This window comes from Pedococcus sp. P3_C7 (assembly GCF_056402615.1).
Map to the genome: position 1 here is coordinate 226,840 of NZ_JBFUHC010000006.1, position 57,671 is coordinate 284,510.

General features: G+C 68.7%; 49 protein-coding genes and 1 tRNA gene (2 of these 50 only partly in view). 20 read left to right on the forward strand and 30 right to left on the reverse strand.

Features of this window, described 5'->3' with window-relative positions; translation table 11 throughout:
* From AC1DS4_RS09400 to AC1DS4_RS09440, 9 genes are all read right to left on the reverse strand, one after another.
* On the reverse strand, positions 1-597 hold the 5' portion of the coding sequence (locus AC1DS4_RS09400; protein ID WP_477615593.1) for a HEAT repeat domain-containing protein. It extends 456 nt beyond the left edge of the window; the window shows 597 of its 1,053 coding nt (coding positions 1-597); it begins with the start codon at positions 595-597; its stop codon lies beyond the left edge, outside the window.
* Positions 594-977, reverse strand: a complete 384-nt coding sequence (locus AC1DS4_RS09405; RefSeq protein WP_477615594.1) for a response regulator transcription factor — start codon at positions 975-977, stop codon at positions 594-596. Before AC1DS4_RS09405 ends, AC1DS4_RS09400 begins: the two co-directional genes overlap by 4 nt.
* Positions 978-1,134: 157 nt before the next feature.
* Positions 1,135-3,222 carry a transcription termination factor Rho gene (gene rho / locus AC1DS4_RS09410; RefSeq protein WP_477632771.1) on the reverse strand — a complete coding sequence of 696 codons (2,088 nt, stop codon included), beginning with the start codon at positions 3,220-3,222 and terminating at the stop codon, positions 1,135-1,137.
* A 286-nt stretch (positions 3,223-3,508) separates the two neighbouring features.
* Complete coding sequence (gene thrB / locus AC1DS4_RS09415; RefSeq protein ID WP_477632761.1) at positions 3,509-4,471, reverse strand: homoserine kinase; 963 nt, start codon at positions 4,469-4,471, stop codon at positions 3,509-3,511.
* Positions 4,471-5,556 (reverse strand): threonine synthase, encoded by a 1,086-nt coding sequence (thrC, locus tag AC1DS4_RS09420; protein WP_477632762.1) that lies wholly within the window; start codon positions 5,554-5,556, stop codon positions 4,471-4,473. Before thrC ends, thrB begins: the two co-directional genes overlap by 1 nt.
* Positions 5,556-6,923 carry a homoserine dehydrogenase gene (locus tag AC1DS4_RS09425; protein ID WP_477615597.1) on the reverse strand — a complete coding sequence of 456 codons (1,368 nt, stop codon included), beginning with the start codon at positions 6,921-6,923 and terminating at the stop codon, positions 5,556-5,558. The genes thrC and AC1DS4_RS09425 overlap by 1 nt, the downstream gene beginning before the upstream one ends.
* A 167-nt stretch (positions 6,924-7,090) precedes the next feature.
* Positions 7,091-8,527, reverse strand: a complete 1,437-nt coding sequence (lysA, locus tag AC1DS4_RS09430) for a diaminopimelate decarboxylase (protein WP_477615598.1) — start codon at positions 8,525-8,527, stop codon at positions 7,091-7,093.
* A 3-nt stretch (positions 8,528-8,530) separates the two neighbouring features.
* Positions 8,531-10,177 (reverse strand): arginine--tRNA ligase, encoded by a 1,647-nt coding sequence (gene argS, locus AC1DS4_RS09435; RefSeq protein ID WP_477632763.1) that lies wholly within the window; start codon positions 10,175-10,177, stop codon positions 8,531-8,533.
* A gap of 10 nt (positions 10,178-10,187) precedes the next feature.
* Complete coding sequence (locus AC1DS4_RS09440; RefSeq protein WP_477615600.1) at positions 10,188-10,592, reverse strand: response regulator; 405 nt, start codon at positions 10,590-10,592, stop codon at positions 10,188-10,190.
* A 59-nt stretch (positions 10,593-10,651) separates the two neighbouring features.
* Here AC1DS4_RS09440 and AC1DS4_RS09445 point away from each other — a divergent pair.
* Positions 10,652-10,723 (forward strand) — tRNA-Arg (locus tag AC1DS4_RS09445).
* 79 nt (positions 10,724-10,802) lie between these two features.
* Here the strand turns inward: AC1DS4_RS09445 and AC1DS4_RS09450 are convergent.
* From AC1DS4_RS09450 to AC1DS4_RS09460, 3 genes are all read right to left on the reverse strand, one after another.
* Positions 10,803-11,684: a hypothetical protein gene (locus tag AC1DS4_RS09450; RefSeq protein WP_477623279.1), complete on the reverse strand. Its 882-nt coding sequence runs from the start codon at positions 11,682-11,684 to the stop codon at positions 10,803-10,805.
* 130 nt (positions 11,685-11,814) lie between these two features.
* Complete coding sequence (locus tag AC1DS4_RS09455) at positions 11,815-12,849, reverse strand: hemolysin family protein (RefSeq protein WP_477632764.1); 1,035 nt, start codon at positions 12,847-12,849, stop codon at positions 11,815-11,817.
* Positions 12,846-14,237, reverse strand: coding sequence for a hemolysin family protein (locus tag AC1DS4_RS09460; RefSeq protein WP_477623278.1), 1,392 nt, complete (start codon positions 14,235-14,237; stop codon positions 12,846-12,848). Before AC1DS4_RS09460 ends, AC1DS4_RS09455 begins: the two co-directional genes overlap by 4 nt.
* 195 nt (positions 14,238-14,432) lie before the next feature.
* Here AC1DS4_RS09460 and AC1DS4_RS09465 point away from each other — a divergent pair, with 195 nt between their 5' ends.
* The 3 genes from AC1DS4_RS09465 to AC1DS4_RS09475 all read left to right on the forward strand — a co-directional run bounded on the left by AC1DS4_RS09465 (position 14,433) and on the right by AC1DS4_RS09475 (position 20,230).
* Positions 14,433-15,431 carry an ABC transporter ATP-binding protein gene (locus AC1DS4_RS09465; protein ID WP_477632765.1) on the forward strand — a complete coding sequence of 333 codons (999 nt, stop codon included), beginning with the start codon at positions 14,433-14,435 and terminating at the stop codon, positions 15,429-15,431.
* Complete coding sequence (locus AC1DS4_RS09470) at positions 15,428-16,237, forward strand: ABC transporter permease (RefSeq protein ID WP_477615605.1); 810 nt, start codon at positions 15,428-15,430, stop codon at positions 16,235-16,237. Before AC1DS4_RS09465 ends, AC1DS4_RS09470 begins: the two co-directional genes overlap by 4 nt.
* 102 nt (positions 16,238-16,339) lie before the next feature.
* On the forward strand, positions 16,340-20,230 hold the full coding sequence (locus AC1DS4_RS09475) for a multifunctional oxoglutarate decarboxylase/oxoglutarate dehydrogenase thiamine pyrophosphate-binding subunit/dihydrolipoyllysine-residue succinyltransferase subunit (protein ID WP_477646026.1): 3,891 nt from the start codon (positions 16,340-16,342) through the stop codon (positions 20,228-20,230).
* Positions 20,231-20,428: 198 nt separating this feature from the next.
* Here AC1DS4_RS09475 and AC1DS4_RS09480 read toward each other — a convergent pair whose 3' ends face one another.
* Complete coding sequence (locus AC1DS4_RS09480; protein ID WP_477632454.1) at positions 20,429-21,346, reverse strand: DUF559 domain-containing protein; 918 nt, start codon at positions 21,344-21,346, stop codon at positions 20,429-20,431.
* Positions 21,347-21,570: 224 nt separating this feature from the next.
* On the opposite strand from AC1DS4_RS09480, the gene AC1DS4_RS09485 reads away from it, so the two are divergent.
* Both AC1DS4_RS09485 and AC1DS4_RS09490 read left to right on the forward strand, forming a co-directional pair.
* On the forward strand, positions 21,571-21,747 hold the full coding sequence (locus tag AC1DS4_RS09485) for a DUF6104 family protein (protein ID WP_140741227.1): 177 nt from the start codon (positions 21,571-21,573) through the stop codon (positions 21,745-21,747).
* 3 nt (positions 21,748-21,750) lie between these two features.
* Positions 21,751-22,401: a GDSL-type esterase/lipase family protein gene (locus tag AC1DS4_RS09490; protein WP_477615988.1), complete on the forward strand. Its 651-nt coding sequence runs from the start codon at positions 21,751-21,753 to the stop codon at positions 22,399-22,401.
* A 6-nt stretch (positions 22,402-22,407) separates the two neighbouring features.
* Here AC1DS4_RS09490 and AC1DS4_RS09495 read toward each other — a convergent pair whose 3' ends face one another.
* Together AC1DS4_RS09495 and AC1DS4_RS09500 are read right to left on the reverse strand one after the other, a co-directional pair.
* Entirely contained in the window at positions 22,408-22,629 is a 222-nt protein-coding gene (locus tag AC1DS4_RS09495) for a hypothetical protein (protein ID WP_477615987.1), read from the reverse strand.
* A 69-nt stretch (positions 22,630-22,698) separates the two neighbouring features.
* Positions 22,699-23,673, reverse strand: a complete 975-nt coding sequence (locus AC1DS4_RS09500; RefSeq protein ID WP_477632453.1) for a zinc-binding dehydrogenase — start codon at positions 23,671-23,673, stop codon at positions 22,699-22,701.
* A gap of 91 nt (positions 23,674-23,764) precedes the next feature.
* Between AC1DS4_RS09500 and AC1DS4_RS09505 the strand changes: the two genes are divergently transcribed.
* Positions 23,765-24,679, forward strand: coding sequence for a nucleotidyltransferase family protein (locus tag AC1DS4_RS09505; RefSeq protein ID WP_477632452.1), 915 nt, complete (start codon positions 23,765-23,767; stop codon positions 24,677-24,679).
* Here AC1DS4_RS09505 and rfbD read toward each other — a convergent pair.
* Genes rfbD through AC1DS4_RS09530 form a run of 5 tightly spaced genes read right to left on the reverse strand, consistent with a single transcriptional unit; the run spans position 24,676 to position 29,771 of the window.
* Entirely contained in the window at positions 24,676-25,560 is an 885-nt protein-coding gene (rfbD, locus tag AC1DS4_RS09510) for a dTDP-4-dehydrorhamnose reductase (RefSeq protein ID WP_477632451.1), read from the reverse strand. The genes AC1DS4_RS09505 and rfbD overlap by 4 nt on opposite strands.
* Positions 25,560-26,555 (reverse strand): dTDP-glucose 4,6-dehydratase, encoded by a 996-nt coding sequence (gene rfbB / locus AC1DS4_RS09515; RefSeq protein ID WP_477632450.1) that lies wholly within the window; start codon positions 26,553-26,555, stop codon positions 25,560-25,562. The genes rfbD and rfbB overlap by 1 nt, the downstream gene beginning before the upstream one ends.
* Positions 26,556-26,563: 8 nt before the next feature.
* Complete coding sequence (locus AC1DS4_RS09520; protein WP_477632457.1) at positions 26,564-27,508, reverse strand: glycosyltransferase family 2 protein; 945 nt, start codon at positions 27,506-27,508, stop codon at positions 26,564-26,566.
* A gap of 23 nt (positions 27,509-27,531) precedes the next feature.
* Positions 27,532-28,677 (reverse strand): glycosyltransferase family 4 protein, encoded by a 1,146-nt coding sequence (locus tag AC1DS4_RS09525; protein WP_477632449.1) that lies wholly within the window; start codon positions 28,675-28,677, stop codon positions 27,532-27,534.
* The gene (locus AC1DS4_RS09530; RefSeq protein ID WP_477632448.1) at positions 28,674-29,771 is read right to left on the reverse strand and encodes a glycosyltransferase family 4 protein; all 1,098 of its coding nucleotides are present in this window, start codon (positions 29,769-29,771) and stop codon (positions 28,674-28,676) included. Before AC1DS4_RS09530 ends, AC1DS4_RS09525 begins: the two co-directional genes overlap by 4 nt.
* Before the next feature lie 70 nt (positions 29,772-29,841).
* Between AC1DS4_RS09530 and AC1DS4_RS09535 the strand changes: the two genes are divergently transcribed.
* Positions 29,842-31,263, forward strand: a complete 1,422-nt coding sequence (locus tag AC1DS4_RS09535; RefSeq protein ID WP_477632447.1) for a glycosyltransferase — start codon at positions 29,842-29,844, stop codon at positions 31,261-31,263.
* Positions 31,264-31,345: 82 nt separating this feature from the next.
* Here the strand turns inward: AC1DS4_RS09535 and AC1DS4_RS09540 are convergent, their stop codons facing one another.
* From AC1DS4_RS09540 to AC1DS4_RS09555, 4 genes are read right to left on the reverse strand one after another with little or no spacing between them, the layout of a single operon-like run.
* Positions 31,346-33,115, reverse strand: a complete 1,770-nt coding sequence (locus AC1DS4_RS09540; protein ID WP_477623267.1) for a methyltransferase domain-containing protein — start codon at positions 33,113-33,115, stop codon at positions 31,346-31,348.
* 9 nt (positions 33,116-33,124) lie between these two features.
* A complete protein-coding gene (locus AC1DS4_RS09545) occupies positions 33,125-34,027 on the reverse strand; it encodes a glycosyltransferase family 2 protein (protein ID WP_477632446.1) in 903 nt (300 codons plus the stop codon).
* On the reverse strand, positions 34,024-35,091 hold the full coding sequence (locus tag AC1DS4_RS09550; protein ID WP_477632445.1) for an NAD-dependent epimerase/dehydratase family protein: 1,068 nt from the start codon (positions 35,089-35,091) through the stop codon (positions 34,024-34,026). Before AC1DS4_RS09550 ends, AC1DS4_RS09545 begins: the two co-directional genes overlap by 4 nt.
* Positions 35,088-36,383, reverse strand: coding sequence for an acyltransferase family protein (locus AC1DS4_RS09555; protein ID WP_477632444.1), 1,296 nt, complete (start codon positions 36,381-36,383; stop codon positions 35,088-35,090). Before AC1DS4_RS09555 ends, AC1DS4_RS09550 begins: the two co-directional genes overlap by 4 nt.
* Positions 36,384-36,456: 73 nt before the next feature.
* Between AC1DS4_RS09555 and AC1DS4_RS09560 the strand changes: the two genes are divergently transcribed.
* The 12 genes from AC1DS4_RS09560 (at position 36,457) to AC1DS4_RS09615 (ending at position 48,663) form a co-directional block, all read left to right on the forward strand.
* Positions 36,457-37,308, forward strand: a complete 852-nt coding sequence (locus AC1DS4_RS09560; protein ID WP_477623263.1) for an ABC transporter permease — start codon at positions 36,457-36,459, stop codon at positions 37,306-37,308.
* Complete coding sequence (locus AC1DS4_RS09565; protein ID WP_477632443.1) at positions 37,305-38,558, forward strand: ABC transporter ATP-binding protein; 1,254 nt, start codon at positions 37,305-37,307, stop codon at positions 38,556-38,558. The genes AC1DS4_RS09560 and AC1DS4_RS09565 overlap by 4 nt, the downstream gene beginning before the upstream one ends.
* Complete coding sequence (locus AC1DS4_RS09570; protein WP_477632442.1) at positions 38,555-39,502, forward strand: glycosyltransferase family 2 protein; 948 nt, start codon at positions 38,555-38,557, stop codon at positions 39,500-39,502. The genes AC1DS4_RS09565 and AC1DS4_RS09570 overlap by 4 nt, the downstream gene beginning before the upstream one ends.
* A complete protein-coding gene (gene rfbA, locus AC1DS4_RS09575; RefSeq protein ID WP_477632441.1) occupies positions 39,499-40,377 on the forward strand; it encodes a glucose-1-phosphate thymidylyltransferase RfbA in 879 nt (292 codons plus the stop codon). The genes AC1DS4_RS09570 and rfbA overlap by 4 nt, the downstream gene beginning before the upstream one ends.
* Positions 40,377-40,976, forward strand: a complete 600-nt coding sequence (locus tag AC1DS4_RS09580; protein WP_477632440.1) for a dTDP-4-dehydrorhamnose 3,5-epimerase family protein — start codon at positions 40,377-40,379, stop codon at positions 40,974-40,976. Before rfbA ends, AC1DS4_RS09580 begins: the two co-directional genes overlap by 1 nt.
* A gap of 202 nt (positions 40,977-41,178) precedes the next feature.
* Positions 41,179-42,999 (forward strand): polysaccharide biosynthesis protein, encoded by a 1,821-nt coding sequence (locus AC1DS4_RS09585; protein ID WP_477623259.1) that lies wholly within the window; start codon positions 41,179-41,181, stop codon positions 42,997-42,999.
* Complete coding sequence (locus tag AC1DS4_RS09590; protein WP_477632439.1) at positions 42,999-44,138, forward strand: DegT/DnrJ/EryC1/StrS family aminotransferase; 1,140 nt, start codon at positions 42,999-43,001, stop codon at positions 44,136-44,138. The genes AC1DS4_RS09585 and AC1DS4_RS09590 overlap by 1 nt, the downstream gene beginning before the upstream one ends.
* 35 nt (positions 44,139-44,173) lie before the next feature.
* A complete protein-coding gene (locus AC1DS4_RS09595) occupies positions 44,174-45,151 on the forward strand; it encodes a GNAT family N-acetyltransferase (RefSeq protein ID WP_477623257.1) in 978 nt (325 codons plus the stop codon).
* A 46-nt stretch (positions 45,152-45,197) separates the two neighbouring features.
* Positions 45,198-45,803 carry a sugar transferase gene (locus AC1DS4_RS09600; RefSeq protein ID WP_477623256.1) on the forward strand — a complete coding sequence of 202 codons (606 nt, stop codon included), beginning with the start codon at positions 45,198-45,200 and terminating at the stop codon, positions 45,801-45,803.
* On the forward strand, positions 45,796-46,896 hold the full coding sequence (locus AC1DS4_RS09605) for a hypothetical protein (RefSeq protein WP_477632438.1): 1,101 nt from the start codon (positions 45,796-45,798) through the stop codon (positions 46,894-46,896). Before AC1DS4_RS09600 ends, AC1DS4_RS09605 begins: the two co-directional genes overlap by 8 nt.
* Complete coding sequence (locus AC1DS4_RS09610) at positions 46,896-47,486, forward strand: GNAT family N-acetyltransferase (protein ID WP_477623254.1); 591 nt, start codon at positions 46,896-46,898, stop codon at positions 47,484-47,486. Before AC1DS4_RS09605 ends, AC1DS4_RS09610 begins: the two co-directional genes overlap by 1 nt.
* Positions 47,487-47,526: 40 nt before the next feature.
* Positions 47,527-48,663, forward strand: coding sequence for a glycosyltransferase family 4 protein (locus AC1DS4_RS09615; protein WP_477623253.1), 1,137 nt, complete (start codon positions 47,527-47,529; stop codon positions 48,661-48,663).
* A gap of 32 nt (positions 48,664-48,695) precedes the next feature.
* Here the strand turns inward: AC1DS4_RS09615 and AC1DS4_RS09620 are convergent, their stop codons facing one another.
* The 6 genes from AC1DS4_RS09620 to AC1DS4_RS09645 form a co-directional block, all read right to left on the reverse strand.
* Complete coding sequence (locus AC1DS4_RS09620; RefSeq protein ID WP_477623252.1) at positions 48,696-50,813, reverse strand: acyltransferase family protein; 2,118 nt, start codon at positions 50,811-50,813, stop codon at positions 48,696-48,698.
* Positions 50,810-51,991 (reverse strand): O-antigen ligase family protein, encoded by a 1,182-nt coding sequence (locus tag AC1DS4_RS09625; protein ID WP_477623251.1) that lies wholly within the window; start codon positions 51,989-51,991, stop codon positions 50,810-50,812. The genes AC1DS4_RS09620 and AC1DS4_RS09625 overlap by 4 nt, the downstream gene beginning before the upstream one ends.
* Positions 51,992-52,170: 179 nt before the next feature.
* Positions 52,171-53,877, reverse strand: coding sequence for an ATP-binding cassette domain-containing protein (locus AC1DS4_RS09630; RefSeq protein WP_477632437.1), 1,707 nt, complete (start codon positions 53,875-53,877; stop codon positions 52,171-52,173).
* Positions 53,874-55,025 carry a glycosyltransferase gene (locus AC1DS4_RS09635; RefSeq protein ID WP_477646027.1) on the reverse strand — a complete coding sequence of 384 codons (1,152 nt, stop codon included), beginning with the start codon at positions 55,023-55,025 and terminating at the stop codon, positions 53,874-53,876. Before AC1DS4_RS09635 ends, AC1DS4_RS09630 begins: the two co-directional genes overlap by 4 nt.
* Positions 54,980-56,881, reverse strand: coding sequence for an asparagine synthase (glutamine-hydrolyzing) (gene asnB, locus AC1DS4_RS09640; RefSeq protein WP_477623249.1), 1,902 nt, complete (start codon positions 56,879-56,881; stop codon positions 54,980-54,982). The genes AC1DS4_RS09635 and asnB overlap by 46 nt, the downstream gene beginning before the upstream one ends.
* On the reverse strand, positions 56,856-57,671 hold the 3' portion of the coding sequence (locus AC1DS4_RS09645) for a glycosyltransferase (protein ID WP_477623248.1). It continues 297 nt past the right edge of the window; 816 of the gene's 1,113 nt are visible here — the last part of the coding sequence; its start codon lies off the right edge, out of view; it ends in the stop codon at positions 56,856-56,858. The genes asnB and AC1DS4_RS09645 overlap by 26 nt, the downstream gene beginning before the upstream one ends.

Below are 57,671 nucleotides of genomic sequence, written 5' to 3' on the forward strand. Positions count from 1 at the left end.
GGAGATGCCGACCCCCATTCCTTCGAGGGCGTCAGCAGCGGGCCCGGCGGGGACCACGCGCTCGGCCCCGACGGCCACGAGCAGGGCGGCCGACGCCGTCGGCTCGCCGAGCCGACCCAGGGCCCTGGTGGCGGCGACGCGGACCTCCGGCGCGGGGTCGCCGAGCGCCTGGACGAGCAGCGGCAGCGCGGTGCCCACATGGCACAGGCCGAGGATGTGCGCCGCGCGTGCCCGACGCAGGGTGCTGCGGTCGCGCAGGTCGTGGGGTGCGCGGTCTACGGCGCCATGGACGAGGAGCACCGACGCCAGCTCCTCGGCCGGGACCCCGCGCACCTTGCCCAGGAGCTCGAGGACGACGTCATCCACTGCCTCGCGGGCGGGACCGTCCACCTCCATGAGGGCGTCACGATGGCTCCCGTCATCGTCCTCACCGGAGGCGACAGCGAGCAGGTGCGCACGATGGGGTGCGACGAGCTCCGCGGTGCGTCGCTCGCGGACGGTGCGCGACACCTTGGTGAGCACGATGAGCAGCACCAGGGCAAGACAGGCCAGCAGGACCAGAGCTGAGGAGGCCCACAGCAGGTCGTGCCGGGTCACCGGACGCGCGCCAGGATCCCGTTGACCCGGTGCAACAGCTCTCGTGGACTGAACGGCTTGATGACATAGTCGTCGGCGCCGACGGCGAAGCCGGTGTCGACGTCGCTGTCTCGCGACTTCGCGCTGAGCAACAGGACCGGGACGGTGGCGGCACCGCTGTCCCGGATCTTGCGCAGCACGTCGATGCCCGAGAGGCCGGGCATCATCACGTCGAGGATGACGAGCGCGGGCGCCTCCGCCTGGAACGCCTCCCAGGCGCTCAGTCCGTCTGGAACAGCCTGCACGGCATAACCGGCTTGGGTGAGTTTGAACTCGACGAGATCGCGAATATCCGGGTCGTCGTCAGCGACGAGCACTCGGATTGCCTCTGCCGCGGTCACTGCCATTCCCTTCGGTCGTCGTGCAGTTGGTGGTTCGCGTACCCATGCTAGGCCGTGCGACACGCAACTGGGGTCCGACACCACCTGGTGGCGGACCCCAGCCCGTTGTCGTGCCGGTTGTCAGGCCGGCTGTCGCCGCCGACAAGTCCGGTCGGAGTCAGTCCTTGTCGCCGTCATCCAGGCGGATGGACGAGTTCTGCTGGACCTGGATGAGGAACTCCATGTTGCTCTTGGTCTTCTTGAGCCGGTCGATCAGGAGCTCGATCCCCTGCTGCTGGTCGAGCGCGGCCAGGACCCTCCGGAGCTTCCACATGATCTTGAGCTCGTCGCCCGACAGGAGGATCTCCTCCTTGCGGGTGCCCGAGTTGTTGATGTCGACCGCTGGGAAGATCCGGCGGTTGGCCAGGCCACGGTCGAGCTTGAGCTCCATGTTCCCGGTGCCCTTGAACTCCTCGAAGATGACCTCGTCCATGCGGGACCCGGTCTCGACGAGGGCGGTCGCGAGGATTGTCAGGGACCCGCCGTTCTCGATGTTGCGCGCGGCCCCGAAGAACTTCTTCGGCGGGTAGAGCGCCGCGGAGTCGACACCACCGGACAGGATGCGCCCGCTCGCCGGGGCGGAGAGGTTGTAGGCGCGACCCAGCTTGGTGATCGAGTCGAGCAGCACGACCACGTCGTGGCCCATCTCGACGAGACGCTTGGCCCGCTCGATCGCGAGCTCGGCGACCGTCGTGTGGTCCTCGGCCGGCCGGTCGAAGGTCGAGGAGATGACCTCACCCTTGACCGCGCGCTGCATGTCGGTGACTTCCTCGGGACGCTCGTCCACGAGCACGACCATCAGGTGGCACTCGGGGTTGTTCGTCGTGATGGCGTTCGCGATGGCCTGCATGACCATCGTCTTGCCGGCCTTCGCCGGGGCGACGATGAGGCCGCGCTGGCCCTTGCCGATCGGCGCGACGAGGTCGATCACGCGGGTGGTGAGGATGCCCGGCTCGGTCTCGAGGCGCAGGCGCTGCTGGGGGTACAGCGGCGTGAGCTTGCCGAACTCGACCCGCTTGCGGGCATCGTCGGGGGTCATCCCGTTGACGGTGTCGAGGCGCACCAGGGCGTTGAACTTCTGCCGCTGGTTCTGCTGGGAGTCCTCGCGCTGGGCCTTCACGGCACCGGTGACCGCGTCACCCTTGCGCATGCCGTTCTTCTTGACCATGCCGAGCGGGACGTAGACGTCGCCGGGGCCCGGCAGGTAGCCGGAGGTGCGGACGAAGGCGTAGTTGTCGAGCACGTCGAGGATGCCCGCGACGGGCACGAGGACGTCGTCCTCCTCTACCATCGGCTCGTTCTCGTAGTCGCTGCCGTAGTCGCCGCGCTGCCCGCGCTTGTCACGGCTGCGGTTCCGGTTGCGGTTGCGGCGACGTCCGCCGCGGCCGTCGCCGTCGTCGTCGTAGCCCTGCTGGTCCTGCTGGCCCTGCTGGCCCTGCTGACCCTGGTTGCGCTGGCCGCCCTGCTGGCCCTGACCGGCCGCCCCGCCCTGCTGGCGGCCACCCCGGTCGTCGCGGTCGTCGCGGTTGTCCCGGTCGCCCTGGAAACGGTCGTCGCGGTTCTGCCGGTCGGCCTGCTGACGCTCGCGCCGGTCGCCCTGGAAGCGGTCGTCGCGGTTGTCGCGGGTCTGTGCGGCGTCCCGGTTCTGGTCCCGGTTCTGGTCGCGGTTCTGGTCCCGGTTCTGGTCGCGGCCCACCTGGTCGCGGTCCGGTCCACGGTCCTGCTGGTCGCGGTCCGGTCCACGGTCCTGCTGGTCGCCGTCGCGCGCGCCTTCGCGGTTCTGGCGCTGAGCCTGCAGGCGCGCTGCCCGGTCGGCCCGGTTGCGGTTCGGGCGCTCGCCCTGGGGGCGCTCCCCCCGGTCGCCCTGCTCGCCGCGCTCGGCTCGGTCGCCCTGCTCGCCGCGCTCGGCGCGGTCGCCCTGCTCGGCACGGTCGGCGCGGTCGCCGCGCTCGGCACGGTCGCCGCGCTCGGCGCGGGACTGCGGGCCCGACTCCTGCCCTGACTGCTGCTCACTGCCGGTCTGCTGGTCGGTGGCGGGCGCTTCGGCCCGGGCCGGACGCTCCTGCTGCGGGGCGGCCCGGCGTGCCGGCGCTCCTGCTCCGGACTGGCGGTCCTTGATGGCGGTGACGAGGTCACCCTTGCGCATCTTGGCGGTGCCGGTGATGCCCATGCTGGCGGCCAGGCCCTGGAGCTCGGCAACCTTCATGGTGCTCAGTGCGCCGGAGCGGCGCGGCTTCTCGTCCTGCGTACCCGCAGAGTCGAGAGTGGTGGTGTCTGTCACGAAGGATCCTTCCCCCTCGTTCGCGGTCCGGTGTTCAGATCCCGGACCGGTGCTTGGGTCAGAAGTGCTGACCGATGGAGCCACATGCAGCACAGGGAGGCGTGGCAGCACGAAGGCCGCCGACATGTGGTGGGTGCAGTTCGCTGCTGGATGCGCAAGAGGAGGCATCGGCTGCGAGTGCGCACCCAATGTAACACCGTTGGCGCTTGCGTCAGTCCCGACTGCCCAGAATGTCCCCTCCGTGTCGCAGGCGCCTGACCTGCGCACCTGTCTCCGGGATGCCCGGGTCGAGGACCTTCCACGAGTCGCCAGCCTCCCCGGCGATGGCGGACACCTGGTCGTCGGTGGTGAGGACGAGCACCGAGGGTCCGGCCCCCGAGATCACGGCTGCGTGGCCGCGGTCGCGCAGCTCGTCGACGACGGCCATGGACGCCGGGAAGGAGTCCCTGCGCGCCTCCTGGTGCAGCCACTCCCGGGTGGCCGCCAGCAGGTATGCCGGCTGGCTGGTCAACGCCTGGACGAGCAGGGCCGCGCGGGCCGAGTTCAGGGCGGCGTCACCGTGCCGGATGTGGGTCGGCAGGACCGACCGTGCCTTCGCGGTGGACAGCTGGGCCGCCGGGACGAGCACCAGCGCACGCACGTCGCGATGGGGCTGGAGGCGAAGGGTCTGGGTGCCGCCCTCGGGCGAGTCGGCCCAGGACAGCGTGAGACCTCCGTACACCGACGCCGACGAGTTGTCCGGGTGCCCTTCGAGGCGGGCCGCCAGGTCGTTGGTGAAGGTGAGGTCGAGCGGATCGGTGACCCCGCGGCATACGTCGTGAAGTGCTTGTGCCGCAACGATTCCGGTCACGATCGCCGTGGCGGAGGACCCCAGTCCGCGGCCGTGCGGCACCTCGTTGCGACACTCCAGGTGCAGTCCGGCGGCAGGCTGGGTGCCGAGCTCCTCCCACGCCCGCACCATGGCGCGGACGACCAGGTGGCTGGCATCGCGGGGGACCTCGTCGGCCCCCTCCCCGTCGACGTCGATCCGCACGCCGGGCTCGTCGGTCACGGTCGCGACGCAGGTGTCCCAGAGTCCGAGGGCCAGCCCGACCGAGTCGAATCCCGGCCCCAGGTTCGCGCTGCTGGCCGGCACCCGCACCTGCACGGAGCTGCCGGCGAGGAGCTCGCCCATCAGTCCTGCAGCCCCAGGGCCTGCGCGGCCGTGAAGGCGTCCACCGGCACCCGCGTCGGGGTGACGTCGGAGCCGTCGGCGTTCCTGAGCGCCCACTGCGGATCCTTCAACCCGTGCCCGGTGACCGTGCAGACGATCGTTGCACCGGCGGGGACGTGTCCCGCCTCGGCAGCCTGCAGGAGGCCGGCGACCGACGCCGCCGAGCCGGGCTCGACGAAGATCCCCTCGCGCGCCGAGAGGATCCGGTGCGCGGTGAGGATCTGCTCGTCCGTGACGGACTCGATCCGGCCGCCGGACTCGTCGCGGGCGGCCTCGGCCTGCTTCCACGAGGCGGGGTTGCCGATGCGGATCGCCGTGGCGATCGTGTCGGGGTCGTCGACGGGGTGTCCCAGGACGATGGGTGCGGCACCGGCTGCCTGGAAGCCCCACATCTGCGGGAGCCTCGAGGCCGGGCCGGGCTGCTCGCTGCTGAGGTGGTACTCGCGGTAGCCCTTCCAGTAGGCGGTGATGTTGCCCGCGTTGCCCACCGGGAGGCAGTGGATGTCGGGGGCGTCGCCGAGCGCGTCCACGACCTCGAAGGAGGCGGTCTTCTGGCCCTCGATCCGCGCCGGGTTGACCGAGTTGACCAGCTCGACGGGATAGGACTCGGCCAGCTTGCGAGCCAGCGTGAGGCAGTCGTCGAAGTTGCCGTCCACCTGGAGCAGGGTCGCGCCGTGCGCGATCGCCTGGCTGAGCTTGCCCATGGCGATCTTGCCGTCGGGGACGAGCACCGCGCAGGCCATGCCCGCCTTGGTGGCATAGGCCGCCGCGCTGGCGCTGGTGTTGCCGGTCGATGCGCAGATCACGGCCTTGGCGCCGTGCTTTGCGGCCAGCGAGATCGCCGCCGTCATCCCCCGGTCCTTGAAGGACCCCGTCGGGTTCAGTCCCTCGTACTTCACGAAGACCTGTGCCCCGGTGAGCTCGGACAGGTGCTCCGCGGGGATCAGCGGCGTGCCGCCCTCCTGGAGCGTCACCACAGGTGCGCCCTGGAGCATCGGCAACCGGTCGGCATACTCGCGGATCACCCCGCGCCACAGCCCGGCCATCACTCCCCCTCGACCCGCATGACCGACACGACCTCGCGGACGGTGTCGAGCCCGGCGAGGGCCTCGACGGTCGCCGCGAGGGCGGCGTCCGGGGCGATGTGCGTCACGACGATGAGGTTGGCGCGGGTCTCGGCGGCGTCGCCGTCGGGGCTGTCCGGGTCGGCGGCGATGAGGTGCTGGCGGACCGTCTCGATCGACACGCCGTGCTCGGCGAACGCCGTCGCGACCTGGGCGAGGACGCCCGGGCGGTCTGCCACGTCGAGGCTGATGTGGTACCTCGTGAGGGCCTGACCCATGTCGAGCACGGGCAGGTCGGCGTAGGCCGACTCGCCGGGGCCACGGCCGCCGCCGACGCGGTGCCGGGCCACGGCGACCACGTCACCGAGCACGGCGCTGGCGGTGGGGTCACCTCCGGCACCCTTGCCGTAGAACATCAGCTGGCCGGCCGCATCGGCCTCCACGAAGACCGCGTTGAAGGCATCGCGCACCCCGCCGAGGGGGTGCGACCGAGGGATCATGGCCGGGTGCACCCGGACGCTGACGCCGGGCGCGAGCCTGCCGTCGGCGCCGACGACCTCGGTGCGCTCGCAGATCGCGAGAAGCTTGACGACACAGTCCATCTCGCGTGCGGCCTGGATGTCCGCAGCGGACACCTCGGTGATCCCCTCGCGGTAGACCTGGTCGCTGGAGACGCGCGTGTGGAAGGCGAGTGAGGCGAGGATGGCGGCCTTGGCGGCGGCGTCGAAGCCCTCGACGTCGGCTGTCGGGTCGGCCTCGGCATAGCCGAGCGCCTGTGCCTGCTCGACGGCCTCGGCAAACCCCATGCCCGTCGAGTCCATCTTGTCGAGGACGTAGTTGGTGGTGCCGTTGACGATGCCGAGCACCTTGCGCACGTCGTCGCCGGCGAGCGACTCGCGGATCGGCCGCAGGATCGGGATGGCCCCGGCGACCGCGGCCTCGTAGTAGAGGTCGACGCCGTGCTCTGCCGCGGCGGCGTACAGGGCGGGACCCGCCTCGGCCAGCAGCGCCTTGTTGGCGGACACCACGGAGGCGCCGTTCTTCATGGCCAGCTCGATGAGGGTCCTGGCCGGCTCGATGCCCCCGATCACCTCGATGACGATGTCGGCGGAGGTGATGATCGACTCGGCGTCGGTCGTGAAGAGGGCGGGATCGACGGGCAGGTCGGAGCGGTCCTTGCCGGCCCGGCGCACCGCGATGCCGATCAGCTCGAGGGGCCGACCCACACGGGCCGCGAGGTCGTCGGAGTGCTGCGTGAGCATCCGGGCCACGGACGAGCCGACGACACCGCACCCGAGCAGTGCCACCCTCAGCGGCCGCTCGGCCGTTGCCTGCTCGCTCTCACTCACGCTGACTTCCCTCACTGCGTGCTCCTCGCGCCCTGGTGGGCCTGCTGCTGGATCCAGGCCATCGTGCCCGGATCCCGGCCATCGTGCCGGTGTCCACGGTGTGGACGCTCATTGTTCCGTCATCCGGACGAACTGTCGCTGCCGCGTCCATCCGCGCCAATCCTTCGTCAGCCAACGTCCAGCGCCAGCAGATCCTCCACGGTCTCGCGGCGGACGAGGACCCGGGCCCGACCGTCGCGGACGGCGACCACCGGGGGTCGCGGGGTGTGGTTGTACTGGCTGGCCATGGAGCGGCAGTAGGCGCCCGTGCCGGGGACGGCGATCAGGTCGCCCGCGGTGATGTCGTCAGGCAGGTACTCGTCCATGACGACGATGTCGCCGCTCTCGCAGTGCTTGCCGACCACGCGGGCAAGCCGTGGCGCGGCGTCCGAGCGGCGGCTGGCCAGCGTGCAGGAGTAGTCGGCGTCATAGAGGGCGGTCCGGATGTTGTCGCTCATCCCGCCGTCGACCGAGACGTACGTGCGGGCCATCCCCCCGCCGAGATCGACGTCCTTGACCGTGCCGACCTCGTAGAGCGTGAAGGTGCTCGGGCCCACGATGGCGCGTCCCGGTTCGATCGAGATCCTCGGCGTGGGGGTGTCAGGACTCCCGTCGCCGACCGCCTTGAGCTCGCGCCGGACGAGGTCGGCCATCTGTTCACCCAGCTCGCGGGGTGACAGCGGGGTGTGTTCGGTGGTGTACGCGATCCCGTAGCCGCCACCGAGGTCCAGCTCGGGCAGGTGGAGGCCGTGCTCTCTCGCCACCTCGGCATGCAACCCGATCAGGCGCCGGGCCGAGACCTCGAAGCCTGCGGTGTCGAAGATCTGGCTGCCGATGTGGGAGTGCAGTCCCAGGAGCTCGAGCCGGTCGCCGTGCGCGAGGATGCGGCTGACCGCCTCGGCGGCCTTGCCACCGGCCAGGGAGAAGCCGAACTTCTGGTCCTCGTGGGCGGTGGCGATGAACTCGTGGGTGTGCGCCTCGACCCCGACCGTGACGCGCACCATGACGGGTGCCCGGACGCCGAGCTCGCCGGCGACGTCCGCGACGCGGTCGATCTCCTCGAAGGAGTCGACGACGATCCGTCCCACGCCGTAGTCCAGTGCTTGGCGGATCTCGGCCACCGACTTGTTGTTGCCGTGCAACCCGATCCGCTCTGCGGGGAAGCCCGCCCGCTGCGCCACCGCCAGCTCACCACCCGAGCAGACGTCGAGGCACAGGCCCTCGTCGGCCACCCACCGTGCCACCTCGGTGCACAGGAACGCCTTGCCGGCATAGAACACGTCGACCCCGCCGAGCTCTGCGAACGGCTCGGCGAACTCGTCGCGGAAGGCCCGCGCCCGGGCGCGGAAGTCCTCCTCGTCGACGACGTATGCCGCGGTGCCGAACTCGCGCGCGATGCTCACGACGTCGAGACCCCCGACGGTCAGCCGTCCCTGCGCATCACGACCGATCGTCTGTGGCCAGAGCTGCGGCAGCAGCTCCATGACGTCGGTGGGCCACGGCAGCCAGTGCGGCGGTCCGCCGTATCCCTCGGCGTGGAGGGCTCCAGCCTCGTGAGCGCGCATGGGCTACATCCTGTCGGGTGCGGAGACCCCCAGGAGGTCCAGTCCGTTGGCCAAGACCTGGCGGGTGGCGTCGTTGAGCCACAGCCGGGTGCGGTGGAGGTCGGTGATCTCCTCGTCGGCGGTCATCGGCCGCACGCGGCACGTGTCGTACCACTTGTGGAAGTGCCCCGCGAGGTCCTCGAGGTAGCGGGCGACCCGGTGCGGCTCACGCAGGTGGGCTGCATGGGCCACGACCCGCGGGAAGTCGCCGAGGATCGCCAGCAGCGACGCCTCGGTCGGGTCGGTCAGCAGGGACGGGTCGAACCCGTCCTGCCGCACCACCCCGTCCTCGTTGGCGAGCCGCGCGACGTTGGAGGTCCTGGCGTGGGCGTACTGCACGTAGAACACGGGGTTGTCGTTGGTCTGCTTGCGCAGCTCCTCCCCCTCGAGCGAGAGCGGGCTGTCGGCGGGGTAGCGGGCGAGGGAGTAGCGGATCGAGTCGGTCCCGATCCAGTTGATCAGGTCGCGCAGCTCGATGATGTTGCCGGCCCGCTTGGACAGCTTGGCGCCGCCGAGGTTGACCAGCTGGCCGATCTGGACCTCGATGTTGTGCTCTTTGTCGTCGCCCGCGCAGGCCGCGATCGCCTTGAGCCGGTTGATGTAGCCGTGGTGGTCGGCGCCCAGCAGGTAGATCTTCTCGTCGAAGCCGCGGTCCTTCTTGCTCAGGTAGTAGGCGGCATCCGCGGCGAAGTACGTGGGCTCGCCGTTGGCGCGCACCAGCACGCGGTCCTTGTCGTCGCCGAAGTCGGTGGTGCGCAGCCAGATGGCACCGTCCTTGTCGAAGACGTGCCCTTGTTCGCGCAGGCGATCCACTGCCCGCTCCACCGCACCCGAAGCGTGCAGCTCGGCCTCGGAGAACCACACGTCGAACGTGACGCCGAAGTCGGTGAGGGTGTCCTGGATGTCCTTGAGCTGGGCCCGGTAGGCCACGGCCCGGGTCACGGCCAACGCCTCGTCCTCGGGCAGCTCGAGCAGGTCCGGCTGGGCTGCGAGCACCTGCGCGGCGAGGTCGTCGACATAGGCGCCGGGATAGCCACCCTCAGGGGTCGGCTCCCCCTTGGCCCGCGCCAGCACCGACCCGGCGAACTTGTCCATCTGCGCGCCGGCGTCGTTGATGTAGTACTCGGCCTTGACGTCGGCCCCGGAGGCCAGCAGCAGCCGGTGCATCGAGTCACCGAGGGCGGCCCAGCGGGTGTGACCGAGGTGCAGCGGCCCCGTGGGGTTCGCCGAGATGTACTCGAGGTTGATGACGTGGCCGGCCTCGGAGTCGTTGCGGCCGTAGGCCTGACCGGCCTCGACGATGGACCGGGCGAGCTCGCCGGCCGATGACGCGTCGAGCGTGATGTTGAGGAAACCGGGGCCGGCGATGTCGACGGCCTTCACGCCGGCCACCTGGCCGAGGCGCTCGGCGAGCGGGGTGGCCACGTCTCGCGGCGGCATACCCGCGCCCTTGGCGAGCTGGAGCGCGATGTTGGTGGACCAGTCCCCGTGGTCGCGGTTGCGGGGTCGCTCCACGCGAACCTCCGCCGGCACGTCCACGCGGAGGTCGCCGGCGGCGACGGCTTCGACCAGGGCGGCGCGGATGGCTGCGGAGAGCTCTTCGGGAGTCACCCGGGCAAGTCTAGGGCGCGGGCTGGTGTGCCCTGCCCTCGGCCATGAAGCCGCCGACGAGCTTCATGAGGTAGTCCGGGTCGAAGGGTTTGGACACGAACGCGTCGAGCCCCGACCCCTCGGCCTGCACCCGGTCGTGCTGCTGGACGGAAGCCGTCACCATGATCACCGGGACGTTGGCCAGCCGGGGGTCCGCGCGGATCTGGGAGATCGCCCACCAGCCGTCGCGAGGACTCATCTGGGCATCGAGGGTGATGACTCCGGGTACGTCGGTGCGCGCGCGCAGCTCGTCCACCAGCTGCGCACCGTCAGCCGCCTCGCGGACGTCGTAGCCCTCGAGCTCGAGGTTGACCCGGATGAGGCGCCTGATCTGCTCGGTGTCGTCGCAGACGTACACCAGTCCCCCTGGTTCCATGGGGCCCACCCTAGGCTGCTAACCTCGGCTCGCGCCTCCCTCGCGGGGCGCACGTGTCCGCCCCCGTAGCTCAGGGGATAGAGCACCGCCCTCCGGAGGCGGTGGCGCAGGTTCGAATCCTGCCGGGGGCACACAGGTCGAGAGGCCCGGAACGAATGTCCAGCCCATCGCTGGACGTCAGTTCCGGGCCTCTCGTCATGGGCCCGCGCGTCAGACCAGGTGTGCCGCGAGCCTGGCCAGCAGCCCGGCCTGTCTCGCTGCGTTGTAGTAGTCGCGCTTGGTCATCTCCACGTACTTCCAGCCGTCGTCCTCGAGCAGCAGCCGTCGCGAGATGTCGTCATCTCCACGGCGGAACGACTCGAAGTGGTCGCTGCCCTGGTACTCGGCCAGGACGCGCCGCTCACGCCAGACGAAATCGGCCCGGCACAGAAAGCCACCACCTGGGTGGGTGATCACGGCGTTGAGCTCCGGCTCCGGCAGGCCGGCCCGATGGAAGACCAGTCGACAACGGGACTCCATGGGTGAGTCAGAGCCGACCCGGACCAGTCCGAGGGCTGCCCTGAGCGCGACGGCGCCCCTCGGCCGTACCCGCCGCAGTAGCGCATCGCGCAGCGGCGTCACGTCTGCGAGCCGCCGCGCCACGGCGTCGCCAACCACCACCAGGTCATCCAGCTCGAGGGTCTCGCCCACGTCGCACCACGTGTCCTCGAGCGAGGTGAGGAGCAGGCCGTGGTTCCTGGCGGTCGCCCGGGACTCCAATCCGCGCCTTCCGACGCAGCCGCGCCGGCGGACCCGCGCCACCGAGGTCGCCCGCATGGCGTCGATCGGACCGTCCTCCAGCTCACGCGGCAGAGGGAGCCCCCACAACCGGGCAGCCGTGAGGTGGGAGAAGGCAACATCGGAGGGGAGCGCGACCCGGGTCGCGACGACCCGGTCCCGGAAGGTCTCGGGCGTCGCCAGGGAGCGGACCCCGTGCGTGGGTCGACTCAGGTCCGGCCCTCCGAGGCGACTCGTCCCGAGGCCCGCCGCCCTGGCCTGCGCCACCGTGAAGGCTCCACCCTGCAGGGCCACGGGGATGGGGATGCGCGGCATGCGTTCAGGGTGCGGTATGCCGCGTGCCTTCGTGCCTCGTCATCCACAGACTCCTCGCGAGAGGCCACAAATCGACGGCCGACCGGCTCAGGAGAGTGAGTTCCTGACCACTCGACCGGGCAGGTGGAGGTCAGCGTTGGGAGGCGTCGGTGACCTCGCCGACCAGCTCCTCGATGACGTCCTCGAGGAAGACCACACCGATGTCACGGCCTTCTGGGTCGACCACCCGCGCGAGGTGCGCGCCGGTGCGCTGCATCGTGCGGAGCACCTCCTCGACCTCGTCGGCGGCCTGCACCGTCGCGAGCTTGCGGACCCGCTTCACCGGGACGGCGATGTCGCGTTCGGTGTCGTCGGCGTAGAGCACGTCCTTGAGGTGGAGGTAGCCGGTGAGCTCTCCGGCCCGGTTCAGCAGGGGGTAGCGCGAGAACCCCCGCTTGGCGACGAGTCGCTCGACGTCGTCAGGGGTTGCCGTCAGCGGCAGCGTCACCAGGTCGTCCAGCGCCACCGCGACGTCCACCGCGTCCTTGTCGCTGAACTCCAGGGCAGCGCCGACCAGGCCGTGCTGGCCCTCCTCGATCAGCCCCTCGTGCCTGCTCTCGGCCAGGATGTGCTCGACCTCCTCGACCGTGAACGCCGACGTGATCTCGTCCTTGGGCTCCACGCCGAACAGTCGCACCAGCGACTTCGCGATGGCCTCCATGACCCAGATGATCGGACGCAGTGCCTTGGTGACGAACAGCAGGACGGGCACGAGGATCAGTGCCGAGCGCTCGGGTCCGGCCAGCGCGAGGTTCTTGGGGATCATCTCGCCGACCACAACGTGCAGGTAGACGACGACCAGCAGGGCCAGGGCGAGGGCCACGCCGTCGGTGACCCCGTCGGGCAGGGACAGGTGGTGGACGACGGGTTCGAGGGCATGGTGGAGGGCGGACTCGGAGATGGCGCCCAGGAGCACCGAGCACACCGTGATGCCGAGCTGGGCACAGGCCAGGAGCGATCCCATCTGCTCGAGGGCGTCGAGGCAGACCTGGGCCCGGCGCGACCCCGAGGCGGCCAGGGGTTCGAGGGTGGAGCGTCGAGCCGACATCGCAGCGAACTCCGCACCCACGAAGAAGGCGTTCAGCAGGAGCAGCAGGATGGTGACCCAGACGGCGCCGGTGCTCACGACTCCACCTGGCCGTCGCCGACCGGACGTGCCCCGCCGCGAGAGCCACCGTCGGCACTGCCCTCGACCTCGCCGTCGGCACCACCCTCGGTGGTCGCCAGCGGGACGAACCGCAGCCGGTCGGCCCGCATGCCGTCCATGGCGAGGACCGTGATCTCCCAGCCGGGGATCCTGACGGTGTCACCGACCGCGGGGATCCGGCCGAGCTCGGCCATCACGAAGCCACCGGTCGTCTCATAGGCAGGTCCGTCCGGGACCACCGCTCCCAGGCGTTCGCGCACCTCGTCGGGTCGCCACAGCCCGGGCACCGTCCACGACCCGTCGGTGAACTCGCGGCCGGTCGTGCGGAAGACGTCGTGCTCGTCGGACACCTCGCCGACGATCTCCTCGACGACGTCCTCCAACGTGACGATGCCGGCCGTACCGCCGTACTCGTCGACGACGATCGCCAGCTGGAGTCCGTGCTCGCGCAGCATCAGCAGCAACGGGTCGAGCCGGATCGTCTCCGGCACCAGCAGCGGCGGCACCATCAGCGCCGACACGGGCACGTCGTCACGCCGTTCGTGGGGCACGGCGATCGCGCGCTTGACGTGCACGACGCCGTCGATGTCGTCCCAGTCCTCGCCGGTGACGGGGAAACGCGAGTGGCCCGTGCGCCGGGCCAGCCGCACGACGTCCTCGGCGGTGGCGGTGCGCTCGATCGACGAGGCCCTGGCCCTCGGGCTCATCACGTCGGCGGCGGTCTGCTCACCGAAGTCCAGCGACTTGGTGACCAGCCGCGCGGTGCCCGGGTCGAGCGTCCCCGCCTGGGCGGAGCGTCGCACCAGCGATGCGAGCTCCTGTGGTGTGCGGGCACCGGACAGCTCCTCGCGAGGTGTGATGCCCAGCGCGCGCAGGAACAGGTTGGCCGAGCCGTTGAGCACGAAGATCAGGGGGCGGGCCACCAGCGCGAACCCCCGCACCGGCATCGCCACGATCTTGGCCGTGGCCAGTGGCGCGGAGATGCCGAGGAACTGCGGGAGCAGCTCACCGAACACCATCGAGAACAGCGTCGCGATCAGCAGCGCCAGTCCGGCGGCCACCGAGTCGAGCGTCGAACCGCTCAGCCCCAAGGCTCTCAGCGGCGTCTCGAGCAGCGCACCGAGCGAGGGTGTCGCGAGGAACCCGAGGACCAGCGTGGTCAGCGTGATGCCGACCTGGGCCGCCGAGAGCTGGGTCGAGAGCCGTCGCAGCGACCCGAGGACCACCTCGGCTCGCGCGTCCCCCGCGTCCACCGCCTTCTGCACCGTCGGCCGGTCGAGGGCGACCAGGGAGAACTCCGTGGCCACGAAGATGGCTGTGCCGATCGTCAAACCCACGCCGGTCAGGACCAGCAACCATTCGGTCATAGTGCGGACATCCTAAGGTCCGGGCCGCGTCCCAGCCGACTCGCCGGCGACGGCGGGGTATGCCGCGGGGCCGGCCCCGCGGCATACCTCACGCGGGGGCGCGGGGCCCGGCGGCGCGTCGACCCGACAACCCGGTTGACCCTCCCCCCACGTCAGTTGGCAGGATGAGCGCATGCCACTCAACCCGGGGGAACGATGACCACGACCACAGCGAGCAGGCCTAGCGACGGCACCCGCATCGAGGTGCGCGACCTGACCAAGCGGTTCGGCACCTTCACCGCCGTCGACAACCTGTCCTTCAGCGTCGAGCCCGGCCGGATCACCGGCTTCCTCGGGCCCAACGGCGCGGGCAAGACCACCACGCTGCGCATGCTGCTCGGCCTCGTGAAGCCGTCGAGCGGCGCGGCGACGATCGGCGGCCTCGCCTACCACGACATCACCCAGCCGATGGCGGTCGTCGGCTCGGCGCTGGAGGCCACCAACTTCCACCCCGGCCGCACCGGACGCGACCACCTGCGGGTGCTGGCTGACACCGCCGGGGTCGGGGCCCAGAGGGTCGACGAGATGCTCGAGCTCGTCGGCATCCCGGCAGCGGCACGCAAGCGGGCCGGCGGCTACTCCATGGGCATGCGCCAGCGGCTCGGCCTCGCGGCCGCGATGCTCGGCGACCCCCAGGTGCTGATCCTCGACGAGCCGGCCAACGGCCTCGACCCCGAGGGCATCCGGTGGCTGCGCGGGTTCCTGCGCCACCTGTCCGCCCAGGGCAAGACCGTGCTCATCTCCAGCCACATGCTGCAGGAGGTCGAGCAGACGGTCGACGACGTGGTCATCATCAACAACGGCAAGCTGGTCAAGCAGGGCGCCATGGCGGACCTGCACGGCGAGGCCCACGCGATCGTGCGCACCACCGACCTCGACGCGCTCGCGGGAGCCTTGCGCGTCGCCGACGTGACCAGCGAGGTCAAGGACGGCGCCCTGCTCGCCGAGACCCACGACCTGCGCCTCATCGGCGACGTGGCGCTGCGAGCCGGGCTCCCCGTCTACGAGCTCCGCCAGGCCACGACCGACCTCGAGGCGCTGTTCTTCGAGCTGACCGAAGGCACCAACCGCAACCTCGGCGACGGCGCGTCGATCGGACACGGCGCCGCGACCGAGCGAGATGCCATCACCGGAGAGGAAGGGGCGAACGGATGACCGCCGCGATCCGCGCAGAGTTCCGCAAGTTCTTCACGACCCGGATGTGGTGGGGCCTGGCCATCGCCATGTTCCTCGCCGGAGCCGGCCTCGCCGTGCTGTTCGGCTTCCTGTTCACCCAGGCTCCCGACCCCAGCGTCCCGGCCGGTCAGGGCCCGCCCACGGGCACGCCCGAGCAGATCGCCAACAGCGTCTACACCAGCGGCCTGAGCATCGGCTACCTGCTCACCCTGACGATCGGCGTCCTCCAGATCGGCAGCGAGTACCGCCACAAGACCATCACCAGCACGTTCCTGGGCACGCCCAAGCGGGCCAGGGTGATGGGCGCCAAGGTCATCGCGCTGCTGGGCATCGGCGCCATCTACGGCCTCATCTCGTTGGCCGGGTCGATCATCGCCGGCGCCATCGTGCTCAATGCCCGGGGATTCGCGCCGTTCCCGACCGGTGGGGTCTTCCGGACGCTGGCCCTGAGCCTGCTGGTCCTCGGGCTGTGGGCGCTGATCGGACTCGGGGCGGGAATCCTCATCCCCAACCAGGTCGCCGCCCTGCTGATCTCGATCGGCGTCGCGTGGATCGTCGAGCCGCTGGCCGGCTTCGGGCTCAGCTTCTGGGACTGGGGTCGCGACCACATCGTCCAGTACCTGCCGTCCGCAGCCACGCAGGCCATGGTCAACGGCGTGACCCAGGGTGGGGAGAACGCCGTGAAGCCGCTCGCGTGGTGGGCCGGTGCCCTCGTGCTGGCCGCCTACGCCGCGGTGCTGGCCGGGTTCGGCTCCTGGCGCACGGTCCGCAGCGACATCAGCTAGACCACGCAGGTATGCCGCGGGGCCSGGTGCCCCCGGGGCCCGCCCCCCGGGGGAACACCCATTGCCCGTCATTGTCGACGCTACGAAAGAGGCGTATCCGCCGTGCCCGACCAGTCCCCGACCAACGACCCCATGTCGGCCTTCGGGCCGAACGAGTGGCTCGTGGACGAGCTGTATGAGCAGTACAAGAACGACAAGAACTCCGTCGACAAGGTGTGGTGGTCCCTGTTCGAGGACTACCAGCCCGGTGCGGGCTACCAGCCGGGCGACGACACCGCGAACGGATCTGGGCCCAACGGGACCCCGGCGTCGGCTCCGGCAGCACCCGCCGCCCAGGCGCCCGCCGCCCAGGTTCCCACCGCGCCCGCTGCCCAGGCTCCCGCCGCCCAGGCTCCCACCGCGCCCGCTGCCCAGGCTCCCGCCGCTGCCGCCGCTCCTGCGGCCACGCCGGCGCCCACCGCGCCGGCTCCCGCACGCGCCCCCGCGGCCCGGGCCGAGGCCCCCGCCACCGTCGACACGACGAAGGAGGCGCCCAAGCCCCGCGAGCCGGAAGCCCCCAAGGCGACCAAGGCGACCAACCAGGACGAGGTCAGGCCGTTGCGCGGCGCGAGCGCCCGCACGGTGACCAACATGGAGACCTCGCTGACGGTCCCGACCGCCACGAGCGTCCGTGCAGTGCCGGCCAAGCTGCTCATCGACAACCGCGTCGTCATCAACAACCACCTGCAGCGCTCGCGCGGGGGCAAGGTGTCGTTCACCCACCTCATCGGCTACGCCCTGGTCAAGGCGCTGGGCCACATGCCCGAGATGAACAACGGGTTCACCGAGGAGAACGGCAAGCCGGCGCTCGTCGTCCCGGGCCACGTCAACCTCGGCCTCGCCATCGACATGGCCAAGCCCGACGGCACGCGCCAGCTGCTCGTCCCCTCCATCAAGTCCGCCGAGTCGATGGACTTCGCGCACTTCTGGACCGCCTACGAGGACATCGTCCGCAAGGCCCGGGGCGGCAAGCTCACGGTCGAGGACTTCCAGGGCACCACGCTGACCCTCACCAACCCCGGCACCATCGGCACCGTCCACTCGGTCCCGCGCCTGATGGCCGGCCAGGGCGCGATCATCGGTGTCGGTGCGCTCGAGTACCCCGCCGAGTGGCAGGGCGCGAGCCAGGAGACCATCAACCGCAACGCCGTCTCCAAGATCATCACGCTGACCAGCACCTACGACCACCGCATCATCCAGGGCGCGCAGTCCGGCGACTTCCTGCGGATCGTGCACCAGCTGCTGCTCGGCGAGAACGGCTTCTACGACGAGATCTTCGAGAGCCTGCGGCTGCCCTACGAGCCGGTGCGCTGGGTCCAGGACATCTCGACCCACCACGACGACGACGTCAACAAGACCGCGCGCGTGCAGGAGCTCATCCACGCCTACCGCGTGCGGGGCCACCTGATGGCTGACACCGACCCGTTGGAGTACCGCCAGCGCCGTCACCCCGACCTCGACGTCACCAGCCACGGCCTGACGCTGTGGGACCTCGAGCGCGACTTCGCCACCGGCGGCTTCGGCGGTGCGCCGATGCTGCGGCTGCGCAAGATCCTGGGCATCCTGCGGGACTCCTACTGCCGCACGATCGGCACGGAGTACATGCACATCCAGGACCCCGAGCAGCGCCGCTGGCTGCAGGACAAGATCGAGGTCGGCTACGCGAAGCCGGGCCCCGACGAGCAGCTGCGCATCCTGCGCCGGCTCAACGCCGCCGAGGCGTTCGAGACGTTCCTGCAGACCAAGTTCGTCGGCCAGAAGCGGTTCAGCCTCGAGGGCGGCGAGTCGGTCATCGCGCTGCTCGACCGCATCCTGTGCCGGGCTGCCGCGGACGCCATGGACGAGGTCTGCATCGGTATGCCGCACCGTGGGCGCCTCAACGTGCTCGCCAACATCGCGGGCAAGTCCTACGGCCAGATCTTCCGCGAGTTCGAGGGCAAGCAGGACCCCAAGTCCGTCCAGGGCTCCGGCGACGTGAAGTACCACCTGGGCACCGAGGGCGAGTTCGTCGCCGAGGACGGCAACAAGACCAAGGTCTACCTCGCCGCCAACCCCTCCCACCTCGAGGCCGTCAACCCGGTCCTCGAGGGCATCACCCGGGCCAAGCAGGACCGGCTCGACCTTGCCGGTGAGGACTTCACGGTGCTGCCGCTGCTGCTGCACGGCGACGCGGCGTTCGCCGGGCAGGGGGTCGTCGCCGAGACGCTCAACCTGTCCCAGCTGCGCGGCTACCGCACCGGCGGCACCATCCACGTGGTCATCAACAACCAGGTCGGCTTCACGACGTCGCCGAGCGCGTCCCGGTCGAGCACGTACTCGACCGACGTGGCCCGGATGATCCAGGCTCCGATCTTCCACGTGAACGGCGACGACCCCGAGGCCTGTGTCCGGGTGGCCGAGCTCGCCTACGAGTTCCGGCAGGAGTTCAACAAGGACGTCGTCATCGACATGGTGTGCTACCGCCGCCGCGGTCACAACGAGGGAGACGACCCCTCGATGACCCAGCCGTTGATGTACAACCTCATCGAGGCCAAGCGCTCGGTCCGCAAGCTCTACACCGAGGCCCTCATCGGCCGCGGCGACATCGGGCAGGAGGAGGCCGAGGCCGCGCTGCGCGACTACCAGCAGCAGCTCGAGAGGGTGTTCGTCGAGACCAAGGCCGCTCTCAAGGAGGCCGCCACGGCCGACTCCACCGATGCCACGCTGGCCGGCACGGACGCCGAGGGCCACTCCGGCCTCGAGCCGCCGACCGCGCAGGCCACCGACCAGGCCACCCGCTCGGCCGACCAGACGGCCATCCCGGCGGACCAGCTCCACCACATCGGCGACGCCTTCGTGAACCCGCCGCAGGGCTTCACGGTGCACCCCAAGCTGCTCCAGGCCATGGAGAAGCGCGCGCAGTCGACCCGCGACGGTGGCATCGACTGGGCGACCGGTGAGCTGCTGGCCTTCGGGTCGCTGCTCATGGAGGGCACGCCGGTGCGTCTCGCCGGTCAGGACAGTCGGCGCGGCACCTTCGTCCAGCGGCACGCGGTCCTCATCGACAAGAACACCGCCGAGGAGTGGACCCCGCTGCTCTACCTCGGCGAGGGTCAGGCGCGGTTCTGGGTCTACGACTCGCTGCTGTCCGAGTTCGCGGCGATGGGGTTCGAGTACGGCTACTCCGTCGAGCGTCCCGACGCCCTCGTCCTGTGGGAGGCGCAGTTCGGCGACTTCCTCAACGGCGCCCAGACGATCATCGACGAGTTCATCTCGTCCTCCGAGCAGAAGTGGGGCCAGCGCTCGTCCGTCGTGCTGCTGCTCCCCCACGGCTACGAGGGCCAGGGCCCCGACCACTCCTCCGCCCGCATCGAGCGCTTCCTGCAGATGTGCGCTGAGGACAACATGACGGTGGCCTACCCGTCGACGCCCGCGAGCTACTTCCACCTGCTGCGCCGACAGGCCTATGCCCGTCCGCGTCGTCCGCTCATCGTCTTCACCCCGAAGTCGATGCTGCGGCTCAAGGCGGCGAGCAGCATGCCGGCCGACTTCACCGACGGCACCTTCCGTCCGGTGATTCCCGACCGCGCGTCGTTCGACACCGCCGCCGTCACCCGCGTCCTGCTCGCCAGCGGCAAGGTCGTCTACGACCTCGAGGCCGCCCGTGAGAAGGCGGGTGACACCACCACCGCCATCGTGCGGGTCGAGCAGCTGGCTCCGTTGCCGGCCAAGGAGATCGCGGCCGAGCTCGCGAAGTACCCCGCTGCCGACGTGCTCTGGGTGCAGGACGAGCCCAACAACCAGGGCGCCTGGCCGTTCATCGCACTCAACCTGCCGCAGGCCCTCGCCGGACTCGGCGAGACCCGCCTGCTGCGGGTGGTCTCGCGCAAGGCTTCGGCCTCACCGGCCACCGGCTCGAGCAAGCGGCACGCCGAGCAGCAGTCCGAGCTCATCACGTCCGCCTTCGCGAGATAGAACACCAGAGTCCAGGCAGTCTCACGCACGGACTCCACCAGGTATGCCGCGTGGCTGGCCCAGCCACGCGGCATACCTGCGTCTGTGGCCTGGCAGCCGTGGGCGGACGACCACGGTCCGTGCCCCGGTCGCGTGATGGCGCCGCCCTGAGCACACCCTCGTCGAGCCGCCCCTGACCACGGTCGTCCTGCCACGAGGTCACGCGGCCACCCGGAGGCGAGCCCGTCGCAGTTCTTCGCGCAGGGCCAGCTCCTCTCGCCGGATGGCCACAGCGGCCGCGATCATCTCCGCCACCCACGCCGGCCTGGTCATCACCCGCGCCCAAGGGAACCGCAGCACCAACCAGCCGTCGGCCACCAGCTCGTCGTACCGCACGCAGTCCTTCTCGAACAGCTCGCCCTCCCCGTGGAACTCGTAGCTGTCCGCCTCGAGCACGATCTTCAGGCTGACGTCGGCCAGGTCCACCCGGCCCACCCAGCGCCCGTTGCGGTCGATGCGGACCTGCGGCACGACCGAGAGCCCGGGGACCTCGAGCGCGATCGCCCGCAACACCGACTCGAACGGGTTTGCTGCCCGGGGATCCGCCAGCTCCACCACCCGCGCCACCTTGCGGCGAGGACCCCGGGCGGGGAGTGCCGCCACTGCCCGAGCGAGCTCGGCCCCGGTCACCGTGCCGTCGCGCAGCGCGGAGTCGGCGACGGCGAGCCCCTCGTCGAACGGCAGCCGCGCCGCGCAGTCGATCACGGTCCGCACTGGCCCCGTCACCAGTCCATCGACGTCGGCATCAGGCAGGTTCACCCACGTCACCTGCGCCGACCCACGTTGGTCGGCGGTGAGCTTGCGACCGCGCCCGACCGCGATCTGAGGTGCCCGGGGTTGCCACTTGAGCGCCCAACCATGGTGTGCCGCGGCGCTCAGCAGGACGGAGGTGCCTCGGAGCTGCACTGCCATCCGCCGCGCACTCGTTGCCGTCGGAAGGGCATAGCGGCCCCGGGCCACCCGCTCGACCAACCCGGCACGCAGGGCGTTCTCGAAGGTCCGCCGGTCACTCGCCGCGATGACCTCGGCCCGGGTGGCGGCGCCCCCCAGTCGGCCCAGCGCCTCCACTGCGTTCACGCTGCGAGTCTGGCCCGACCGCGACGCACGCCCACGACTCTGTCCACAGCCTCGTGGGCGGACGACCAGGGTCACAGCGCCGGTCCCCTGCCATGCGCATCCTCCGCAGGGCGTCCGATCCGGGTCGCCGACCGTGGTCGTCGGCGCACAACCGCGCCACACTGCCCCGGGTATGCCGCGTGGCTGGCTCAGCCACGCGGCATACCCCCGTTAACCTTGCAGTCGTGTACTTCACGGATCGCGGCATCGAGGAGCTGGTCGCTCGCCGAGGGGAAGAAGAGGTCTCCTTCGAGTGGTTGGCCGACCAGCTGCGGACCTTCGTGGACCTGAATCCCGATTTCGAGACCCCCGTCGAGCGCCTGGCCACCTGGCTGGCCCGGCTCGACGACGACGAGGACTGACGCGTGAGCGACCCCACCTTCACCCCGAGCGCCGAGTTCCAGGTTGCCTCCGACGGTCCCCGCGACGTGGGGATCGTCTTCGTCGGCGACTCGCTCGTCGTCGGAGTGGGTGACCCCAAGGGACAGGGCTGGGTCTCCCGCGTGGCCGGCCGGACGCACCACCCCGACCTCGAGCTCACGGCCTACAACCTGGGGGTGCGGGGCGACACCACGGCTGACGTGCTGGCCCGCTGGAAGGCGGAGTGCGCGCCCCGCTGGGCGGGACGCGCCGAGAAGCGGCTGGTCGTCTCGGTCGGCGGCAACGACGCGGCCACCGGCGTGACCCTGGCCCGGCACCGCCTCAACCTCGCCAACATCCTCGACGACGCGGCCAGCGCAGGTATCGGGACGTTCGTGGCGAGCCCGACGCCGACCGACGACTCCGAGATCAACGCCAAGCTCGACGTGCTCGTGGAGGCGCAGGCCGATGTCTGCGCCCGCCGTGGGGTGCCGTTCGTGGACTGTTTCCGTCCGCTCCTCGGTCACGAGCAGTGGCAGAGCGACCTGGCGGCGAGCCGGATCGCCCACCACCCGGGACAGGCGGGATACGGCCTCATCGCCTGGCTGGTGCTGCACAACGGCTGGTACGACTGGCTGCAGATCTCGCCGAGCTGACGAGTCCTAGAGGTGCCGGTCCGCCAGGGCGCGCAGCTGGGCCAGGGTCTCGATCGCGCTGCGGTCACCGATGAGCCACGGGTTGACGACAGCCCGCATCTCGGCGTCGAGGTCGGGCCCCGGAGGGTTGCGGCGGGTGTGACCGTGCGGGACCGGGGCAACCGCCTTGGGATTGTGTGTCCACCTCGAGTCGATGATGTCGTCCGGTGAAGAGGGGAACTGTTCCATCTCCCCTTGATACGCCTGTGTCGGCCAGATCCCTAATCGGCCTCAGGCCCCTCTCAGGGAGGTGCTCCGTCAGGATCCGACGGTGAACACGACCTTGCCGAACACGTCGCCGGCCGCCATCTTGGCGAAGCCCTCCCGCGCCCGGTCGAGCGGCAGGGTCGTGTCGATCACCGGCTCGATCCGCTGCTGCACCACGAGCTGCGTGAGCCGTTCGAGCTCGGTGCGCGTCCCCATGGTCGACCCGACGACCCGCAGCTGCTTGAAGTAGATCTTGGTCAGCTCGGCCTTGCTCGGGGCATCGCCGGACGTGGCGCCGGAGATGACGATCGTCCCGCCCGGCTTGAGCGAGTTCACGGAGTGCGACCAGGTGGCGGCGCCGACGGTCTCCATGACGGCGTCGACGCGGTCGGGGAGCCGTTCGCCGTTCCCGAAGGCGCGGTCCGCACCGATCCCCACCGCCAGCCGCCCCTTCTCCTCGTCGCGGCTGGTGACCCACATCCGGTAACCCGCCGCAGCACCGAGCTGGACCAGGGCAGTGGCCACCCCGCCGCCGGCTCCCTGGACCAGGACGGTCGCACCGGGCGTGAGTCCCGCATTGCTGAAGAGCATCCGGTATGCCGTGAGCCAGGCCGTCGAGAGGCAGGCGGCGTGCGTCCACGGCAGGTCCGCAGGCTTCGCGACGAGGTTCGAGGTCGGGACGGCGACCTTCTGGGCGAGGGTCCCGTCGTGCAGCTCGGAGAGGAGGGTGCGGCGCGGGTCGAGCGTCTCGTCGCCCCGCCACCCGTCGCTGGGCACGACCGCGTGGACGATGACCTCGTTGCCCTCCTCGTCGATCCCGGCGCCATCGCAACCGAGGATCATCGGGAGGCGGTCCGCGGACAGCCCGACGCCGCGCAGCGACCAGACGTCGTGGTGGTTCAGTCCGGCGGCCCGGAGCGTGACGGTCGTCCACCCCTCGCGCGGCTGCGGGTCGGGCCGCTCGCCGACCTCGAGGCCGGACAGCGGGTCGTCGGCGGACTGGCGGGCAGCGTAGACGGCGAGCATGGACCGACCTTAGCGAGAGTCCCGTGGCACGAACGGCGGAGGGGGAGCTCAAACGGGGCACCCTGATCCGCGGCAGCCGCATACTGACGGGGTGCCGGAGTCCATGCTGTCGATGACCGAGGGCGTGCTGCTCGCGCACGCCCTCGTGGCGCGCCTGGCCAACCAGGTGGGTGCCCGGGTGCTCTTCATCAAGGGGCCGACGGCCGTTGCACTGGGCGCCCGGCCCGACCGAGCCTCCACCGACGTGGACATCCTCGCCGACCGGGCCGGGTTCGTCGCCCTGTGCGCCGCCCTGGAAGGGTCCGGGTGGCAGCGACGCATCGCGGCCACGGGACTGCGTCGCGCGGCCGACCTCGCGTTTGAACACTCCGCGCACTTCATCCACCCGGACTGGCCGTGCGACCTGGACGTGCACTTCTCCTTCCCGGGGTTCCTGGCGCCGGAGGCCGAGGTGTTCGAGGCGTTGTGGGGCACCAGCACCACGGTGGACGTCGCAGGGCGCTCGGTGCCGAGCCCCTCGGTGCAGGGGCAGGCCCTCGTCGTCGCGCTCCACGCGCTGCGGGACCCGGGCAAGGTGACGAGCCAGCAGGACCTGGCCCACCTGGAGGCGACCGTGGCCGGCTGGCCACCTGACCTGCTCGCGCAGCTGGCAGACCTGGCGGCCGCAACGGGTTCGTCGGACTCCGCAGACTCGTTCCTCGGGCACGTGGGTGCGGTCGTCGCGACGGACGGCCCACGGTACTCAGCACGGGTGGCGGACTGGCGAGCGCGTCAGCAGGGGTTCGGGCGATCGACGATGTGGCTCGTGGAGCTGCGGCGTTCGCCCTGGCGCGAACGCCCGGGAGTGCTCCGTCGAGCCCTCCTCCCGTCGCCCGAGTACCTCGTCGGATCGCACCTTGCAGCGGACCTGGGCCGCGGGCGACTCGTGCTGCTCCATTGTCGACGCTGGGGTCGCGCGCTGGCCTCGCTGCCGAGGGCTCTGGGTCGCGCTCGCCGGCTCCGTTAGGCCTTCGGCTCCTGGGCCACCGCGTCTGCGACGACGTCGGCCAAGGACGCGGCGAGGCTCTCCTGCCAGGGCGGCAGGGGTGCGAGGCGTGCCATCCGCCAGGAGTCGTGCCCCAGCACGCTGTAGGTGGGGCGCGGTGCCGGGAGCGGGAACGCGTCGCTGGACGTCGGCCGCACCCTCTCCGGGTCGAGCCCCAGCCCCCGGAAGATCTCCTGGGTGAGTCCGAACTTGGTCGTCTCTCCCTGGCTGGTGGCGTGCCACACGCCGAACGGCGCCGACTCGTCCACGAGCCGCAGGATCGCCTGGGCGACGTCCATCGTCCAGGTCGGCTGGCCGGTCTGGTCGTCGACGACGTTGAGGGTCTCGTGCCGGTCGGCCAGCCTCGCCATGGTCTTCACGAAGTTCGGGCCCCCGGCGCCGTACAACCAGGCCGTCCGGACGATCCACGCCTGGGGGCACCGCGCCTGCACCGCCCACTCCCCTGCGGCCTTGGTCCGCCCGTAGGCGGACAGCGGCACCAGAGGTGCGTCCTCGGCATACGGCTCGGTCGCGTCGCCGGCGAACACATAGTCCGTCGAGATGTGGACGAGGCGTGCTCCGACTGCTCGGCACGCGTCTGCGACGTTGGCCGCGCCCACCGCGTTGACCGAAAAAGCTTGCCCTTCATGGCTTTCCGCGTCGTCAACTGCCGTGTATGCCGCGCAGTTCACCACGACGTCATGGCCCCGCACGGCATCACGCACGGCATCGGCGTCGGTGATGTCCAGGTCGGACCGGGTGAGCGCGGTGACGTCGTCGTCCGGGACACCGGCGAGCGCCAGCGTCACCTGCAGGTCGAGGCCGAGCATGCCGCCCGCGCCGGTCACCAGCCAGCGCGTCATCAGCGGCCGAGCCGGTCGTACCGCGCCTCGGCGACGACCTTGGCCGTGCGCCACCAGTCCTGGTTGTCCTGGTACCAGGCGATGGTGTCCTCGAGGCCCGAACGGACGTCGGGGTGGGCCGGCCGCCAGTCGGTCTCGGCCCGCAGCTTGGTGGCGTCGATCGCGTACCGCAGGTCGTGGCCCGGGCGGTCCGGGACGTGGTCGAACCAGTCGGCCGGCTTGCCCATCAGGTCGAGGATCAGCGCCACGACGTCCCTGTTGTTCATCTCGCCGTCGGCCCCGATGAGGTAGGTCTCCCCGAGCCGGCCCTGCTCGACGATGGTGATCACGGCGTCGTTGTGGTCGTCGACGTGGATCCAGTCGCGGACGTTGGCGCCGGCTCCGTAGAGCTTGGGCTTCACCCCGTCGATGATCCCGGTGATCTGTCGGGGGATGAACTTCTCGGGGTGCTGGCGCGGGCCGTAGTTGTTCGAGCAGTTCGACAGCGTCGCCTTGAGCCCGAAGGAGCGGATCCAGGCGCGGACCAGCAGGTCGGCACTGGCCTTCGACGCCGAGTAGGGGCTCGAGGGGTTGAGTGGCGTGGTCTCGGTGAACTTGGCCGGGTCGTCGAGCTCGAGGTCGCCGTAGACCTCGTCGGTGGAGATGTGGTGGATCCGCTTGTCGTGCCGGCGCACCGCCTGGATGAGCTGGTAGGTGCCGATGATGTTGGTGTCGATGAACGGCCACGGGTCGTCCAGGGAGTTGTCGTTGTGCGAGTCCGCGGCGAAGTGGATGACGAGGTCGTGGGCGGCGACCAGCTCGTCCACGAGGTCGGCGTCGGTCACCGAGCCCTTCACCACGTCGACCTCGCCGATCACGGGGTCGAGCGAGGTGAGGTTCGCGGCATACGTCATCGAGTCCAGGACGGTCAGCCGCCAGTCGGGGCGGACCTGGCGGGCCCTGATGACGAAGTTCGAGCCGATGAACCCGGCGGCGCCGGTGACGAGGACCTTCACGATTTCTCCTACGTGGTGGAGGCGGGCCGGGTCCCGTGATCGAGCTCTGCGATCAGTGCGGGTTCGACGTCTGGGAGCGAGTCCGCCGGACGGGTGGGGGGTGCGCCGTGGAACACCCGCTTGCTCCGCCGTGACGCGAGGTAGCGTAGCGCCAGCCCGAGTCGGATGATCAGCCGCAGGGGTAGCTGGCGGGGGGAGGAGTACCGCCGGGCGAGGTAGCGGTAGGCGCTGGCGTGGTGAACGCGGGACATGCCCATGCGGTCCCGGTTGGTCGCGTGACCGCCGTGGTGGACCACGACCGAGTCGGGCACGTACACGACGTCCCAGCCCGCCTCGGCGAGTCGTTCGCACAGGTCGACGTCCTCGAAGTACATGAAGTACGCGGAGTCGAATCCCCCGACCGCCTCGAACGCCTCGCGGCGCAGGAGGAGACAAGCCCCGGAGAGCCAACCCACCCGGCCCTCGACCGGGTCGTGACGCTCGCGCCGGTAGCGCGCCGTCCAGGGGTTGTTGGGCCAGGCCCAGCCCAGGAGGGCGTGGCCGACCCCGTTGTGCAGTCGTGGGATCTGGCGAGCAGACGGGTAGAGCAGACCTTCATCGGTGACGATGCCTGGCCCGAGCGCTCCTGCTCGGGGCCAGCGCTCCGTGGCGTCGAGCAACCGGTCGATCGACTCCGGCTCGAAGCGCACGTCGGGGTTGGCGATGATGAACCATTCCTCGTCCCTGCCCTCGGCACCGAGGTTGGCAGCCCGGCCGTAGCCGAGGTTGCCGCCGGAGCTGACGAGCTGGACACCACTGCGGCCTCGGGCGCGTTCCGGCGAGCCGTCGGTGGACCCGTTGTCGATCAGGGTGACAGGCACCGGGTGTTGCGTCGCCTCGGCCAACGAGTCCAGCAGCTCGTCCAGGAAAACCCCCGGTGAGTACGTCACCACGAGCAGCCGAACCTTGGTCATCGTGTTCACGAGCGCCCCCTCTGCTATCGCGCCAGTCGTGAAGAACAGGCCGTCCCATAGGCCTCGAGGTGCCGCGCGGCCGCGCGACTCCACGAGAACTGTAGGGCCCGAGATGCCCCATCAGTGCGCATTGCGGCCCGCAGGTCGGGATCGTCCAGGAGTCGGGTGAGCGCGTCAGCGATGTCGTCCGCATCGGGCGAAGCGGCGTAGGCCACCGCCTCTCCCCCGACTTCGGGGAGGGCCAGCTCGCGGGTCGTGAGCACGGCGACACCCGCCGCCATGGCCTCCAGCACCGGCAACCCGAAGCCCTCACCGAGGCTCGGATAGGCCATCACCTCGGCCCCGCCGAGCACGGCGTGCACCATCCCGTCGGGGACGAAACCGGTGCGCAGCACGCTCAGCGGCGGCGGCACCGCGGCCAGGTCGCCATCGAGCGTGGTCTCCCACCCTGCGGCCCCCGCGAGGACGAGAACCGGCGGTTCCGGGCGCTCGCTGCAGGCCTGCACGTAGGCGCGAACCAGGGCGGGGACGTTCTTCCTGGGCTCGATCGTGCCGAGGAAGACGATGTATGCCGCGGAGCCGAGCCCCAGCCACTCCCGCGCCTCCGCGATCTCGGCAGTCGTGGGCGGACGGAACGTCTCGAGATCCACGCCGTGGGGGATCACCACCAGGCGACTGCGGTCGGCGCCAGTGTGCGCGACGACCTCGTCGGCGGTCGCCGCGCTCGGCACCACCACTGCGTCGGCCACGCGAGTCGCCGCCCGTGTCCACGCCCGGAAGAACCTGCGCTTGACCGGTCCGTGGACCTCAGGGTGGCTGAAGAAGGTCGCGTCGTGGAGGGTGACCACGCGCGCCGGGCGGGCGCGACCGAGGAAGAGCGGCAGCGTGTAGTGGGGAGAGTGGACGACGTCCGGCTGGTGGCGTGCGACGAGGCGGGGCAGACCCACCTGCTCCCAGAGCAGCCGGGCCGCAGGACTCTGGGCCCACGACGGCACGACGAGGGTCCGGTGGCGACCGACCAGGTGCTCGTAGGAGGTGGCGTCCCGGCGCTGGCAGGCCACGAGCACCTCGACGTCCAGCGACGCGAGCCCCGCGATGAGCTCGTCGACGTAACGCCCCACGCCCCCGCGCTGGGCGGGCAGGGCACTGGCGTCGACCAGGACCTTCACGCCGGTCGCGCGCCCCTCCGGGACAACGCCCCTGCGTAGATCTGCCACATCCGCGAACCTACCTCGTGCCACTCGAACAGCCGGCTGCGCTCCAGTCCCCGCGCGGAGAGGCCGGCGGCCAGCCCTGAGTCGGCGAGCACCGACCCGAGCGCCTCCGCCAGGGCCTGCGAGTCGCCGACGGGGACGACGACGGCAGCCCCACCGCCCACCTCCACGAGGGCTGCATCGTCGCTCGTCACCACCGGGGTCCCGGCCGCCATGGCCTCCACGACCGGTAGCCCGAAGCCCTCGGAGCGCGACGGCACGGCAACCACGGCCGCACCGGCATACCAGCGATGCAGGTCCGCGTCCGACACCCGGCCTGCCACGTGGACACGGTCCGACACACCCAGCCCGGCAGCCATCGAGGGGACGTCCACGCCTCCCCATCCGTGCGGGCCGACCACGACGAGGCGGCCCTGGGCCAGGGCCGGCTGCGCCATCGCCGCGAGCAGCACGTCCAACCCCTTGCGGGGTTCGGCCGTGCCGACGAACAGGACGTACCCGGGGTCGGCAGGTGGACCGGACTCGTGCTGCACGTCCCCCTCGAGGCGGGTGACCCCGAGGGGCACCACCACCACCTCACCCGTCGGCGCGAGCAGCTCGACCACCCTGGAGGCAACGGCCTGCGTCGGCGTGACGATGACGTCGGCCTCGGCGGCCGCCCGGGCGCCCATCCGCCGGTGGAAGGCGACCCCGCGGGCCGTGAGCGTCTCGGGATGGGTCCAGGGCACGACGTCGTGGATGGTCACCACCAGGGCATGGGACCGCCCCGTCGGCGGCACGAGCAGGGTGGGGGCGTGGACGACCCCAGCGCCGCGCAGGCGCGGTCCGACCCCGCGCTCCCACAGTCGCGCGAGACCCTTTGCCGGGATCCCGATCGTCTCGTGGCGGTGAAGGTGGTCGGGGACGGGCCCGGCCGTCGCGAACACGCCCACCAGCTCGTCCTCCGGAGCGCAGGCGAGGGCCAGCGCCCGAGCCAGCTCGGCGGCATACCTGCCGGTCCCGCCCGGCACGGGCGAGCGGGTCTGTTCCAACAGCAGACGCACCTGCACCGGGCCTCCACCACCTTTCCGGACGAACGGTAGTCGGCTGGCGTGGTGGGTCATGGGAGGATCGCTGCTCGTGTGGGAGAACTTGGGTGGGGTCTACGCCAGTCATCCGCGAGCGCGGGTGCTCGGGGTGCTGCCTGCGACCGCGCCCCAGGGGTGGCGGGCCGATGACCCCGAGTCGCCCACCGTGGTCCTGTCCGTCACCGACGGACTGCCGGACGCCGGCATGGTGGCAGAGGCCGCGTCGAGCAACCCGGCCGTGATCGTGGTCCTCGCGGCAGACCCCGTGCCCACGTCCGAGGTCGTCGCCGCCCTGCTCGGGCAGGCTCCTTCCTGGCCCGGCGAGGCCGTGGCAGACGTCGACGCCAGGCTCGCGCAAGCTGGGTACGCCTGGGACCGGGAGCCCTCTCCCCGCGCGCCTTCCGTCGTCGCGGGAGGGCTCGTCGCGGCGATCGACCAGGTGCGCTCCGAGGTCGGCCTCCCCGGCGAGGGTCAGCCGCTGGTGCGCACCTACGTCCCGGAGACCGCCCGGAGCCAGCCAGGGCACGACGACGGCGGGCCGTTCCTGTCCGTCCTCGTCCGCACCCAGGCGACTCCCCGGCGGCTGGAGACGCTGGTGGACGTCCTGGCGTGCCTCCAGGGGCAGACCGACGACGACTTCGAGGTGCTCGTCCTGGCCCACGACCCGGCTCCCGAGGGCTGGCAGGGCCTGCTCGAGCTGGTGCAGGGCCTTCCGGCGCAGTTCCGTGGCCGCGTGCAGGCCGTCGAGGTGCTGGGCGGCGGTCGCGCCGCCGGTCTGGTCGAGGGCCATCGCCGCGCCCGCGGCGCCTACCTCGCGGCCCTCGACGACGACGACCTCGTCCTGGGCCACTGGGTCCAGACCTTCAGGGAGCTGGCCGTCGCGGCCGGACGGCCGACGGTGCTGCGCGCCTGCGCCGTGGCCCAGGCCATGGAGCTCCTCCCACTGTCACCTGCGGGATTCCGCGCGGTCGCCCCGGTCGAGAAACGCTGGATGAGCACGTTCGACCTGGTGAGCCATCTCGTCGACAACCACTCCCCCATCCACTCGTGGGCACTGAGCCGCCAGGCGCACGTCTGGAACCTGCGGTGGGACACCGAGCTGCCCGTGCTAGAGGACTGGGACCTGCTGCTGCGGTCGGCCCTGCGGCTCGGCGTTGCGTCCTCGCCCGAGATCACCGCGGTCTACCGGGTGTGGCCGCACGCCGAGAACTCGTTCGCCGAGCTCCCGGAGGCGAGCTGGGGAGAGGTGCGCACCCGCGTGCTCGACGGTCTCGACTCCTCAGCGGTCGCCCTGGCCCCCGGTTCGGCGACGCGGCTGCGCGACCTCGAGTTCTTCGCCCTCACCCACCGACCCTTCCGCGTCCGGGTGAAGGGGTATGCCGCGCGGCGGCTGCACCGGTCCCGCGTCGCCCTGGCCGGCACCCCGGTGGGGCCCCCGGTCAAGAAGGTGCTCCGCGCGCTGCGCGCACGGTAGTCGGCAGTCGGTAGGCGGCAGTCGGTAGTCGCTGTCGTTGTCGAGCGAGGGGGCCGCGGGCGGCTCGTCAGCGGGCGGCTCGTCAGCGGGCTGCTTGGCCGCCCGTGAGCTTGCGCAGCACGCGTCCCGATGCTCGCACCGGCGCCATCACGCGCCACGAGCGGGACGTCCGCAGGTCGGCCGCATCCTGCTCGGCTGCCAGCAGGGCGCCCCGGAGCTCGGCGATGTCGCCCTCCAGCTTGCGGACCCAGGCATGAGCGGTCGGGTCCCACTCGGATCCGCCGGTCCTGGCGGCGCGGATCCGGGCGATCGTCCCCGGCGGGAACACGTGCAGGCCCCGGTCCAGCCGATAGACGATGGCGTCCTCGGTGGCCTTCCACTCGCGCTCGTCGTGCAGCGTGTGTGAGGCCTCGCCGACGAGCCAACGTCGGTACACGCTCGTGACGTGCGGCGACTGGGCCACCCCCGCGACCAGCGCGGTCTGGAGCAGCACGTCCCAGTCCTCGAGGACGTTGAGCGCCTCGTCGAAACGCACGCCGAGGTCGCGGAAGACGCTGCGGGGGAACGCCACCGACACGGGCGGGGACTGGTTCTCGGTGAAGTGGTCGTAGAGGTCGAACGTGGACTCGAAGTTCTTGCGGACGGCCGACACGGTGCGGTGCCCGACGGAAGCACCGGTCGTCGCAGGCTGCTCCGTGATGTCCTGCTCCACCGCCACCGCACGCAGCAGGCGCCCGGGCTTGCGTGCCGCCATGGTCGCAAACGTCTGGACCCAGTGACCGAGCACGAGGTCGTCGTCGTCGAGGATCGCGATGTACTGGCCGCGGGCCGCCTCGACTCCCACGTTGAGGGGTCGCGAGCGACCGCCCGTGTCGACCGCGATGACGCGGCTGCGCGAGCGCAGCCCCTCCGGGAGGTCGTCGATCATCCGCTCCACGACGAGCTGTCGCTCGTAGCTGACCCGGTGCGGTAGCACGATGAGCTCGAAGTCCTGGTTGGTCTGGCCCATCAGGCAGGTGAGCGCGTCGCGCATGGCCTCGGGCCGGCGTCCCTGGGTTCGCATGATCACGGAGAGGAACGGGCCCTCGCCCTCATGCGGTTCCGGCCAGGCTGACCCTCGAGGGGCTCCGGGGAGGTAGGCCCGGACGAGCTGGTTGGTCTCGGAGTGCCCATGGGCACGCTGCGTGAGGCTGCGCAGGAACGCGCCGAGCTCGGTGGAGTCCGAGAGGGCGACGTTGTCGGGCGGGAAGTGCTGGTCGCTCAGGTGCAGGTTGAAGTCTGCCTCCCCGACCTCGCGCCATCCGGCGGCCCTGGTCCACCGGTCGACCAGGTCCTCCGTGTGGTGCACGACGTGGGTGCGGTCGAGCAGCCCCGTCTCGGTGTAGTCCCACCGACCCAGGAGCAACTTGATGGCGACGTCACGATGCGCGACGTTGGGCACGCCGAGGATGAGCGCTGCGCCGCCGTTGGTGCGGCTCAGCTCGCCGAGGGCCGCCAGGACGGCCGGGCCGTGCAGGACGTGCTCGAGGGTGTCGATGATGGAGATGCTCGCGAGGGGCCGGCCCGCGAGGATGCGCTCGAGTGTCGCGGGCAACCCGGCGGTGTCGTCGAGGTTGACCTCGTGAGCCTCGAAGCCCCGACCCTTGAGCTCGGCGATCCCGGCGTCGGCGAGGTCGGCGCCGACGTAGGTCAGCCCCAGGTCGCGGACCGGCTCGGCGATCGCCCCGAACCCACAGCCCAGGTCCAGGTGCACCGCGCCGTCGTTCTGGGCATGGTGCTCCTCGACGAGCGAGACCACGCGGGCGTAGACCGTCTCGGGGCCGTACACGAACTTGTACTGGTCACCAGTCATCGAGCGCCCCTAGAACCGGTGCACGGCGTAGACGCCGTCCACGAACGTGGCCACGGTCGCGGCGTCGGCGACGGGTTCGGGCAGCGTGCCCGCGGCGCGCCGCTCCTCGAACGTCGTCACGGACTTGCGTTGCAGCTCGCTGCCGTATGCCGTGAGGTCACGGGAGTACTTCTTCACCAGGTCCGGGCGGCCCCACTTGTGGGCCATCATCAACGCGGCCTCGGCGGAGTAGTACTCCTCGGCGCCGCCGACCATCCACGTCCCGTCGTCGTTGAGCCGCTTGTCGTGGAAGATCCTGGCGCTGTCGCGCAGGATCAGGCGGTAGCCGGCGAGCCGGATCCGCCACGACCAGTCGACGTCGTCGCAGTAGAGGAAGAACGCCTCGTTGTCGAAGCCGCCGACGCGGTCGACGACCTCCTTGGAGACGAGGGCGCAGGCGGTGGTGGCCCACGGGGTCTCGCCGGTGGCGGGGTCGTAGGGCTTGGGATGCTCGAAGGGGAGCTGGCGGGCCTCGACCAGTCCCACCGACGCCTGTGCCCCGAACGGTTGGAACAGCTCCTCCACCAGGCGCGGCGACGGCACGGTGTCGGGGTTCACGATCATGACGTAGTCGCTCGCGAGGTCCTCGAGCAGCGCGTTGTGGCCTGCTGCCGACCCGAGGTTCTTGCCGAACAAGCGGTAGTCGACGTCGTCGATCCCGAGTCCCTTGACCTCCTCGCGCAGCCGGAGCAGGAGCTCCTCACCCAGAGCGGGAGTCGGGCCACAGTCCCCGAGGACCACACGGGTGCTCCCCACCACGTCGGCGGACCGGGCGAGCTCGATCGACCGGGCCATGGCACCGAGGAAGCGCTCGACGTGCTCGGCCTCGTTGTTGAACAGGATCGAGTGGATCTGAAGGCTTGGCGCGGTCATACGGTCGCGTGCTCCTCGGTCTCGACCCACTCCTGGAGGCGTCCCACGCCCTCAGTGAGGCTCACGGCAGGCGCCCAACCGAGCTCGGCCCGGGTCGTGGAGATGTCGGCGAGCGCATGGCGCACGTCGCCGTCGCGGAACTTGGCCACGACGACGGGCGAAGGAGCGCCGTGGTAGGCGGCCATCTCGGTGGCCAGCTGCCCGATGGTCGTCGGCCTGCCCGAGCCGACGTCGAGCACCCGCACGTCCGCTGGCGCCTGGGCCAGACCCGCGGCGAGGGCCTCTGCGACGTCGTCGATGTAGACGAAGTCACGGGTGATGTCGCCGTCCTCGTAGAGCGGGATCTCCTCCTGGCGCCTGGCCAGCCTGGAGAACAGCGTGACGATGCCCGTGTAGGAGTTGGTCAGGGACTGCCCCGGCCCATAGACGTTCTGCAGCCTGAAGGTGCTGAGGGGCACACCGCGACTGAGCGCCCACGCGGCGAGGATGTGCTCCTGCGCGAGCTTGGTCGCGCCGTAGACACTCGTCGGGGCAGGGGCGGTGAGGTCGGCCCGGGCCGGCAGCCCGTGCCCGTCCTCGAAGTCCCACTGCCTGCGCTCGAGCTGGTCGTGGGACCGCTGGCCCGGGTACCACCGGGAACCGTCCGGGCGCTCCCACCTGCCCTCGCCGTAGACGGCACGGCTCGAGGTGAGCAGGACGTGAGCCGGCAGGTGGTCGACGCGCCCGAGCCAGTCCGTCAGCTGGGTGGTGCCCACGACGTTGACGAGGCCGTGCCGGGACGCCTCGGTGAGCGACTGCCCGGTGCCCGTCTCGGCGGCGAGGTGGATGACGGTATCCGGCCGCAGGTCGCCGAGCTCGTCCCAGGCCTCGGCCTTCGTCACGTCGCCGACGACCAGGGTGGCCTCGTCGGCGAGCAGCGCCGGCCTGCCCCCAGAGGGGTGGACCTGCGGGTGGAGGCTGTCCAGGACTGTCCAGGAGTCGGCCTGTGGCGTCAGGAGCTGGCTGAGGGCACAGCCGATGAATCCCGCCCCGCCGGTGACGAGGACGTGTCCGAGCTTGCTCAACGTGGTGATCCCCCTAGATCGATGGTGGCCGCGTCAGGATCGAGCTCCTCGCGAACGCCCGCGTGACTGTAACCGACTCCCGCCGGATCGGCCCCGGCGGTGCGAGCGGGCGCGTCGCCCCACGCCTCGAGTCGGCCACGAGCCCACCCGCGCCAGAACGCCAGCCCCCGCCCAGGTCCCCAGGACTTCAGCCGCAGCGCCGGCTTCTCGACGAGGTGCCAGCTGGCGAACGCGAAGGCGAAGGTGACCGACCAGGCGATCACGATGTAGGGCAGGATCCCCAGGCGGTGGACACCCAGGGAGGCCAGGGCCATCTGCACGATGAACCCCCACACGTAGATGCCGTACGAGTAGTCGTTCTTCGCCGCCACCGACTTGACGCGCGCCGGCGCGGCATACGCGAACCAGAGCAGGGCGTAGCCCATGGCAGGGACGCCGATGAGGTGGTACCCGCCGACGCGGAACAGGGCGAGCAGGCCGACCAGGAGGCCGCCGAGGGCGAGCCGTCCGTTCATGGGCAGGCGGTCGGCGTACACGGCGGCGGTGCTGCCGACGAGGAAGGTGGCGGCGAGCTGGACGAACTGGAGGTCGCCCAGCCATGGGGCCATGGCCTTGGCCACGTCGGGTGCCGCTGCGGACAGGGACCCGAGCAGGAGCAGGGCCGCCGCGGAGACGGGGACCAGTACCCGGGCCCGGCTGAAGATCGCGAAGAGGGCGAACGCCCCGACCAGCAGGTAGCAGCGGAACTCGTACTCGAGGGTCCACAGCGACCCGTTGAGGACGCTCCAGCCGACCTGGTGCCCGTAGGGGGTCTCGGCGAAGACGTCGAGCAGGCCGTACTGGCCGATGTGCAGGTTCCAGTTCCGTGTGAAGTACGTGAGCGGCCCTGGGAAGGCAGCCGTCCAGAAACCCGCGAGCGTCCCGTGGTGGCGCAGGTAGAACGCCGGGGCGACGACCGCCGCCGAGACCACGAGGGTGAGCCAGTACGCAGGGAAGATGCGCAGGACGCGCCGCCACAGGAACTGGAGCGTGTCGGCCGACATGGCACTGCGTGCGATGAGGAAACCACTCACGACGAAGAAGCCCTCGACCGCGAGCCCGCCGATGCTGTTCTGGCCGTGGGTGTAGCGCCAGAACGGGTCCTCGCCGAAGCCACCGAGCGGGAAGGCGTGGTCGACGATGACGGCGCTGGCGAGGATCAACCGCAGGAAACCGAACGCGTTGTCCCTCCCCCGCAGCATGGAGGACAACACGAGGGTCGACCCGTCATCGTCCGTCTGTCGTCGGCGCATCCCGTATCCTTCGTCACGGCAGAGCATTCAAGTGGCCCCAGAGGCTACCAAGCAGGTGGGGTGACACAGGTCGGTGAAGAGTGCGGCCATCGTGGGCCCGCGGGTCTACCGCGAGCACCTGACCGACCTCCTCCGGTTCTCGTCGTTGACGTCCAACTTCGTCCGACGTGAGCTGCGGACCCGCTTCCTGGGGTCGCGTTTCGGCTGGGCCTGGTCGCTGGCGATGCCGCTCGCGGTCCTCGCCACGTACTCCGTGGTCTTCGGCATCGTCCTGGGGGCCGATCGCGGTATGCCGCCGTCCCCCACCGGGCTGAAGCTGTTCGCCGTCTACCTGTTCACCGGGCTGGTGGTCTGGAACGTCTTCGCCACCGTCCTGCAGCGCACGGTCGACGGGCTGCTCGAGCTGATCCCGTTGCGGCGCAAGGTGGCCTTTCCGGTCATCGCGCCCCTCGTGGGGTTGACCGCCGCGACGCTGATCGAGCGCGGGGTCGAGCTGGTGCTCCTCGTGGTCACCTTCACCATCGTCGGCAACATCGGGTGGACGGTCCTGTGGGCGCCGGTGATCGTCGTGCTCGTGGGCGGCTTCGCCTTCGGGATCGGCCTGGGGCTGTCCGTGCTCAACGTGGCCTTCCGCGACGTCAGCCACTTCCTGGCCGTGGGACTTCAGCTGCTGTTCTTCGCGACGCCGATCATCTATCCGCCGGACTTCGTCCACCGGAAGTTCGAGGACGGGTCGCTGCCGTCCGTGCTGTTGTCGCTCAACCCGGTCGCGCCGTTCGTGCAGGCGCTGCGTGACGCGCTGTGGAACCTGCGCTCGCCCTCGGCGGGCGCGGTGCTGGCCATGGTGGCCCTCACCATCGTCTCGCTCCTGCTCGGGTGGCTGGCGTTCCGCGGGCGCGCCGCCCGCGTCGCGGAGGTGCCATGAGCTCGTATGCCGTGCGCGTCACCAACGTCACGCGTGACTTCAAGATCGACCACGGCCACGCCGGCAGCCTGAAGCACCGGGTCCTGACGCCCCGAGGTCAGCGTGCCGAACACTTCCGGGCCCTCGACGACATCACCCTGGAGATCCCGCACGGGTCCACCTTTGCGCTGATCGGTGCCAACGGCTCCGGCAAGAGCACCCTGCTCAAGCTGATCGCCGGCATCTTCCCGCCGAGCAGCGGCACCGTGCACGTCACCGGTCGGGTCACCGCCCTCCTGGAGCTCGGGGCGGGGTTCCACCCTGAGCTGACGGGTCGCGAGAACGTCTACCTGGCCGGCTCGATGAACGGCCGCAGCCGCGCCGAGGTGGACGCCGATGTCGAGGCCGTCAAGGCCTTCTCGGGCCTGGACGAGTTCTTCGAGCAGCCCGTCAAGGTCTACAGCTCAGGCATGTTCGTGCGCCTCGGGTTCGCCGTGGCGGTCCACCTCGACCCTGAGGTGCTGATCGTCGACGAGGTCGTGGCAGTGGGCGACGAGCAGTTCCAGCGGATGTGCTTCGACCACCTGCACGACCTGCGGCGACGAGGCGTGACCATCCTCTTCGTCTCGCACTCGCTCAGCCTCGTCGAACAGCTGGCGGACCACGCCGTGTGGATCGACGAGGGCACGGTGCGCCAGGTCGGGACGGCGCGCGAGGTCATCGACGGCTACCTGCAGCAGGTGAACCGCGAGGACCTCGGTCGGGCAGAGGACCTCGCGGGGGCGCAGGACCTCGATCCGGAGCAGGCCGACATCGCCGACGACCCGAACCGCTGGGGCTCGGGCGATGCCAGCGTCACGGACGTGGAGTTCCTCGACGCACGCGGCCACGCTACTGTCGCAGTCGAATTCGGTGCACCGTTGACCGTGCGACTCCACTACTCGACCCGCGAGCCGATCGACGACCCCAACTTCGGTCTGGCCATCTGGTCCGAGCAGGGGTGGCCGATCGGCGCGCCCAACACCCACCTGTCCGAGGTGGCGACAGGACGCGTGTCCGGAGACGGTTTCGTCGACTTCACGATGGACCGCGTCACCTTCGTGCCGGGACGGTTGTCGTTCACGGCCGCGATCACCGACCAGTCGACGACCCACGTCTTCGACTGGCGCGAGCGCGCGTTCGACCTCAAGGTGCTGCCGCACAGCGGACTCGAACCGACTGGGCTCGTCGAGGTCGCCGGTTCCTGGAGCGGTCCCCAGAGCACCTCGTGACCGGCGGTCAGCCCCTGACCACCGCCGTGGTCGTCACCTGGAACAGGCTGGCTCTGCTGAAGGAGTGCATCGAGTCGCTTCGCTGCCAAGACGTCGCGGCTAGTGAGTTCGACGTCCTGGTGGTCGACAACGCGTCGACCGACGGCACCGCGGAGTGGGTGGCCGCCCAGACCGACCTCCGCCTCCTGCGGCTTCCCACGAACCGCGGTTTCGCCGGTGGCATGGCCGCGGCCCTGGAGCAGGTGCGCACGCCCTACGTCGCGATGCTCAACAACGATGCGGTCGCCGAGCCGGCCTGGCTGCGTTCCCTCGTCGAGCCCCTGGTCGCCGATCCTGCCGTGGGCGCGACGACCTCGAAGATCCTGCTCGAGGGGACCGACCGGGTCCTTCAGTCCACCGGGGTCGTGGTCGACGCCGGAGGCCGCGGATCGGACCGTGGCTACCTTCAGCGCGACGAAGGTCAGTTCGACGGGCCGGCGTTCGCCGACGTCTTCGGGTTCTGTGGTGGCGCCGCGGCCGTGCGCACGAGTGCGGTGAGGGCCGTTGGCGGGTTCTGGGCCGACCTGTTCCTCTACTACGAGGACGTCGACCTCAGCTGGCGGCTGCGGCGCGGCGGTTTCCGCGTCACCTACGTCGCGAGCGCTGTCGCCGTGCACCGGCACGGCGCATCGTCACACCATGGCAGCGACCGGTTCTACTTCTACAACCTGCGCAACCGGCTCGCCGTCATGCTCGCCAACGCTCCCCTGTCGAGCCTCCTGGCGCAGGCCGCGCACCGTCGCGGGACGGATGAGGGTGAGGTGTCGCAGGGGCCTGCGCCTGAGCGACCGGCGCCGACCACCCGGGTGCGTGCCCGCGCCCTGGGGGGACTGTTCCGCATGATCCCGTCGGTCTGGCGGCGTCGCAGGAGCCTTCCGTCGGCTGCCGATAGGGTCGCCCCATGAAGGGGATCATCCTGGCTGGCGGCTCCGGCACGCGACTGCACCCGATCACACTGGGCATCAGCAAGCAGCTCATGCCCGTCTATGACAAGCCGATGATCTACTACCCGCTGTCGACGCTGATGATGGCCGGCATCCGCGAGGTCCTGGTCATCACCACGCCGGACGACCAGGGCCAGTTCCAGCGACTGCTCGGGGACGGTTCGAAGTGGGGCATCGAGCTGTCGTATGCCGCGCAGCCCAGCCCCGACGGCCTGGCCCAGGCGTTCATCATCGGATCCGACTTCATCGGGGACGACTCGGTCGCCCTCGTGCTCGGCGACAACATCTTCTACGGCACCGGCCTCGGCACAGCGCTGCGGTCGAACACCACGGTGAGCGGCGGCAACATCTTCGCGTACCACGTCACGGAGCCCTCGGCCTATGGCGTCGTGGAGTTCGCCGACGACGGCCAGGTGCTCTCGATCGAGGAGAAGCCGGAGCGGCCGAAGTCCTCCTACGCCGTGCCCGGCCTGTACTTCTACGACAACGACGTCGTCGAGATCGCGCGGAACCTCGAGCCGAGTCCGCGCGGCGAGCTCGAGATCACCGGGATCAACGACGCCTACCTCCAGCGCGGTGACCTCTCGGTCACGGTGCTCCCCCGGGGCACCGCGTGGTTCGACACCGGCACCTTCGAGGGACTGATGGACTCGGCGCACTTCGTCCACGTCGTCGAAGCGCGCCAGGGGCACAAGATCGGCTGCGTCGAGGAGATCGCCTGGCGCAACGGCTGGCTCAGCGACGACGAGTTCGCCGCACTGGCCGCATCGCTGGAGAAGAGCGGCTACGGCGTATACATGTCCGGGCTGCTCGAGGAGAAGCGGGGCACGCTCTAGTGGAGATCCGACCGCTGCGGATCGCGGACGCGTTCGAGATCACGCCACGTCAGTTTCCCGACGACCGGGGTGTCTTCCTCGAGTCCTACCGCGGGGACCGGCTGGCGGAGGTGATCGGGCACCGTCCGGAGATCGTGCAGACCAACGTGTCGGTCTCCTCGCGCGGCACGGTCCGTGGCATCCACTTCGCCGACGTCCCGCCCTCCCAGGCGAAGTACATCACCGCACTGAGCGGCTCCCTGGTCGACTACATCGTCGACATCCGGGTGGGATCCCCCACCTTCGGTCAGTGGGACTCGGTGCTCCTCGACACGATCGACCGTCGCGCGGTCTACCTGCCGGAGGGCATGGGGCACGCGTTCGCCGCGCTCGAGGACAACACCACGGCGATGTACCTCGTCACCGCTCCCTACACCCCGAGCCGCGAACACGGCATACACCCGCTGGACCCGGAGGTGGGGCTCCTGCTCCCCGAGGGGATGGAGACGCCGCTGCTCTCGCCGAAGGACGCCGAGGCGCCTAGCCTCGCCGAGGCCAAGGAGCAGGGACTGCTCCCGACGTATGCCGCGTGCTGCGAGTTCTACTCGTCCCTGGGCTGACGCCCGGAGCCGGCTGCGGATGGTCGATGGGTGGACTCCTCCGTTTGGTTGCATTTCACACCTACACGCCTTGAAAACAACCACTGACCTGCAGAATTGCCCAGCGGACACGAATGACGCTGACGTCGTGGTGTCCGGCCTTTGCCCCAATTGACGTTAAACTCACGATCGTTTGGGCCGACTACCAGCGGGAGGAGATCGGATGTCTGCCGTCCGTCGGGTACGCCGTGAGCGCGTCAACCGCTGGATGTGGGCTCTGGTCGACGCAGGTGTCTGGGTCGTCGCGGTGTTCATGGCTGCGTGGCTCAGGTTCGACCTCCAGCTGGCGCCGACCGTCGCCCCACCCCTGCTGTGGTTCACCGCCGTCGCCGTCGTGGCCCAGCTCGGGTTCGGCACCTTCTTCGGGCCCTATGCGGTCGGCCACGACCGTGGCTCGTTCGAAGAGACCTACGACGTGGGACGCACGGTGCTCCTCACGACGCTCGTCCTGATGACCTTGGTCTTCGGCCTGCACTTCGGACCTGTGCCCAGGAGCGTCCCGTTCACGGCACCGGCCTTCGCCATGCTCGGCATGTTCGCGGCCCGCTTCATCATCCGCACGATGCGCACGAGCAGGGCTGCCCACGCTCCTGAGGAACAGCGGGCGATCGTATTCGGCGCGGGCGAGGCCGGCCGCCGCCTCACGCGGAGCCTGATCCGCGACGTGGGCAGTGGCTACCAGCCGGTTGCCCTCCTCGACGACGACCGCGCGAAGGCCAGACTTCGCGTCGAAGGCATCAGGGTGCGCGGGTCGCGCGCCGACATGGGAGGGGTCGCGGCCAAGTACAGCGCGCAGACGTTGGTCATCGCCCTTCCACGGGCCGAGGCAAGCACCATCCGTGAGCTCACCGCCCTCGCCGAGGATGCCGGCCTGAAGGTGCTCACCCTCCCGCCCGTCCGGGACATCATCGATGGCCGGCCGACCGCTGGGGACCTTCGCGACGTCGACGTCGCGGACCTCTTGGGCCGACGCCCGATCGAGCTCGACATGGCGACCATCGCCGAGCAGATCGCCGGCAAGCGCATCCTCGTCACCGGTGCCGGCGGCTCGATCGGCTCCGAGCTGTGTCGCCAGATCGCGCGTTTCGGACCCGCCAAGCTGTTCATGCTCGACCGGGACGAGTCCGGACTCCAGGCCATCCAGATGAGCCTGCACGGTCACGGTTTGCTCGACAGCGACGAGCTCATCCTGGCCAACATCCGCGACGTCGAGGCGATGGACCACGCGTTCAACCGAGCCCGGCCTGACATCGTCTTCCACGCGGCCGCGCTCAAGCACCTGCCACTGCTCGAGTCCCACCCGCTGGAGGCGTGGAAGACCAACGTCCTCGGCACCCTGAACGTCCTCGAAGCAGCCTCCCGCGTCGGGGTCGGCACGTTCGTCAACATCTCCACGGACAAGGCCGCCAACCCGATCTGCGTTCTCGGCTACAGCAAGCGGCTGGCCGAGCGGATCACCGCGGACTTCTCCCTCCGCTTCCCCGGTCGCTACGTCTCGGTGCGGTTCGGCAACGTGCTGGGCTCACGCGGATCCGTGGTCCACGCCTTCACGGCCCAGATCGAGCGCGGTGGCCCGATCACCGTCACCCACCCCGACGTCGAGCGCTTCTTCATGCTGATCCCCGAAGCCTGCCAGCTCGTGCTCGAGGCCTCCTCGATCGGCCGAGACGGCGAGGTCATGGTGCTCGACATGGGCGAGCAGGTGAAGATCGTCGACGTCGCCAAGACCCTCCTGCGGATGTCCGGCCGGCGCGACATCGACATCGTCTACACGGGCCTGCGCCAGGGCGAGAAGCTCGGCGAGGAGCTGTTCTCCGCCAGCGAGCAACGCAAGCCCACGAGTCACGCACTGGTGTCCAGCGTCGACGTGCCGGCCATCGACCGCTCGGAAGTCCTGGAAGCAGGTCCGTCGAGCCACGCGGCAGCAGCGGACTGGATGCGCAAGGAGTCGACCGCTCGGGCACCGCTGGGTGCCACTTTGTGATGGAACGCATCTACCTCTCCAAGGCGGACATCACTGACGTCGAGGAGTCGTTCGTCCTCGATGCCATCCGCTCGGGTTGGGTGGCTCCGCTCGGACCCCACGTCGACGCCTTCGAGTCGGAGGTAGCAGAGCGTCTCGGAGTCGCCGGCGCCCTCGCCCTCTCGTCCGGCACGGCTGCCCTCCACCTGGCCCTGCTGCACGTGGGCGCCAAGCCAGGCACGGTCGTCGTCGTGTCATCGATGACATTCGCCGCGAGCGCCAACGCCATCGCATACACGGGCGCCGAGCCGGTCTTCGTCGACTCGCAGGCCTCCGACGGCAACGTCGACCCGACCCTGCTGCTCGAGGCGGTGGACACGCTCCGCCGCGAGGGCAAGCAGATAGCGGCAGTCATGACGGTCGACCTGTTCGGCCGTGCCGCCGACTACGCAGCCATCGTGGGGGCTCTCGAAGAACGCGAGATCCCGCTCCTCGAAGACGCAGCCGAAGCCCTTGGCGCTGAGTACGAAGGGGCAGCGGCCGGATCCTTCGGTCGTGCGGCAGCGCTGTCCTTCAACGGCAACAAGATCATGACCACGTCGGGCGGGGGCATGTTGGTCAGCAACGACCTCGAGCTCCTCGACCGTGCTCGGTATCTCTCCACGCAGGCTCGCCAGCCTGTCCCCTGGTACGAGCACACCGACATCGGCTACAACTACCGCCTGTCCAACCTGTTGGCAGCCTTGGGCCGAGGTCAGCTGTCTCGCCTCGACGACATGATCGCCCGTCGCAGAGAGATCCGGAAGACATACGCCGCTGGATTGGCCGACGTGCCCGGCCTTCGCCTCCTGGGCGAAGATGGGCCGCGTGGCTCAGAGGCAGACAACTGCTGGCTCACCTGTGTGGTGCTTGACCCTGACGAAGCGACCGCTCACGCGGGCGATGTGATCGCCCACCTGGAACGGGAAGACATCGAGGCCCGTCACCTGTGGAAGCCGATGCACGCGCAACCGGTGTTCGCCGAAGCGCGATCTTTCCGCAACGGCGTCTCCGACCGCTTGTTCGCGAATGGCATCACCCTCCCCAGCGGCTCGATCCTGTCGGAGCCGGACGTGGAGCGCGTGATTCTGAGTTTGCGGCGCGCGCTGAGGGCCTTGTGATCAACTGCCACGACGAGGGGTCTGTACCGAGAGGCTTGGTCTCACCGGACATCTACTTCACGCCTGCCTATGGCGGTGTCGACGCCTCCGAGGCCAACGGCACGTGGAGGCTGCTGGAGATGTTCGACGGCGGGTGGCTGATCCCCCTTGCCGTTCGTCCCCTTGCAAATGGCGTGAAGGACGCCACTTCGCCCTATGGCTACTCGGGCGTCTATGCCGCCGCAAATCTGTCGGATCGCGACCTCGACACTGCCTGGCGCGAAACCATCACGGCGTTGTCTGATCTCGGGATCGTGAGCGCGTTCCTCCGGCATTCCCCTCTCGTTCAGCAAGCACCCCGAACCGCGAACCAGGTCTCGGTGGTCGAGGACCACCCCACGACAGCGGTCGACATCGGCCCCGAAGAGGGCATGTGGGAACGTATGGAAGGCCGAAGCCGGACCGCTGTGCGAAAGGCGATCAAGGCGGGATATACGAATGCCGTCCGCCCGGTGGCCGGCGAGGACCTTGTCGAAGGAAGCCCGTTCCGAAACCTCTACGAGAGCACGATGACGCGGCGAGAGGCGGTGCCCTCGTACACATTCTCGGATGGCTACTACACCAAACTGCTTACAGCCCTTGGTCCGAACCTGGCGATCTCCGAGGTCATCTCCCCCGACGGCACGACTCACGCTGCTGCCCTGCTCATGCGACACGGTCGCTTCCTGCACTATCACCTGTCAGGTTCACAGGTCGAAGCAGCGCGGTTGGGTGTCAACAACCTGCTCCTCTGGGGGGCGCTCAAGTACGCGGGCACCATTGGCGTGACTCAGTTTCACCTCGGTGGCGGACTCAGGGGCGAGGACGCCCTCTTCAAGTTCAAGAGGGCCTTTGGTGGACGCCGATTCACCTATTCAGCCACGGGACTGGTCGTGAATGAAGCTGTGTATGACGACCTCGTTGGGCGCTCCCTGGGTTCACGTGCCCACCTGGGCGAGCGTCGCCACTTCCCGGCGTATCGAGCGGGAGGCTGAAATGTCTGGCCCCCACTCCGCTTATGCGAGACACGTCAAGAGGCCCTTGGACGTCATCGGCGCCGTTGCTCTGGGCGTGCTTCTCTCCCCGGTCTATGCGACCTGTGCGGTCCTCATCCTGTTGACCAGTGGTCGACCGATTCACTTCCATCAAGTGCGGGCCGGAAGGCAAGGGAACCCATTTCGGGTCCACAAGTTCCGCACCATGCAGGTGGGAACCGAGGCCAAGTCGAACAACTATCCGACTGCTGCGATGGTGACGCCGATCGGCAGCCTCCTGAGGAGACTCAGCCTCGACGAGTTGCCACAGCTGCTGAACATCGTGAACGGCCAGATGAGTTTTGTAGGCCCACGACCCGCTCTCCCATCCCAGGTCGAGAGGTATTCGCCGCGACAACTGGGACGGTTGGAGGTCCGGCCCGGGCTGACGGGACTTGCCCAGGTGCGGCACAGGAACAACGCACCCTGGTCGCTGCGGATTGAGTCGGACCTCGAGTACATCGAGACCCTCTCCTTCCGGCGGGACTGTCTCATCGTGGCGATGACCCTGCCCAAGGCCCTCCTGGGCGAAGGCGTCATCATCGGTCAGTCTGCCGTGGACGTGGACGACCTCAAGGACGGTCCACGTACGAAGAGCGGCCCCCATGCGTAGCAGCGACCCACAGGCGGCGCTTGGGTCTTCGGCCGCTGAGATCGGATCCGACTTCGAGCTCGTGGGCGGTGAGTACCTCACGAGGACGACCGGGGTCCTCCCGTGGGACGGCCCGCTCACCAGATACGTGGCCAACGGACGCCAGGCACTTTCGCTGACCGCGGAGTCGTTGTGGCGTCGCGGCCTGCGCACAATCCATGTGCCTGGCTACCTGTGCGACAGCATGATCGAGCCGTTCGCCAAGGACTGGAAGGTTGTCGCGCTTCCGACGACGCCCGACCTGGAAACCCCGCCTGACGCCATCGGATCACTGAAAGACTCAGTCCTGTTGAACGCCCCATACTTTGGACGCGGCCCTTCGGGTGACATGGTCGCCGCGTTGCGCGCCGCTCGAGGCGCTGGTGTTGTGGTCGTCACCGACGAGAGCCACAGAGTGCTGGACGAGCCCTGCATTGAAACCGATATCCGAGTAGCCAGCCTGCGGAAGCTGCTGCCGGTATTTGATGGTGGCTACGCCATTGGGCTTCCCACGGAGGACACGCAGGTCGGCCCCTCGAACAGTGACGCCGTTGCCCAGCGACGTAAAGCAATGAGCACCAAGACGGCCAACCTGTCGGAGCCCCAGCCACAAAGCAGCCACCTGCCCATGTTCCACGAGTCCGAGCGCGCGCTAACGGTCGACCTGACGCCTCGCGCGATGAGCGCGCCTACGCTAAACCTCCTCCGACGACTTGATCTGCCCAAGTTGGCCGTCCGTCGCCGACGAAACGCCGAAGCCCTCGTCAGGGCGCTGGGCCGGCATTCAGCGCTCCGCATCCTGAATCCACCGAGCGCCACAACCAACCCCTCCCATATCGTTCTGGAGGTTCCGGATCCACAAGCCCTCCGTGACTGGCTGGCCCGGAGGCGGATCTACTGCCCCATCCACTGGCCGCCTTCGGAACTGCTGCCTGACGTATCAGACTGGCCCCAAAGGTTTCTCTCCGTCCCCATAGACCATCGCTACGGTGTGGCGGACATGAACCACGTGGGCACCGCAGTGCATAAGGGCCTTGAATCGCTCAAGGCCACCCGAACGACGAGGAGTCGCTGATGTTGGGCAAGCACATTCGCCTTCGTCCCATCGAAAGCACCGACCAGGCATTCATCACCGACCTCAACAGCGACCCAGTAGTGCGTTCGAACGTGGTTGGTTGGGACTGGCCTACATCCCTGCAGGAACAGGAGACCTGGTTCCGTTCACCCTCGCAGCCCAACACTCGGCGCTGGATGGTCGATGAGATCGAGGGTGGGCCTATTGGACTCACCGGACTATGGGACATCGACTGGCACAATCGCAACGCTCTGACCGCCCTGAAGTTGGGCGGGAGCGAAAATGTCCGAGGACGAGGACTCGGCACGGACGCAATCATGACGGTGATGGCATTCGCCTTCTACGACGTTGGGCTCCAACGCCTCCACTCCACAATCCTGGCCACCAACCGTCCGTCCATCAAGGCGTACACCAAGCATTGTGGTTGGACGATCGAGGGGACAGCACGTAAACACGTTTGGCGGCATGGAGGCTTCACGGACCTCCTGTATGTCGGCATCCTCAAGGAGGACTTTGATGTCCTGCCCGGCGCCGACACCTACATACGAAGCATCACAGACCTTGAAGCGGCCCAGGGGCACCCTCAGTGAGAATCTCTCGCCCTTTCGCTCGCGAAAGTCGTTTGGACGAATGACTGCAGGTCGTGAGAGAGCCCTGCTCACGTCGACGATTCCGGTCACACTGGACAAGTTCCATCGCGAACTAATTCGACAGTTGGCCGACCGCTACGACGTTCATATCGTTTCCTCGGCGGGCCCGTCATTGGAGGCCCTGAGACGAGATCTCGGCGTCACGGTGCATGCCCTAGACATGTCTCGCGAGATCTCCCTCTGGTCAGACATTTCTGCTCTCTATCATTGGATCCGCCTCGTCAAGCGAGTTGGTCCAAGCGTCGTGATCACGGCTACGCCCAAAGCCAGCCTCCTCGGCCAAGCCTCGTCGTGGATGTTCAGGGTGCCACAGCGGATGTACTACCTCGGCGGTCTCCGCCTCGAGGGCGAGGTTGGTATTCGGCTCAAGGTTCTCAGCAGCATGGAAATGCTGACGGCAGCGATGTCGACTGTGATCGTGGCAAATTCCCCCTCACTGGCGAGCAAATTCACCGAAATGGGTCTTGCGCCTGCATCGAAGGTTCATCGGACTACACCGGGCAGCAGTCACGGTGTCGACTCGGAGCACTTTGCCCCGCGCCCGCCGGACACGGTGCTCGCTCAGTCTCTCGGCATCCTGCTGGGTAACCCAGTCATTGGCTTCGTAGGGCGACTGACTCATGACAAGGGTCTCGACACCTTGGTCACGGCAGCTGAGATGCTGAAGAGCCATGCTCCCGACGCCCAGCTGCTTGTGGTGGGCTCCCAAGACGAGCCTGACTCAAGGCGCTACTTGGCGTTACTACGGTCGTCGGGGCTCAGGGTGGTTACCGTCGACTTCGTCGAGGATGTGCGGCCGTTTCTCTCCCTCATGACGTTTCTTGTTCTTCCTTCCCTGCGAGAAGGATTTCCCAATGTTGTACTGGAAGCTGCAGCAATGGGCATCCCGGCCGTGACCACGACCGCTACCGGTGCGGTGGACAGCGTGACCGATCGGGAGACGGGCTTGGTCGTGCCGGTCAACGACGCCAGAGCGCTTGCGGATGCCGCGTCATTCCTCCTCGAACATCCCGACGAATGCCGCGACTTTGGGCGGGCTGCGCGGGAACGGGTCACCCGGGACTACAGTCCCCACGACGTCGTCAGATCGCTCCTTGCTCCGCTGCGGAACATCTGAGGGCCGTAACCTCGGCCCACTGGCCGGCAGCCCTAGCGAGGAGCTGCCAACACCCGATCGACCGCCCGGCGAATCTCGGGTTCCAGGGACATGACGAACGGCACCGAGAGGTGCCCACCGTCACGATAGGCAAATCGGCCGTCCCTGAAGGTCGAACATGTAGGCCCGCCGCAGATGCTGTCGAACAGGTTCAGTGTCGACATCCCGGGGAACTGGGCGACCGCGGCATCTTCTACACCGCTCGTCAGCTCGGACTCGAGTCTGAGCTTTTCAGTCGGTGCGGATGTCGCGCACTTCGACGAATCCCGGGCGGCGGTGATGGCAGGACAGAGTCGCAGGTCAAAGTTTGCGAAGTGGGGCACCGTATTCACGAGCAAGGTGGGGACACCCGCCTCGGCCCAAGGCGTAAGAAGGCTGGAGACTCCCTGGCCCCAGAGGGCTGCCTTCCGTTGGAGAGACGATGTGGACTGCTCGCCATCCAAACTGGCCGATCGCCGACCGTCCAAACTGTCGAAGCGCACAACGGTGCTGTAGATGTAGTCCGTGGATGCGCTAGCCAGCATGACCAGCGCAGGCCGCGTCCGCACCACCTCTGCAGCCCAGGCCCGAATGAAAGCGTTGCAGGCCTGGGTGTCGTGCCCGGCGGTGAGGTAGGTGGAAGAAACATCAGCGAACGGGCAACCACCATAGGTTGCCAGCACCAGATTCAGGTGCCGCTCGCGGGCAATACTGAGGGCAGGCTCGGCGAACTGACCAGCGTTGGAGTCTCCCAAGAGAAGCAGGGTGCCCTTGGCTGCGGGAACGGTCCACGTGCATTTCTGTGTCTGCGCCGACCCAGGAAGGTTGGCCGTGCAGAGTTGCGTCGAGTCGAGGTGTGGCCTCGCGTCGATCGCGAGCTGGCGGATGCGAGCTGGCGGATGATCCGCTGAGATCAACAGCGCCCCGAACGCACCGCTCGGCACCAAGGTGCACACCACGGCCAACGCGGCTGCCCGAAACCCAACAATCCTCCGGTTGCGCCGGATGGGACTCTCGACCACGACCCCAGTGAGCCACGCGAGGACGAGACCGGTGAGTGCAGCGCCAACGACGGCCCAAGCCGGAGCCTGCGGAGCCAGCAGCCTGAGAAACACGATCAATGGCCAGTGCCACAGGTACCACGAATAGGACTGGTCGCCCACCCAGACAAGCCACCTCTGGCCCAGAATGCCGCTCACGTAGCCTCCGGGTCGGCATCCGCCAGAGAGAATCAACGCGGTAGAAATCACTGGAAGGAGAGCCGCATAGCCGGGAAATGGGGTCGCGCTGTCGAAGGCCACCACCGTCACGACGAGGCCGACTAGTCCCACCAGTCCGGACAGCTCGGATAGTCGCCTGCCAAGGATCTCCCTGATTCGGCTCTCCGAGAGGGCAATCACGGCCCCGGCGCAGAACTCCCACGCGCGGCTGGGAGACCCGAAGAAACCAAAGCGACTGTTGACCGTGAGAAAGTGGAAGGGCGCCCCTGCTGAGAAGGTCAAATAAACACAGAGGGCCAGGGACATGGCTGCCACGGCCCCAATCACCATGACAAGAGTCTGTCGAGGCGATCGGCTCAGCCGCTTTGCAAGGCGCCAGCTCACCAACATGAGCAGGGGGAAGACAAGGTAGAACTGCTCCTCGACCGCCAAGGTCCACATGTGTAGCAACGGGTTCGCCTCGGCCGCGGTATCGAAATAGCCGCCGGTCATGAAAAACAATGCACCGTTGGCACTGAAGAGCGCGGAAGCCACCCCCGTCCTCGCCACCGTTTGGAGGTTTCCCAGGGGTGTCAGCACAAGAGCCGACCCCGCCGCCACGAAGAGCAGGACTGCACAGAGCGCTGGAAGGAGGCGCCGAACCCGTCTCGCGTAGAAGGCCGCCAGGGAGAGAGTGTTGGTGTCGGCGAGCTCTGCTGCCAAAATCCGTGTGATGACAAAGCCTGACACCACGAAGAACACGTCGACGCCGACAAAACCACCCGAGTCCCGAAAGATCGAGTGATAAGCCACCACCAGCGTTACAGCGATCCCTCGCAAACCCTGGACGTCGGCGCGGAACGCATGAGCGGGTGCTGAGGCCCTTTGAAGGGGCTCCCGGTGTTCGGGGCGGACGATCGTCTGGCCAGTCACTGGCGAGGTCCTTCTCTGTGGTTTCTTGGGTCGGCCGCCCCGCTTCGAACGGCGTCACGAACTGGATCAATCGCTGGCGGGAGGGCGGCGTCGGAATTCAGGGACGCCCCCCAGGCCAGTGCGGCGAGGGCAATGGTTCCCGAACCTGACAACGGCCACCAGTTGACCGAAACGCCGGCTGCGAGGACGACTACGACCACCGCCAAAGGCTGTCGGCCTGCACGCCGCGACGCCAACACGGCTCGCCAGCAAAGGATGCCGAACAGGAGCGCCGCGATGGCGCCGACCTCTCCCCAGATGCCCAGATAGACCACATGCGATCGCACCAGCGCGTCGCCGTCGTGAAGGCTTGAGTAGCTCGCGAGATTTGTCAGGCCAACGCCGCTGAGTGGGTGGATCAGGCCCTCGTGCAGGCTGTAGACAGCGGCGTCCATGCGCGACTGCAGCGATTCGGACTCTGCCTGTGCTTCGGCGAACCGACCCGTGAACGTGCCCGCCCACGACACCACCCTCGCGCCAATCCACGTCGCCAGAACCACAAACAGCGCGACTCTGGCCCAGCCCGCGATCGAGCGCCTCGTGAGCAAGCGACCAGACACCAGCACCAGTGCCGCCACAGCCAAGTCAAGATAGGCGCCCCGCGACTGGGAAACGACCACTCCAGCGCCGCACACGATCGCACTGGCTGCATGGAGAATCCTCCAGCGCGGAGAGTCCCGGAGTAGGCCCACCACCGCAAACACGAGACAGATCGCCGCAACCATGCCCACGCCATTGGCATTCTGTCCTGCGGTTGACGTGGTCCGGTCCACGAGCAGTTCGGGGGTGAGATAGGCGACCCAGGACAGGACGACTCCTGCGGGCGCCGCCACCCTGGCCATGTGCGCTACGTCCATCGACAGAACTGTGACTGCGGTGGCGGCGGTCACGGCGTGGAAGACAGCCTGGAACAGCGATAGTGCCGACGATTCGCCGTGCGGAAGAGCCAGCAGGACAACAAGGTTGACCAGGCCGAAAGTGATGACGAGCTTCCTCGCCCGTCCGTCCGCGACGTTGCCCTGACGACCAATCGAACCCATGAGGACACCAACACACAGCGCCGAACCCAGATTCTCCGACTGACTGGCAATGAGCGCACCTCCGGGGAGGTGGCTGGCAAAGGGAGCAGCCAACGACATGGCGACGGCCGTCCTTGGGGCGATGTGTCCGAGCGCGAGGCACCCGATAAGACCAATGAGGGGCCGCAGGAGGGGCCGAAGACTCAGTAGGCCGAAAACGTAGAGCCCACCGAGCAGGCCCACCGCGGCAAGGATCAATGCCACATCGAGAATGCGGACCCGACGCCCCCTGAGCAAGGTCATCGTGCGCGCTCGGGCGATCCCAGCGGGACACGGCTCAGGTTCCCGTTCACCAATTGGTAGACCGCGTCACAAGCCTGGAGTGTATCGAGTCGGTGGGCAACGGTGACGACACTCAGGTGTCCGCGTAGCCCGTCAATCGTCTCGACGATATCCGCTTCGGTGCGCTGATCAAGAGCCGCCGTAGGTTCGTCAAGGATGAGGAGGGACGGCCGCCGATACAGCGCGCGAGCGATCCCCAAGCGCTGTCGCTGGCCCACCGAGAGTCGGCTGCCACCCTCGCCCAGCTCGGTGTCGAGTCCTTCGGGAAGACCCTCCACGAAAGCGCCCATTGATGCCGACCTCAGGCTTTGCCAGATTCTTTCCGAATCAGGGTCGTCGTCACCTAGCGCGACGTTCTTGGCAAGAGTCTCGTCCAACAGGAAAACGTCCTGCGGAACATAGCCCACTCGCCGCAACCACGCCTCGTCTGCCACCCCGATATCGGCTGCGCCGTACGTCACCTGTCCCGCGGTCGGCTTGAGCAGGCCAAGGAGGAGGCCGAGGAGGGTGCTTTTGCCGCCGCCCGAGGGACCGGTGATGGCAACGTGCGACCCAAATGGCACGCTGAAGGAAACACCTTCGAGCACCGGGACGCCCTCCTCGTAGGAGAAGGAGACGTCCACGACGGCCAGGGCGCCTTCCGAGGGAAGCGGCTCAGCATCCCGATGATGCTGGCGTCCGGCATCGGCGATCTCCGCCAGCTCGTGGCCCACCTGTTCGGAAAGGCTCAGGCCTGTTCGCAGCTGGTTGACGGTGCCCAGACAGCGCGCCAGGGCTGGCAGGATTCGCAGCCCAGCGACAACGTACAAGGCAATCAGAGAGAGGCTGCCTTTGGAGTCCCCGCTGTGAAGCACGAATACGAGGGCAGCGAGGATGGCACCAAACAGTGCCACCTCAAGCGTGAGCCGCGGAACGTCGTTCAACACCGCGATAACCCTCTGCGCGCGAACCATGTTCGTACGCGCGCTGGCTATCGAGCCAAGCGCTTGGTCGCGCGCACCAGCAACCGTGAGCTCTCTGATCCCCCGCAGAACGTTGGCGCCATGGGTGTAAACCGATGAGACCTCCCTGCCGAACTTGTCAGCGCTTCGTGCCGCAGTGCGCATGCTGGCGAAGGTGAAGGCACCAGCGACCAGTGCTAGATAGGCCAGGACCAGCAGGGCGGCCACCGGGCTGGCCACAAAGAGAGCGGCGGCCAGCGCAAGACACGTGGTCCCGTCAGCGACGACCAGAATGATGGAGTTGAGCCCTGAATTGGTCGCGATGTTGACGTGGGAGATTGCTCTGGAAAGAAGTTCAGATGAGTTGCGTCCCAAATGAAAGGAGAACGGCGCGTAAGCATATCCGCGAAGCAGCCGCGAACTCAGCAGCACCTCGGCTTCGGCAACCTTTCCGCTCCACCAGTAGCGAAAGGCGAACGTCATCATCGAGCGGGCGATCATCAGTCCGATCGCCACACAGACCAGAGCAGTCGGGCCGATGGGCAGTCGGATGGGCAGCTGGACGCTGGTGCCCCCGGTGAGCGTGGTGAAGACTGGAAGAAGGAGCAGGACTGATGCGAAGTCCAGCAGCGACAACAAGATCGAGATCACGGTTGCCGTGACAACAGACCGGCGGACCTCCTGAGGAAAGAGACGCAGGAAGCGCAGCAGGTCAGTCCTCACCTGCTCCTCCGGGCAAGCGCAACGGCTTCACGCAACATCGCCTCAGTTGCCGATGTGGAGGCCTCCCACGAGTAACCCGTCACCCTGTGTCGCGCTGCACGGGCCATCTCAGCTCGCTCTCGGTGATTTGATGCCATGAACTCGATCCCGGCCGCCAACGCCTCGGGATCGTTCGGCTGTACAAGCAGCCCGTTTTCGCCCGAGTTGACCAACAGGCTGGTCCCCCCGACATCGGTGGCCACCACAGGCAGCCCGGCCGCCAACTCTTCGAGGATAGCGTTCGACAACCCCTCAGTCCGCGACGGATGAATCGCGAACTGGGCTCCTTTCAACTCCGCAGGGACATCGGCCGGATGCCCGACGAACGTCACCTCGTGAACGACGCCCAGATCCGCAATGCGCTGACGCGTCGGCTCGAGGTGATCTCCCTCCCCGATCAGACGCACCGAGAGAGGGCTGCGCACTCTACTCAGGGCGTCCGCGAGGACGTCATGGCCCTTGTACCAGCGGAAGTTGGCTACGACGACGGCGGTGGGAGGGGTAGGCGTGGGATCAGCCGACCATCCGGGTATGTCGACGCCATTCGCCACGAAGCGCACAAGGTCGGATGTCGCCCCCCACGAGATCGCGTGCTCACGGAGCTGGGGAGCATTGATGGTGACGAGGTGTGCATCCCTCACAGCCCATCGGAACAGTCTCGACGCGATGCCGAACCGCGTCGATGACACTTCGCCGCGGAAGGCTGCGACACGTGCGGTGCGACGCAAGGGGGTGGTCATGAGCAGAGTGGGCCACACGGCTCCAGCAAGCCACGCATAGACGACGTCGGGCCGCATTCTCCAGAGCGTGAACGCCAGCCGAGGGAAAATGGCAAGATTCCGACCCGTGCTCGTTGGCAGCCTCAGCGGGCGAGCGACAGTCCAGGGAACATCTCCGGCATCAAGTACCTCGGTCAGGGGACCTCCAGTCGTCAGAAGGATGACGCGAACGTCATGCCCGCGGCCCTTCAGAGCGCAGGCCAGCCTGACGAGTTGCCCCTCCGCCCCCCCGCGATTGGCGCTGCCGATTGCAAAGGCGATGCGCATTGGAGACTCAACGGCCGTCATGCCGGCACTCGCGGTGGCCTGGTGTGAACGGCATCCAGCCATAGTTCCAACATGAGCAACGCATACAGGCGGGGGGCGTGGTTGACGCCATTCATGTGCTGGTCGATCAGCCCCTGCACCTCTGAGGCATCGAACCAGCCGAGCCTGACCCCCGTGCCGTTCGGCAGCAGGTCTGCCAGCATGGACCGCAGGGGTCCGCGCAGCCATGCATCGAGCGGTATGCCGAAGCCCTGCTTCCGACGATAGATCAGCTCCTGCGGCAGCCACGGGCCGAGGGCCTTCTTGAAGAGGTACTTCGTCTCACCGTTGCGCACTTTGAGGTCGCCAGGCAGCGCTGCCGCCCACTCCATGAACGTGTGGTCGAGCAGTGGGCTGCGAGCCTCGAGGGAGACCGCCATGGTGGTGATGTCGACCTTGGGCAGTAGGTCACCCGGCAGATAGGAATAGGTGTCCATGGCGAGGATGCGGTTGACCACGTCCGTCTTGCCGTGGTCATCCCACAGCTGCTCCAACAACCCGTAGCTGTCCTGCCCGCTGACACGTCGCCGCAGGTCCGCCGTCATTACGCGGTCTTTGGCCTCGTGGTCGAAGTACGACATGAGCCGCCCATAACGTCGAGCTGGGACGGCCTCAGCCATGACCGTGGCAATGCGGTGAGCCCTCGCCAGCTGCCTGGATCGCTTGGCAATCGGCGCGAGGCCGCGACTCGCCCACCCAGCGGGACGCGACGCATAGCGAGCCCAGGCCGGTTGTTGGCTTGAAAGGAATGCGCTGTACCGCGTGTAGCCCCCGAGGGCCTCGTCGCCACCATCCCCGTTCAGGGCCACGACAACGTTTGCCCGAGCCATCTGAGCCAGGTAGTAGCTCGGAATCGCCGACGAGTCTGCGTAGGGCTCGCCGAACATGCTGGCGATCTTCGGGAGCACGTCCAACGCATCGGGGCGGACGATCTGCTCGTGGTGTTCGGTTCCGTACTGCTCCGCCACCTGTCGTGCAAACGGGAGTTCGTTGTGCGACTCCTCGTCGAACCCGATGGAAAAGGTCTTCACGGTTCCAGCCGACACCTTGCTCATGGCCGCAACGATGGCCGAAGAGTCGAGGCCGCCCGAGAGGAAGGCCCCAAGCGGCCGCTCGCTCATCAGTCGAACGGAGACCGACTCGAGGAGGCGTTCGCGCAACTCCTCGCCGAGCTCCTCTTCGGGCACGTCGTGCTGAGCCCCGGTCTCGGAGTACTCCAGCTGCCAGTACCGCGACACGGTGACGCGGCCATGCTGGTAAACCGCCAAGTGGCCGGGCGGAACCTTGCGAACACTCTTGTAGATGGACCAGGGCGCTGGAACGTACTGGTAGGTGAGGTAGTGGCTCAGCGCAACCTCGTCGATGTCGCGACCGGTCCGCTCGTCGACGAGCAAGGAGTTCAGTTCGGACGCGAAGGAGAGTCCGTTCGTATCCTCACGGTAGAAGAGCGGCTTCTTCCCGAGCCGGTCGCGGACCAGCACGAGGCGCTTGTCCTTGCGATCCCAGATGGCGATCGCGAACATTCCGCGGAGGTGCTGCACAAACTCCAGGCCGTACTCTTCGTACAGGTGCGGAATGCACTCGCTGTCCGAGTCGCTGGCGAGACGGTGCCCCTTGGTCTCAAGGTCCTTTTGCAGCTCACGATAGTTGTAGATCTCGCCGTTGAAGACACAGACAACGTCCTGGCCCTCGCCGAACACAGGCTGAGAGCCTCCGACGACATCGATGATCGACAACCGCCGCATCGCGATGGCCGCGTCTGTGTCTCCGTACGCACCCTGGTCGTCAGGTCCGCGATGCACCATGGCATCGCACATCTCGTGGATGAGTTGGTCCCGTCGTGGGCTCTGAGGCTCAATCGCCCCGACGATGCCGCACATCATTCACTCCATCTCGATAGATCTTCACGTGCGATTCGACCACGACACCTACACCGCGAAGGCGCTTGGCGCGCTCAACGACTGCAGCGTCTCTCACGGCAGCGCCTTCGCCGAGCACCACGCGAAGGGCTTCGGCGAGTAGGTCTGGACGCTTTGCGGGTACGACTCTGCCGAGCTCGCCGACCAGTTCCACGGCATCGCCGGTGGACGTGGTAACCACCGAGCATCCTTGCGCCATGGCTTCGCCGATAGCGTTGCTCGACCCCTCCTGATGTGATGGTTGCACGTACACCCGTGCGGCCTGGAGGTACGGCCGGGTATCCCGAACACCTCCAACGATCTCCAGCGGCACCGCTTGGATTGCGGCTCGCGCAACCAGTTCTTTGTGGAGAGGCCCTTCACCGACGATGAGGACGCCCACATCCTCGCCCCCGGCTCGCACCTGAGCGGCGGCCTCGATCAGGTCGAGGTGACCCTTGACCGGCCGCAGGTTCCCCACCGACACCAGATGATGCCGCGCCAGAGACAGCTGAGCCGCCTCCACGCGATCGAAGCGCCAGGACTCAAGTCCGTTAGGGACCATGCGGTAGCCACTGCGAGGTCGGTGCCGCCGGCCCTGCCAATACTCCACGACCGCCGGCGAGTTCCCCACGATCACGTCGGTCCGCCAGGCCGCAAACCGTTCGACGGCATCGAACGCACGGTTCCCAGAATGAGCACCCATATTTCGACGCCACGCGACGACAAACGGCCGGGCTCGTCCGCCGGACGCGAGCAGAGGTGCAAGCAC

Bases quoted from the DNA above. Each gene is read 5' to 3' on its own strand.
- AC1DS4_RS09500 (WP_477632453.1), bottom strand. From the start codon at position 23,673: ATGCTCGCCGTCTACGCTGCCCGCCAGTCCGCCGACGACCCGCTGTCC.
- AC1DS4_RS09450 (WP_477623279.1), bottom strand. From the start codon at position 11,684: ATGCCGCGCATCCCCATCCCCGTGGCCCTGCAGGGTGGAGCCTTCACG.
- AC1DS4_RS09470 (WP_477615605.1), top strand. From the start codon at position 15,428: ATGACCGCCGCGATCCGCGCAGAGTTCCGCAAGTTCTTCACGACCCGG.
- rfbD (WP_477632451.1), bottom strand. From the start codon at position 25,560: ATGACGCGCTGGCTGGTGACCGGCGCGGGCGGCATGCTCGGCCTCGAC.
- AC1DS4_RS09495 (WP_477615987.1), bottom strand. From the start codon at position 22,629: ATGGAACAGTTCCCCTCTTCACCGGACGACATCATCGACTCGAGGTGG.
- AC1DS4_RS09605 (WP_477632438.1), top strand. From the start codon at position 45,796: ATGCGTAGCAGCGACCCACAGGCGGCGCTTGGGTCTTCGGCCGCTGAG.
- AC1DS4_RS09520 (WP_477632457.1), bottom strand. From the start codon at position 27,508: ATGACCAAGGTTCGGCTGCTCGTGGTGACGTACTCACCGGGGGTTTTC.
- AC1DS4_RS09615 (WP_477623253.1), top strand. From the start codon at position 47,527: ATGACTGCAGGTCGTGAGAGAGCCCTGCTCACGTCGACGATTCCGGTC.
- asnB (WP_477623249.1), bottom strand. From the start codon at position 56,881: ATGTGCGGCATCGTCGGGGCGATTGAGCCTCAGAGCCCACGACGGGAC.
- AC1DS4_RS09565 (WP_477632443.1), top strand. From the start codon at position 37,305: ATGAGCTCGTATGCCGTGCGCGTCACCAACGTCACGCGTGACTTCAAG.
- AC1DS4_RS09585 (WP_477623259.1), top strand. From the start codon at position 41,179: ATGTCTGCCGTCCGTCGGGTACGCCGTGAGCGCGTCAACCGCTGGATG.
- AC1DS4_RS09610 (WP_477623254.1), top strand. From the start codon at position 46,896: ATGTTGGGCAAGCACATTCGCCTTCGTCCCATCGAAAGCACCGACCAG.
- AC1DS4_RS09545 (WP_477632446.1), bottom strand. From the start codon at position 34,027: ATGACCGCGCCAAGCCTTCAGATCCACTCGATCCTGTTCAACAACGAG.
- AC1DS4_RS09465 (WP_477632765.1), top strand. From the start codon at position 14,433: ATGACCACGACCACAGCGAGCAGGCCTAGCGACGGCACCCGCATCGAG.
- AC1DS4_RS09625 (WP_477623251.1), bottom strand. From the start codon at position 51,991: ATGTCGTTGGCTGCTCCCTTTGCCAGCCACCTCCCCGGAGGTGCGCTC.
- lysA (WP_477615598.1), bottom strand. From the start codon at position 8,527: ATGCGCGCTCACGAGGCTGGAGCCCTCCACGCCGAGGGATACGGCGGA.
- rho (WP_477632771.1), bottom strand. From the start codon at position 3,222: ATGAAGGTTGCCGAGCTCCAGGGCCTGGCCGCCAGCATGGGCATCACC.
- AC1DS4_RS09590 (WP_477632439.1), top strand. From the start codon at position 42,999: ATGGAACGCATCTACCTCTCCAAGGCGGACATCACTGACGTCGAGGAG.
- rfbA (WP_477632441.1), top strand. From the start codon at position 39,499: ATGAAGGGGATCATCCTGGCTGGCGGCTCCGGCACGCGACTGCACCCG.
- AC1DS4_RS09635 (WP_477646027.1), bottom strand. From the start codon at position 55,025: ATGGCTGGATGCCGTTCACACCAGGCCACCGCGAGTGCCGGCATGACG.
- thrC (WP_477632762.1), bottom strand. From the start codon at position 5,556: ATGGCCGGGCTGTGGCGCGGGGTGATCCGCGAGTATGCCGACCGGTTG.
- AC1DS4_RS09555 (WP_477632444.1), bottom strand. From the start codon at position 36,383: ATGCGCCGACGACAGACGGACGATGACGGGTCGACCCTCGTGTTGTCC.
- AC1DS4_RS09540 (WP_477623267.1), bottom strand. From the start codon at position 33,115: ATGACTGGTGACCAGTACAAGTTCGTGTACGGCCCCGAGACGGTCTAC.
- thrB (WP_477632761.1), bottom strand. From the start codon at position 4,471: ATGGGCGAGCTCCTCGCCGGCAGCTCCGTGCAGGTGCGGGTGCCGGCC.
- AC1DS4_RS09440 (WP_477615600.1), bottom strand. From the start codon at position 10,592: ATGGAACCAGGGGGACTGGTGTACGTCTGCGACGACACCGAGCAGATC.
- AC1DS4_RS09460 (WP_477623278.1), bottom strand. From the start codon at position 14,237: ATGACCGAATGGTTGCTGGTCCTGACCGGCGTGGGTTTGACGATCGGC.